General features: G+C 57.7%; 49 protein-coding genes, 1 tRNA gene and 1 other RNA gene (1 of these 51 only partly in view). 14 read left to right on the plus strand and 37 right to left on the minus strand.

Annotated elements, in window-relative coordinates:
• The 13 genes from K5845_RS06425 to K5845_RS06485 all read right to left on the minus strand — a co-directional run.
• A protein-coding gene (locus K5845_RS06425; protein WP_287958658.1) for a D-alanine--D-alanine ligase crosses the window boundary here: on the minus strand, positions 1-177 show its start. 771 nt of this gene lie to the left of the window's left edge; only the first 177 of its 948 coding nucleotides appear in the window; its start codon is at positions 175-177; the stop codon falls past the left edge of the window.
• 117 nt (positions 178-294) lie between these two features.
• Positions 295-1,278: a UDP-N-acetylmuramate dehydrogenase gene (gene murB / locus K5845_RS06430; RefSeq protein ID WP_287958659.1), complete on the minus strand. Its 984-nt coding sequence runs from the start codon at positions 1,276-1,278 to the stop codon at positions 295-297.
• Positions 1,278-2,708: a UDP-N-acetylmuramate--L-alanine ligase gene (gene murC / locus K5845_RS06435; RefSeq protein ID WP_046479554.1), complete on the minus strand. Its 1,431-nt coding sequence runs from the start codon at positions 2,706-2,708 to the stop codon at positions 1,278-1,280. The genes murB and murC overlap by 1 nt, the downstream gene beginning before the upstream one ends.
• 127 nt (positions 2,709-2,835) lie before the next feature.
• On the minus strand, positions 2,836-3,960 hold the full coding sequence (gene murG, locus K5845_RS06440; RefSeq protein ID WP_046479553.1) for an undecaprenyldiphospho-muramoylpentapeptide beta-N-acetylglucosaminyltransferase: 1,125 nt from the start codon (positions 3,958-3,960) through the stop codon (positions 2,836-2,838).
• A complete protein-coding gene (locus K5845_RS06445) occupies positions 3,960-5,144 on the minus strand; it encodes an FtsW/RodA/SpoVE family cell cycle protein (protein WP_046479552.1) in 1,185 nt (394 codons plus the stop codon). Before K5845_RS06445 ends, murG begins: the two co-directional genes overlap by 1 nt.
• Complete coding sequence (murD, locus tag K5845_RS06450; protein ID WP_287958660.1) at positions 5,141-6,616, minus strand: UDP-N-acetylmuramoyl-L-alanine--D-glutamate ligase; 1,476 nt, start codon at positions 6,614-6,616, stop codon at positions 5,141-5,143. The genes K5845_RS06445 and murD overlap by 4 nt, the downstream gene beginning before the upstream one ends.
• Positions 6,617-6,652: 36 nt before the next feature.
• A complete protein-coding gene (gene mraY, locus K5845_RS06455) occupies positions 6,653-7,735 on the minus strand; it encodes a phospho-N-acetylmuramoyl-pentapeptide-transferase (protein ID WP_046479550.1) in 1,083 nt (360 codons plus the stop codon).
• A gap of 52 nt (positions 7,736-7,787) precedes the next feature.
• Positions 7,788-9,272, minus strand: coding sequence for a UDP-N-acetylmuramoyl-tripeptide--D-alanyl-D-alanine ligase (gene murF, locus K5845_RS06460; RefSeq protein WP_287958661.1), 1,485 nt, complete (start codon positions 9,270-9,272; stop codon positions 7,788-7,790).
• Entirely contained in the window at positions 9,238-10,731 is a 1,494-nt protein-coding gene (locus tag K5845_RS06465) for a UDP-N-acetylmuramoyl-L-alanyl-D-glutamate--2,6-diaminopimelate ligase (protein WP_287958662.1), read from the minus strand. Before K5845_RS06465 ends, murF begins: the two co-directional genes overlap by 35 nt.
• Before the next feature lie 131 nt (positions 10,732-10,862).
• Positions 10,863-12,551 (minus strand): peptidoglycan D,D-transpeptidase FtsI family protein, encoded by a 1,689-nt coding sequence (locus tag K5845_RS06470; RefSeq protein WP_287958663.1) that lies wholly within the window; start codon positions 12,549-12,551, stop codon positions 10,863-10,865.
• Complete coding sequence (locus K5845_RS06475; RefSeq protein ID WP_287958664.1) at positions 12,548-12,862, minus strand: cell division protein FtsL; 315 nt, start codon at positions 12,860-12,862, stop codon at positions 12,548-12,550. The genes K5845_RS06470 and K5845_RS06475 overlap by 4 nt, the downstream gene beginning before the upstream one ends.
• A 25-nt stretch (positions 12,863-12,887) precedes the next feature.
• Complete coding sequence (gene rsmH / locus K5845_RS06480) at positions 12,888-13,958, minus strand: 16S rRNA (cytosine(1402)-N(4))-methyltransferase RsmH (RefSeq protein WP_046479547.1); 1,071 nt, start codon at positions 13,956-13,958, stop codon at positions 12,888-12,890.
• On the minus strand, positions 13,955-14,443 hold the full coding sequence (locus tag K5845_RS06485) for a division/cell wall cluster transcriptional repressor MraZ (RefSeq protein WP_046479546.1): 489 nt from the start codon (positions 14,441-14,443) through the stop codon (positions 13,955-13,957). The genes rsmH and K5845_RS06485 overlap by 4 nt, the downstream gene beginning before the upstream one ends.
• A gap of 552 nt (positions 14,444-14,995) precedes the next feature.
• Between K5845_RS06485 and K5845_RS06490 the strand changes: the two genes are divergently transcribed.
• Entirely contained in the window at positions 14,996-15,784 is a 789-nt protein-coding gene (locus tag K5845_RS06490; protein ID WP_160298736.1) for an alpha/beta fold hydrolase, read from the plus strand.
• A gap of 36 nt (positions 15,785-15,820) precedes the next feature.
• Here K5845_RS06490 and rnpB read toward each other — a convergent pair.
• From rnpB to K5845_RS06505, 3 genes are all read right to left on the minus strand, one after another.
• Positions 15,821-16,249, minus strand: an RNA gene (gene rnpB / locus K5845_RS06495) — RNase P RNA component class A.
• A 34-nt stretch (positions 16,250-16,283) separates the two neighbouring features.
• Entirely contained in the window at positions 16,284-17,066 is a 783-nt protein-coding gene (locus K5845_RS06500) for an N-acetylmuramoyl-L-alanine amidase (RefSeq protein WP_244464965.1), read from the minus strand.
• Positions 17,059-17,766 (minus strand): TerB family tellurite resistance protein, encoded by a 708-nt coding sequence (locus tag K5845_RS06505; RefSeq protein WP_046479545.1) that lies wholly within the window; start codon positions 17,764-17,766, stop codon positions 17,059-17,061. Before K5845_RS06505 ends, K5845_RS06500 begins: the two co-directional genes overlap by 8 nt.
• A 414-nt stretch (positions 17,767-18,180) precedes the next feature.
• Between K5845_RS06505 and K5845_RS06510 the strand changes: the two genes are divergently transcribed.
• Together K5845_RS06510 and K5845_RS06515 are read left to right on the plus strand one after the other, a co-directional pair.
• The gene (locus K5845_RS06510) at positions 18,181-21,834 is read left to right on the plus strand and encodes a hydantoinase B/oxoprolinase family protein (RefSeq protein WP_287958665.1); all 3,654 of its coding nucleotides are present in this window, start codon (positions 18,181-18,183) and stop codon (positions 21,832-21,834) included.
• 296 nt (positions 21,835-22,130) lie between these two features.
• Positions 22,131-23,576: a TrkH family potassium uptake protein gene (locus K5845_RS06515; protein WP_244464964.1), complete on the plus strand. Its 1,446-nt coding sequence runs from the start codon at positions 22,131-22,133 to the stop codon at positions 23,574-23,576.
• On the opposite strand, the gene K5845_RS06520 is transcribed toward K5845_RS06515, so the two are convergent.
• Entirely contained in the window at positions 23,573-24,757 is a 1,185-nt protein-coding gene (locus K5845_RS06520; RefSeq protein WP_287958666.1) for an FAD-dependent monooxygenase, read from the minus strand. The two genes, K5845_RS06515 and K5845_RS06520, sit on opposite strands and share 4 nt — an antisense overlap.
• A gap of 91 nt (positions 24,758-24,848) precedes the next feature.
• Positions 24,849-25,103, minus strand: a complete 255-nt coding sequence (locus K5845_RS06525; protein ID WP_046479542.1) for a zinc-finger domain-containing protein — start codon at positions 25,101-25,103, stop codon at positions 24,849-24,851.
• Positions 25,104-25,242: 139 nt separating this feature from the next.
• On the opposite strand from K5845_RS06525, the gene K5845_RS06530 reads away from it, so the two are divergent.
• From K5845_RS06530 to K5845_RS06545, 4 genes are all read left to right on the plus strand, one after another.
• The gene (locus K5845_RS06530) at positions 25,243-25,995 is read left to right on the plus strand and encodes an alpha/beta fold hydrolase (protein WP_287958667.1); all 753 of its coding nucleotides are present in this window, start codon (positions 25,243-25,245) and stop codon (positions 25,993-25,995) included.
• A 483-nt stretch (positions 25,996-26,478) separates the two neighbouring features.
• A complete protein-coding gene (locus K5845_RS06535; protein WP_287958668.1) occupies positions 26,479-27,147 on the plus strand; it encodes an extensin-like domain-containing protein in 669 nt (222 codons plus the stop codon).
• A 116-nt stretch (positions 27,148-27,263) separates the two neighbouring features.
• A complete protein-coding gene (locus tag K5845_RS06540; RefSeq protein WP_076605358.1) occupies positions 27,264-27,815 on the plus strand; it encodes a TIGR00645 family protein in 552 nt (183 codons plus the stop codon).
• A gap of 37 nt (positions 27,816-27,852) precedes the next feature.
• Positions 27,853-28,395: a DUF1772 domain-containing protein gene (locus tag K5845_RS06545; RefSeq protein ID WP_090228028.1), complete on the plus strand. Its 543-nt coding sequence runs from the start codon at positions 27,853-27,855 to the stop codon at positions 28,393-28,395.
• Here the strand turns inward: K5845_RS06545 and sugE are convergent.
• The gene (gene sugE / locus K5845_RS06550; RefSeq protein ID WP_046479538.1) at positions 28,364-28,696 is read right to left on the minus strand and encodes a quaternary ammonium compound efflux SMR transporter SugE; all 333 of its coding nucleotides are present in this window, start codon (positions 28,694-28,696) and stop codon (positions 28,364-28,366) included. The two genes, K5845_RS06545 and sugE, sit on opposite strands and share 32 nt — an antisense overlap.
• A gap of 188 nt (positions 28,697-28,884) precedes the next feature.
• Complete coding sequence (locus K5845_RS06555) at positions 28,885-31,281, minus strand: arylsulfatase (RefSeq protein WP_287958669.1); 2,397 nt, start codon at positions 31,279-31,281, stop codon at positions 28,885-28,887.
• Positions 31,282-31,643: 362 nt separating this feature from the next.
• Here K5845_RS06555 and K5845_RS06560 point away from each other — a divergent pair, with 362 nt between their 5' ends.
• Positions 31,644-31,934, plus strand: coding sequence for a GlsB/YeaQ/YmgE family stress response membrane protein (locus K5845_RS06560; protein ID WP_046479537.1), 291 nt, complete (start codon positions 31,644-31,646; stop codon positions 31,932-31,934).
• Positions 31,935-32,524: 590 nt separating this feature from the next.
• Positions 32,525-33,754 carry a pyridoxal-phosphate-dependent aminotransferase family protein gene (locus tag K5845_RS06565; protein ID WP_046479536.1) on the plus strand — a complete coding sequence of 410 codons (1,230 nt, stop codon included), beginning with the start codon at positions 32,525-32,527 and terminating at the stop codon, positions 33,752-33,754.
• A 78-nt stretch (positions 33,755-33,832) separates the two neighbouring features.
• On the opposite strand, the gene K5845_RS06570 is transcribed toward K5845_RS06565, so the two are convergent.
• Genes K5845_RS06570 through K5845_RS06580 form a run of 3 tightly spaced genes read right to left on the minus strand, consistent with a single transcriptional unit; the run spans position 33,833 to position 36,961 of the window.
• A complete protein-coding gene (locus tag K5845_RS06570; RefSeq protein ID WP_046479535.1) occupies positions 33,833-35,011 on the minus strand; it encodes an ABC-type transport auxiliary lipoprotein family protein in 1,179 nt (392 codons plus the stop codon).
• A gap of 9 nt (positions 35,012-35,020) precedes the next feature.
• A complete protein-coding gene (locus K5845_RS06575; protein ID WP_287958670.1) occupies positions 35,021-35,797 on the minus strand; it encodes an ABC transporter ATP-binding protein in 777 nt (258 codons plus the stop codon).
• A gap of 9 nt (positions 35,798-35,806) precedes the next feature.
• On the minus strand, positions 35,807-36,961 hold the full coding sequence (locus K5845_RS06580) for an MlaE family ABC transporter permease (protein WP_287958671.1): 1,155 nt from the start codon (positions 36,959-36,961) through the stop codon (positions 35,807-35,809).
• 295 nt (positions 36,962-37,256) lie between these two features.
• On the opposite strand from K5845_RS06580, the gene K5845_RS06585 reads away from it, so the two are divergent.
• A complete protein-coding gene (locus K5845_RS06585) occupies positions 37,257-38,189 on the plus strand; it encodes a DMT family transporter (protein ID WP_244464963.1) in 933 nt (310 codons plus the stop codon).
• A gap of 14 nt (positions 38,190-38,203) precedes the next feature.
• Here K5845_RS06585 and K5845_RS06590 read toward each other — a convergent pair whose 3' ends face one another.
• The 3 genes from K5845_RS06590 to yghU all read right to left on the minus strand — a co-directional run bounded on the left by K5845_RS06590 (position 38,204) and on the right by yghU (position 40,942).
• Complete coding sequence (locus K5845_RS06590; RefSeq protein WP_046479531.1) at positions 38,204-38,905, minus strand: class I SAM-dependent methyltransferase; 702 nt, start codon at positions 38,903-38,905, stop codon at positions 38,204-38,206.
• Between the two features lie 79 nt (positions 38,906-38,984).
• Entirely contained in the window at positions 38,985-39,896 is a 912-nt protein-coding gene (locus K5845_RS06595; RefSeq protein ID WP_090228042.1) for a VHL beta domain-containing protein, read from the minus strand.
• Between the two features lie 158 nt (positions 39,897-40,054).
• A complete protein-coding gene (yghU, locus tag K5845_RS06600) occupies positions 40,055-40,942 on the minus strand; it encodes a glutathione-dependent disulfide-bond oxidoreductase (protein WP_287958672.1) in 888 nt (295 codons plus the stop codon).
• Positions 40,943-41,056: 114 nt separating this feature from the next.
• On the opposite strand from yghU, the gene K5845_RS06605 reads away from it, so the two are divergent.
• Positions 41,057-41,644, plus strand: coding sequence for a TetR/AcrR family transcriptional regulator (locus K5845_RS06605; RefSeq protein WP_287958673.1), 588 nt, complete (start codon positions 41,057-41,059; stop codon positions 41,642-41,644).
• Between the two features lie 46 nt (positions 41,645-41,690).
• Here K5845_RS06605 and map read toward each other — a convergent pair whose 3' ends face one another.
• The 4 genes from map to aspS all read right to left on the minus strand — a co-directional run bounded on the left by map (position 41,691) and on the right by aspS (position 45,333).
• Positions 41,691-42,440: a type I methionyl aminopeptidase gene (map, locus tag K5845_RS06610; protein ID WP_287958674.1), complete on the minus strand. Its 750-nt coding sequence runs from the start codon at positions 42,438-42,440 to the stop codon at positions 41,691-41,693.
• Between the two features lie 88 nt (positions 42,441-42,528).
• Positions 42,529-42,615: transfer RNA gene (locus K5845_RS06615), tRNA-Leu, on the minus strand.
• An 83-nt stretch (positions 42,616-42,698) separates the two neighbouring features.
• Entirely contained in the window at positions 42,699-43,460 is a 762-nt protein-coding gene (locus tag K5845_RS06620) for a ceramidase domain-containing protein (RefSeq protein WP_287958675.1), read from the minus strand.
• A gap of 79 nt (positions 43,461-43,539) precedes the next feature.
• Positions 43,540-45,333 carry an aspartate--tRNA ligase gene (aspS, locus tag K5845_RS06625; protein ID WP_287958676.1) on the minus strand — a complete coding sequence of 598 codons (1,794 nt, stop codon included), beginning with the start codon at positions 45,331-45,333 and terminating at the stop codon, positions 43,540-43,542.
• Positions 45,334-45,559: 226 nt separating this feature from the next.
• Here aspS and rnd point away from each other — a divergent pair, with 226 nt between their 5' ends.
• Positions 45,560-46,729: a ribonuclease D gene (gene rnd / locus K5845_RS06630; protein ID WP_046479524.1), complete on the plus strand. Its 1,170-nt coding sequence runs from the start codon at positions 45,560-45,562 to the stop codon at positions 46,727-46,729.
• 13 nt (positions 46,730-46,742) lie between these two features.
• On the opposite strand, the gene K5845_RS06635 is transcribed toward rnd, so the two are convergent.
• The 7 genes from K5845_RS06635 to K5845_RS06665 form a co-directional block, all read right to left on the minus strand.
• On the minus strand, positions 46,743-47,648 hold the full coding sequence (locus K5845_RS06635; protein WP_046479523.1) for a DnaJ C-terminal domain-containing protein: 906 nt from the start codon (positions 47,646-47,648) through the stop codon (positions 46,743-46,745).
• A gap of 119 nt (positions 47,649-47,767) precedes the next feature.
• Positions 47,768-49,303 carry a Ppx/GppA phosphatase family protein gene (locus K5845_RS06640; protein WP_046479522.1) on the minus strand — a complete coding sequence of 512 codons (1,536 nt, stop codon included), beginning with the start codon at positions 49,301-49,303 and terminating at the stop codon, positions 47,768-47,770.
• On the minus strand, positions 49,300-51,519 hold the full coding sequence (locus K5845_RS06645) for an RNA degradosome polyphosphate kinase (RefSeq protein WP_082101207.1): 2,220 nt from the start codon (positions 51,517-51,519) through the stop codon (positions 49,300-49,302). Before K5845_RS06645 ends, K5845_RS06640 begins: the two co-directional genes overlap by 4 nt.
• Before the next feature lie 253 nt (positions 51,520-51,772).
• Positions 51,773-52,459, minus strand: a complete 687-nt coding sequence (locus K5845_RS06650; RefSeq protein ID WP_046479521.1) for an HdaA/DnaA family protein — start codon at positions 52,457-52,459, stop codon at positions 51,773-51,775.
• 43 nt (positions 52,460-52,502) lie between these two features.
• Positions 52,503-53,591, minus strand: a complete 1,089-nt coding sequence (locus K5845_RS06655; protein WP_046479520.1) for an AI-2E family transporter — start codon at positions 53,589-53,591, stop codon at positions 52,503-52,505.
• Between the two features lie 32 nt (positions 53,592-53,623).
• Positions 53,624-54,157, minus strand: coding sequence for a CDP-alcohol phosphatidyltransferase family protein (locus K5845_RS06660; RefSeq protein WP_046479519.1), 534 nt, complete (start codon positions 54,155-54,157; stop codon positions 53,624-53,626).
• 154 nt (positions 54,158-54,311) lie between these two features.
• A complete protein-coding gene (locus K5845_RS06665) occupies positions 54,312-55,424 on the minus strand; it encodes a DUF2066 domain-containing protein (RefSeq protein WP_052744068.1) in 1,113 nt (370 codons plus the stop codon).
• Positions 55,425-55,673: 249 nt separating this feature from the next.
• Here K5845_RS06665 and purM point away from each other — a divergent pair, with 249 nt between their 5' ends.
• On the plus strand, positions 55,674-56,792 hold the full coding sequence (gene purM / locus K5845_RS06670; protein WP_046479518.1) for a phosphoribosylformylglycinamidine cyclo-ligase: 1,119 nt from the start codon (positions 55,674-55,676) through the stop codon (positions 56,790-56,792).
• Entirely contained in the window at positions 56,789-57,466 is a 678-nt protein-coding gene (gene purN, locus K5845_RS06675) for a phosphoribosylglycinamide formyltransferase (protein WP_046479517.1), read from the plus strand. Before purM ends, purN begins: the two co-directional genes overlap by 4 nt.
• Positions 57,467-57,671: the final 205 nt, after the last annotated feature.

Here is a 57,671-nt window from a genome sequence, read left to right on the forward strand (position 1 = left end):
GACGAGCCGCTGAGCGATGTCACGCGCAACATCGATCCGTGTGACCCGGTAGCCTTCGCCCTCCAACGCATCAGCCACCGCTGCACCCGAATTAAGGCTGACCTCCCGTTCGGCCGACCATCCGCCCATGAGAACGGCAATATGCTCAAACGTACGCGCTGGCGCTGGCCCGATCATTTGGTCTCCGCATTCGTTATCTGAGTGGAAGCTGCTACAGCTCTTTTAAACTGGGAACGGGACGGAGGAACAGCCCGCCCCTGAGAGGTCGCCGAGAACAATCGAGCTGCAGCGTGATTACTGTTTCCCAGCGCCCGTGTTGAAAAGCTCAGCTAACGCCTCACCGGTAGGGCGCCCTTCAACGGGCTCACCAAGCCGAATAATTTCCCAGTTGAGCGTCACTCCCGACGTCGCCTTCACACGTGCCCGGACGGTTTCACCAAGACGTTCGACATCTTCCGCGGTCGCTTCGGCGTCATTGATGAGGAAGTTGCAGTGCATTTCGGAGACCTTTGCCCCGCCGACACGTAGCCCGCGACACCCCGCCTGATCGACCAGCTTCCACGCCGAATGACCATTCGGGTTTTTGAAGGTCGATCCCCCCGTCCGTTCACGGATCGGCTGATTCTGCTCGCGATAGTCTGCGACCTCTTCCATCTGCTTAAGGATTTCGGATGGCTCTCCCGGCTGGCCACGGAACGTTGCTTGCGTGAAAATATAGTCGGCCGGAACACTACAATGGCGATAGGTGTACCCCATGTCCGCGACGCTGAGCTCATGAACGTTTCCGGCCCGATCCACGGCGCGAACGTATTCCAGAACATCCTTCGTTTCGACACCATGCGCACCGGCATTCATCCGCAAGGCCCCGCCAATCGAACCGGGGATGCCACGGTAGAAATGTAGTCCCGCAATCCCAGCTTCTCCGGCCGCCCGCGCAACTTTGACATCCGGCACCGCAGTCCCGACTCTTAGACGATCCGGCCCGAGAACCTCAATGGTTCCAAATCCCCGGCCAAGCCTAATGACAACACCGCGAACGCCGCCATCGCGAACAAGGAGATTGGAACCGAGGCCCATCGTAAAAACCGGAACGTCGGCCGGAATAGATTTCAGGAAATAGACGAGATCGGCTTCATCTGCAGGCGTGAACAAAACCTGAGCCGGCCCACCCACGCGAAACCACGTGATGTCCGATAACATCGCATTCGCGGATAGCCGACCGCGCAGATCTGGCAGGTTTTGCAGCCAATCGGAAGTGGGATCGGCAAAGGCCACCATTACTCTCCAGCCAAACGCGGCGCCTCACCCAGCCAGTCAGGCAAGGCATTGGCCCACTCAGTCGAATTCCCCGCACCCAGACAAACCACCATGTCTCCGGCGCGCCCGTTGCGCTGGATCATCGGCACAAGCTCTCTGGGCGAATCAATAGCCAGAACGGCCTTATGCCCCCGGCTACGGATACCTTCCGCCAACGTGTGCTGGTTGATCCCGTCGATTGGAGCTTCGCCCGCCGTATAGAGCGGCGCGACCACCACCGTATCAGCGTTGTAAAAGCAGCCACAGAAGTCATCGAACAGGTCGCGGACCCGCGTATAACGGTGCGGCTCGACGACCGCGATGACCCGTCCTCGCGCTCCAGCGCGCGCTGCTTCCAGAACAGCCGCGATTTCCGCCGGATGGTGTCCGTAGTCATCAAAGATCGAGACACCGTTCCATTCGCCCATGAACTGAAACCGCCGTTTAACGCCCGCGAAGGTTAGCAGAGCAGCACGAATTTCATCGTCGCTCGCACCTGCCGCTGCAGCGACCACAATCGAAGCCAGTGCGTTGAGCGCGTTGTGACGTCCGGGTGCCGGAACCCGAAGACCTTTAAGCGTTCGCGCACCACCCGGTACGCGCGCATTGAAAGCAACATCGAACACGCTGGAATGACCATCACTGGCAAGCGTCAACATCCGCGCATCGGCATCCTCGCCGCACCCGTACGTAACTATAGGTCGCCCATCGTGCTGCAAATTGAGACGCCTCAGCATGTCGGCGACAACCCCATGGTCGACGCATGCAACAAGCAGTCCGTAGAACGGCACTTGCCGTATAAACGTCTCATAGGCCGCGTGCATGGCTTCAACGCTGCCGAAAAAGTCTAGATGTTCCGGGTCGATATTCGTAATGACGCCAATCTGGCTCGGCAGTCGCGTGAACGTACCGTCTGACTCATCAGCCTCCACGATCATCCAGGGCCCACTACCGAGCCGGGCGTTCGACCCCCAGTTGTTGACGATACCCCCGGTGATGACCGTCGGATCAAGCCCAGTCTCCGCAAAGATGTGCGCGATGAGCGACGTCGTGGACGTTTTTCCGTGCGTGCCCGTCACCGACACCGTCGAATAGAGCCGCATAAGCTCAGCGAGCATCTCAGCGCGCCTGATAATCGTCAGTCCCTTGGCGCGCGCCGCTTCCAATTCCGGATTACCAGCTTTGACAGCGCTAGAGATAACGACGTTCTTGGCGCCGACGAGATTGATCGCATCATGGCCGATAAAGACCCGGACGCCTTTGTCCCGTAAACGTTTAACGTTCGGACTATCTTTCTGATCGCTACCCTGGACCGAATAGCCCATGGCGACCAGAATTTCGGCGATGGCGCTCATCCCGATGCCGCCAATGCCGATAATATGAAAAGTCCCGAACTCACGGGGCATCTGCATGTCTTTGACTTTCCCCTCAGTATGATCCGAATCGCGCCCCCTGCGTTTCAGACTCTCATGAAATACTTCTGATCCGCTGGCAAATCCCGGTGCAGATTGCACCGCAATCCGGCCGAATTATTTCCTATCACGCCCCATGCGCCAGATTTTCGCGATGTGCGGCCAATTCCTCGACCACGTCCGCCAACCTGGCAACGGCGTCCGGCCGTCCAAGCTCTTTGGCCGCATTCGCCGCTTGAACAAGATGGGTCGGCGAAGCAATCAACGTACCAATTTCTCGGGCCCAAATCTCAGGCGTCAACTTATCCTGCTCGAAACACCAGGAAGCACCCGCCTCAACCAACCGTGTCGCATTGTACAACTGGTCGTTGTCGACGGCATGCGGCAAGGGGACCAGAATCGAGGGACGGCCGATGACAGTCACTTCGGCGACAGTAGAGGCACCGGCCCGGGCGATCACAAGGTGCGATCGTGCCATAAGATCAGGCAAAGCCCCAAAAAAACTGGCAACCTCCGCAGCAATTCCGCTCTCTTGATACGCAGCGCGAACCCGGTCGACATCTTCCTCACGCGCCTGCTGCACAACGGACAACCGTGCTCGCAGTTCCTGAGGCAACAACGCCAGAGCAGATGGAAGCACATCGGAGAAATAACGCGCACCCTGCGAACCACCGAATATCAAAACCTGAATCACGTCACCGGCCATCGGCGCCCAGTAAGGGCGCTCGGCAGCCTGAAGAACTTGATCGCGCACGGGATTACCCGTCAGCCGGACTTTGTCCGCGTTGCGCTCATCAATATATTTCACACGCTCAAACGACGTCGCGACAATGTCGACACGGCGCGCGAGGAGTCGGTTGGCCCGCCCTAGAACAGCGTTTTGCTCGTGCACCATCGTACGAACGCCGCGCAGTTTCGCCGCCACAAGAGGTGGGAACGCCGGATAACCGCCAAAGCCAACTACAACGTCGGGCGAGATCTCCCCAAGCAGCTTGAGCGCTGAACCTATGCCTTTCGACAGCATCCAGCCTGTCCGGGCAATTTCGGTCGGCGCCTTGCTCACCAACGTTGCGGACGAAATCTGATGAATAGACCGCGCAGGGAAATCGGTGCCGTAGCGATCCCCCCTCATATCGGTCACGAGATCGACAACGATGTTCCGGCGGCCTAATTCCTGGGCCAGCGCATAAGCCGGAAACAAATGCCCCCCGGTTCCTCCGGCGGCTAACAGCACGCGTAGCTCCTGAGCCATTACGCTTCTCTCCGCCTCTCGTTGCCCATATCAAACCCCTCCACGCGCGCAACGACCTTGGGCATCGTCAAGCGTGCCGGATCGGCCCGTCGCCGCGTTAGCGCCAGCAACATGCCCAGGGTGACGGAAATCGCAAGGATAGAAGAGCCTCCCGACGAAATGAAAGGCAGCGTCATACCTTTCGCCGGCAGCATTCCCGCGTTTACACCCATATTGATCAAGGCCTGCAAGCCAAACATCAGCGCCAGTCCTTGGATGGCCAACCGATCCCCGCCCCGCGGCTCCCGTCCAGCAACCGAAAGCGCCTTGATAACGATGAAGCCGAACAAAGCGAGTAGGGCAAGACACGCGAGCACTCCGTACTCCTCGGCAACAACCGAAAAAATGAAATCGGTGTGTGCATCTGGGAACTTTGTTTTGATTGTCCCTTCACCCGGTCCGCGACCAAAGAACCCGCCTTCCGTGAAGGACTGCATTGCACGCGCCAGCTGAGAATTCTCCTCGGGCGACGGTGCAAGAAAACGTTCGATACGCACACGCACGTGGTCAAATAACACATATCCGCTAGCTGCAACCGCGAGACCAACGCCAGCGAGCACTCCCGCGCCAATCGCCGGAAGCCCAGCCAGCAGGTACATCAGCCCCCAGACCAGACCGATCAAGAGAGTTTGCCCGAAATCAGGCTGCAGCATCAGCAGCCCTGCGAGGATAACCAGCAGCACAATCGCCAATGGTAACGCCGGCATATCCGAACGTTTGTGCGCTTCTGCCAGCAACCATCCGGACACGACAACGAAAGCGGGCTTAGCGATTTCTGACGGCTGCATCGAGAAACCACCGACGAATAGCCATCGACGCGCTCCGTTGATAAGCGGACTTTGAAAATAGACCCACACCAACGTACAAAACGAGATGAACAGGAGAGCGACGGCCAGTCGCCGTATGGTCTCTGGTTTAAGAAAAGACAGAAACAGGATGATCCCGAGCCCGGCTGCCGAAAAAATGAGATGACGATTGAAAAAGTAGAACGTTGGCAGGTTCTTCTTGATCGCAACAGCCGGACTAGCCGCCAGAGACAGCATCAACCCAATCAACATCAACGCGAGAATCGCTGACAAGAGCACCCGGTCGACAGTAAACCACCACGCGGCAAGCTTGCTTCGGTCTGCCCGCGAGAAGCTCATACCGTTCCTCGGCTTTTGCTCACCCCTGGTAGCATCTCGACGATCCTGCGAAAGGCATCTCCGCGTTCCTCGAAGTTCCGGAACTGATCAAAAGACGCACACGCCGGTGAAAACAGGACAACCGTCTCACACCCACGCTCAAGCCCAGCATCATGGGCCGCCGCCGTCACGGCCGCTTCCAGAGAACCACAACGGACGTAATCGACCTGCCCCTCCAAAGTCTGAGCGAACGCGTCCTCTGCTTCACCAATCAGATAGGCGCGTCTAATTCGCCCGAAATGCGGCGCGAGCGACGTAATTCCCCCGCTTTTTGCGCGTCCCCCGGCAATCCAATAGATATCACCTTGAAACGACGACAACGCCTTATCTGTCGAGTCAGCATTGGTCGCTTTGGAATCGTTGATGAAAAGAACCTGGTCCGTCTGTCCGACCTGCTCCATGCGATGCGCAAGACCTGGAAAACTCTTCAGCGCTTGAGCGATTCTCTCGATATCCCAGATCCGGTGCGGAACCCCATTCACGGTGAGTTCGACCTCACCTCGATCCGCCAGTTCCTGCAGAGCCCGCAATGCCCCCAAAGCGGCCAGCGCATTTTGCACATTGTGTGCGCCCCGCAATGACGGGATGCCATCGAGCTGCACCACCTCCTCGCTGGTGGCGTAGGAACCTGATTTCTCGTGCACAAAAAGGCTTGAGCCAATGGCGTAGAGCCTGGGCACCAGAACCGCCCCCCGACCTACGGTGATCGGATAAAGCCGGCCGCTGTCTTCCAGACGCGCTGCCACCTGCCCCGTCCATTTGTCGTCAATCGCGACGACAACGGCGTCAGCTGCGGAGACCAGGCGCTCCTTAACGCTGGCGTAGTGCTCTATCGTTCCATGGCGATCGAGATGATCCGGCGTCACGTTCAGGAGCACACCAACGCTCGGATGAACCGAGGGTGTCAGATCAATTTGATAAGATGACATTTCAACGACGTGCACACGATCCTGCGCGGGCGGCTCTAACGTGAGGATCGCCTTACCGATATTGCCGCCCATCTGAGTGTCGAAACCAAGTTCGCGAAGCAGATGTGCGATGAGAGCCGTTGTCGTCGATTTTCCGTTCGTGCCGGTGATCGCGATAAAAGCAGATTTCGGCGCAACCATCGCACGCGCGCGGCAGAACAATTCAACATCGCCGATGACCTCAACACCCGCTTCGCGTGCCTTCACGACGGTCCAATGCGGCTCCGGATGTGTCAGAGGTACGCCCGGCGCCAGAATGAGCGCTGCAAATGTTGTCCAGTCAGCTGAGGAAAGATCGACAACCTTGAAGCCCGAAGCTGCCGCCGCCTCGCGCGCAGCAACGCCATCGTCCCAGACCGCGACGTCAGCGCCGCCCGCAACCAGCGACTGCGCAGCCGCCACGCCCGAACCGCCCAGCCCGAAGACGGCAACCGTCTTGCCCGCAAACGTCGTCGCGCGAATCATAAGAGTATTTTATCCGATTTCCGCTGGAACCCTGGGTTAGCGCAATTTCAGCGTCGCAAGCCCGATCAAGGCCAGAACAACAGAAATAATCCAGAAGCGAACGACCACCGTCGATTCCTTCCAGCCCTTCTGCTCGTAGTGGTGATGCAGTGGGGCCATTCGGAACACGCGCTTGCCGGTCATCTTGAACGAAGCCACCTGGATAATCACCGACAGTGTTTCCAAGACGAACAACCCGCCGACGATAGCCAGAACGATTTCATGCTTGGTGATAACCGCGATCGACCCCAGCGCGCCCCCGAGAGCCAAAGAGCCGGTGTCCCCCATGAAGATCATTGCTGGCGGGGCATTGAACCACAAGAACCCAAGGCCCGCCCCGATCAACGCCCCGCAGATAATTGCGAGCTCACCCGTACCATTGATGAAATGGATCTGGAGATAGCCGGCGAACTTCGCATTGCCCGAAAGGTAAGCGATCAAACCGAACGTCGCGGCAGCGATCATCACCGGCACGATGGCGAGACCATCAAGACCATCAGTGAGATTGACAGCGTTGCCAGCTCCCGCGATGACCAGCACGCCGAGCAAAATAAAGAACGGCCCCAACTCAACGAGCACGTTCTTAAAGAACGGCACTGCAAGGCTCGTTGCGAACTCAGGCGCGGCGATCTGAGTAAAGGCATAGGCCGCAACAGCCGCGACGAGCAATTCCGCACCGAGCCGGACCCGCCCCGAAAAGCCGGATGCCGTTTGCTTGGTGACCTTGAGATAGTCGTCATAAAAGCCGATGGCGCCGAAAGCCATCGTCACCCCGAGCACGATCCAGACGTAGCCATTCTGCAGGTTCGCCCACAATAAGGTGGACACCAGCACCCCCGAAAGGATCATCAGGCCGCCCATGGTCGGCGTACCACGTTTGGCAAGGTGGCTTTGCGGACCATCTTCTCGGATCGGCTGACCCTTGCCCTGTTTGACGCGCAGCATGTCAATGATGCCGGGCCCGAACAACATCACAAAGACCAACGCGGTGAAGATCGCCCCACCGGTTCGGAATGTGATGTAACGAAAGACGTTGAGCGGACCGATATTGTCCGAGAAGTTCACCAGTTCATAGAGCATCCCGGCCTCACATCCCTGCCCGCTTCATTCCGTATTCAGTCCTACCTATCTGTCACACGCCGTCTGCCACAGTGGCATAGTGCTGCTTCAGCGCCCCCACGAGAGGAACCATCGCCGACCCGTTGGACCCTTTCACCATCACGATGTCGCCAGCCTGCAAGGTCTCCAGCAAAGGCTCCCGCAATCCGTCCGACGTCGCCGCCCACTGGCCCTGCATATCTGCAGGCAGATCGTAATACAGAGCTGCCATGTTCGATCCGCACGCAAAAACCAGATCAGCCTTAGCCGCGTCAATGATCTCCTTCAGGCCTCGGTGCAATTCTTCGGCTTTATCACCTAGTTCCAGCATATCGCCCAACACCAGAACCAGCCGGCCGTGCTCATCGCTGCGCGCTTGCCCTGCCGTCGTTATAGCCGCGGCCATAGAAGCCGGGTTCGCGTTGTAGCTCTCATCAATCAGCAGGATGTTTCCTCTGGAGAGGGAAAGAAGCGTTCGCTCACCACGCCCATGCAGAGCCGGAAGCTCTGCCAGTCCCTTCGCAGCCGACGCGACATCTCCACCCAGAGCATCCACCGCAAGAAGGGCGGCGAGCGAGTTCTCTGCTATATGCCGACCGGCGAGCGCAATCTGATAAGTCACGGTATCGCTCGACGGAAACTCCGCGAGGATCCTCTGTCCTTCCATGCCATCACGCGCTCGCCGCCCGCAATCAATCAGCGCCGCATCGGGCTCCCCCTCAGCATCCCCAAATGTCAGGATTCGGCTGGCGCTGGACTGAGCCCGTGTACGCAGCCGCTCGAAATGCAGATTATCTTGATTGAGGATAGCAACGCCATCAGGTTCAAGCCCGGCGAAGATTTCTCCCTTCGCGTCTGCGATTTCCTCTTCGCTCGCGAAGTTACCCAGATGCGCCGGAAGCACATTCAGAACAATCGCAACATGAGGCCGCACCAACTTAGTCAGCGGCGTGATTTCACCCCCATGGCTCATGCCGATCTCGAACACCCCAAAACGGGTATCTGCAGGCATTCGCGCCAGGGTCAACGGCACCCCCCAATGATTATTGAATGACTTATCGCCGGCATGAGTAACACCGAGCCGGCCAAACGCAGCGCGCAACATATCCTTGGTGGTCGTCTTGCCGGAACTACCCGTCACCGCGACAACGCGCGCTTCCGGAGCTAGCCGTGAACGAGCCGCACGACCGATATTCTCCAGTGCCACCAACGTGTCAGCGACCCGGATCAGCGGACCGTCGCCCGCTTTGCGCTGATACTGCGTCTCGACAATTGCCCCAGCAGCTCCAGCTGCAAAGGCCTTGGAGACAAAGTCATGGCCATCGCGCTTGTCTTTCAGCGCAACGAAAACATCACCCGGTGAAATTTCCCGGCTATCCAACGAAAAACCAAAGACGTCCTTCTCGGGCGTACCGTCAAGTTCGCCGCCCGCGGCCAAGACCAGCGCGTCCCAATCCCAAAGCGGCCCGCGCTCGTTTCGCACATCAACTTCCACGCGGTATCCTTCTGACTTCGCCAAAATTGTTTTCGATCGCCCCCTCCGCGACGTCATGATCAGAGAACGGCAGAACGCAATCACCGATGATCTGGCCGGTTTCGTGACCCTTGCCCGCAATCACGACAATATCGCCGCGTCCAAGATCCGTGATGGCCGCCTCGATGGCCTCGCGGCGATCCCCGATCTCCCTGACGATCGCGCTTGATGAGGTCCCGACGCCTACGAGCACAGCAGCACGGATGGCCGCTGCCGATTCACTACGCGGGTTGTCGTCTGTCACGATCACAACATCAGCCTTCTCCGCTGCAATCGCCCCCATGATGGGCCGCTTTCCAGCATCCCGGTCCCCACCGCAACCGAAAACACATACCACACGACCGGCAGCCATGGGTCGCACCGCATCGAGCGCCGCTGCAAGGGCCTCTGGCTTGTGCGCATAGTCAACGACCACCAAACCACCTCGGACTTCACCCACGATGTCGAGGCGCCCTTTCACACCCGTCAAACCCTCAAGCGCCTGTGCGCAAGCCTTAATGTCGAGACCTGTCGCAGCCGCAAGCCCCGCCGCCACCAAGGCATTCTCGACCTGATAACCACCGACCAGAGGCAACCGAATCGAAACCTCGTCACCACCAACAGCCAGATGGAGACGTTGCGCAAATCCCTCCGGGATCGCCTCAAGCAAACGGATCGTCTCCCCGTCGCGGCCAACCGTACGCACATCGAGCCCGCATGCACGCGCAACATCGCGAACGTCGCCGCTACGGGCGCCATCCATATTGATGACGACAGGCTGCCCCTTGGCCAAAAGCTCTGTGAAAAGACGCATCTTGGCTGCGAAATAAGCTTCGGTATCAGTGTGATAATCGAGATGATCCCGCCCCAGATTTGTGAACGCAGCGGCAGTCAGCTTCACACCATCGAGGCGATGCTGATCAAGACCATGCGAAGACGCCTCGAAGGCGATATGCGTGACGCCCTCGTCCGCAAGCCCCGCGAGGCTTTGATGCAGGCTTAGAGGGTCTGGCGTCGTCAAAGACCCATAAACACCACCATCCGGCTTCACGAGACCAATCGTGCCCAGCGACGCTGCCTTGAGGCCTTGCGACGCAAAAATCTGGCGCGTGAATTCCACAACGGAGGTTTTGCCGCTGGTTCCTGTAACCGCGACGGCCACATCTGGCTGCGCGCCATAGAACCGCGCTGCTATCCTCGCAAGGGTACGCCGCGGGTTATCCGTGCGGAGGACCGGCACACTTAACTCACCGACATCCGCTCCAGTCCCGACAAGAACCGCAGCCGCCCCCGCTTCCACCGCCTTGCCGACAAACTGCGCGCCATCGGCACGCGCACCGGGCAACGCCGCGAACAGAAAGCCCGGAGAAACCGTCCGGCTATCCAGGCTCAATCCGCGAATAAAGATCTCTTTCGCGCCAGGCGGCACGGAAATTTCAGGTTCGAGAAGATGGGAGAGCTGCATCAGCGTCGATCAAAAACCCGTTGGGGCGTTTCGAGCCGCTCTCGACAAGCGACCGGTTTACGGCGGCAATCAATCTCTTATTGTGGCGCGCCTGAGGCGTCAAACGCGCCACAATACTTCAAAACATCATTTTAGGGCGTTTCTGAGCGCGACGTGACGTCAAGCTGCGGCGCAATCCGGGCAATGATCTTGGCCGTGACCGGAGCAGCGTTCCGTCCGGCAGTAATCTGCATGGACGTCTCCTTTATTGGCTGCGGCTCGAACAAGGAGACCAACGTCACGTATTTCGGATTGCTCATCGGAAAAGCAGCGAAGAAAGAAGAGATTACCGACTTCTCCTTATAACCGCCCTTGCCCGGTAGCTCCGCGGTCCCCGTCTTACCTCCAACTTCCAAACCAGGCACGTTGGCGCGCCGCCCGGTCCCATCCCTTTCCGTCACGTTACTGCGCATCAACACATTGAATTTTCTACTTGTTTCTTCGGAAATTACGCGTTCTCCATCGCTTTCGCTCCCGGTCGGGCGGCGCAGATAGGTCGGCTGAATGCGTTTGCCACCATTGACGAGAGAAGCAGCTGCCGCCGCAAACTGTAGAGGCGTAACCGCAATCCCATGACCATAGGAGCGAGTGACGGTCTCTACAGCTTCCCAACGCTCGGGCAACTGGACATCCGCGACACTTCCAGCCTCCGTTTTCATCGCACCTGTAAGACCAATGCGCTGGAAGAATTCCTTTTGCCGCCCGGCGCCAAGATCAAGCGCCAGCATACCAGCCCCCACATTCGATGACCGCCGGAACACCTCGGCAACACTTAGGATTCGTCCAATAGGATGACTATCCGTAATCGTAAAACCACCAACACTCAGCGGCTTACGGACGTCAACGGGCGTATCCAGCGTGTACTTTCCCGAGTCCATCGCCATCGCCACCGTGAACATCTTGAATATAGATCCAAGTTCGAAAGTACCACCACTCAGACGATCCATCGTTTCACGCTCCAGCGATGGAACGAGCGGATCGACACCGGGCAGCGAAGCTGCCGCCAGGATCTCCCCACTTTTGGCATCCATCACCAGTCCAACGGCAGCCCGCGCTTCATACGTTGCCATTGCCGCAGCGAGTTCCTCCTCAACCGCGTGTTGAACGCCAATATCAAGGGATAGCTGCACCGGCGGCCGGTTCGAGAGGTTGGGCGTATGAACGGGATCGACCTGTCCATTTTCGTCTAGAAAACGTTCAATTCCGGCAATGCCTTTATTGTCGATATCGACATAGCCAAGCACATGCCCCGCAAGCGTTCCGCTCGGATAAGCGCGCTTGAGCTCATTCCTGAATTCGATGCCCGGCAGACCCAGATTGTGAATAGCCTCCGCTTGCCGCGTGGAGGTTCCTCGCCGTATCCAAACGAAGCGCTTGTCGCGATCCGCAAGGCTTTTGCGCAGTTCTGCCTGATTAAGTCCTGGCAAAACATGCCCAAGCTTTTCCGCCAGTTCGTCCTTATCGACCACCAGAGCCGGATCAGCGAACAATGAAGGCATAATGAGATCGCTGGCCAGCAATTGACCATTGCGATCGACAATGTCAGGCCGCGCAAAGGCAATCGCCATTGGCTGGCTCATTGAGACAGAAACCTCGCCCTGTCCCAGGATCGCCAGACGAACGAGTTGACCAGCGACGAGTGCAAAAGCCAGCATGACGCCCGCGATGGCCGCGACAGCGCGAATCCGCACCAGATACGCCTCGCTTACACGCTCTCTCTTCGCGTTCGCGGCAAGAGCACGGTCCGGCAAGCCGGGCGTGATGATGATCCCGCTCGTCATCGCGATGACCCTGCAGCCTCCCGCGTCTCATTTGGCAGCGCTGCCAAATGGTTCTCAACGTCAGGCTCCGTGAATTGGTCTTCGCGTGCCGGTGCGAGCCCCATGGCGCGCGCTGCCGGCCCGATAACCTCGGGTCTTGCTGCGAGTGCCCGGTCGGCTTTGAGAATTGCAATGTCTTGCCGGATCTTCTCGAGACGCCGCTCTTGCGCCTGAACCTGCTCGGCAAAATCGCGCGTATCGTAATTGATGGCATACAAACGGAAGGCGCTAATCAGCATAAGCGCCGCTGCGCCAATCATCAAAATACGCATGGCGGTACCCTCGCCGTTACAAACGCTACTTGGCGAGCCCCGGAACGCCGAGATCGGCAAACTCGATTTCCCACGGCTCAGCCGCTGTCCGCACGCCCGCCCTCAAACGCGCCGATCTGGCACGCGGATTGACCTGCGTTTCACCTTTAGAAGAGGTTAACGGCCGAGGGTTAACAATTCGAAAACTCGGAGCGCGCAATTCGATTGAACTTTGCGGAATGTGCCGCGAGCCCTGGCCGGACCTGCCGCCACGTGATGCTAAAAATCGTTTAACGATCCGGTCTTCCAGGGAATGAAAGGTTACCAACACGAGCCTGCCGCCCGGTTTGAGCAAGCGTTCAGCTCCGAAGAGCCCCCTCAGGAGCTGCCCCAGTTCATCGTTCACAAAAATTCTCAGTGCCTGAAACGTGCGCGTTGCGGGGTGCCGGCCATCGGGCTTACCGCCCCCCAAAACCTTCGCAACCACATCTGCCAGATCGAGGGTGCGCGTGAACGGCTCCTGCACCCGCCGCGCAACAATTGCCCGCGCGATTGCCCGGGAGCGCCTCTCTTCTCCGTATTGAAAGAGAATGTCCGCAATGCGCGCTTCATCGAACGTGTTGACGACATCCGCCGCTGACAACCCTTCTTCCGCGAGGCCCTCGCCCGGCGCGCTAAACATGCGCATGTCGAGAGGACCTTCTGATTGGAAAGAAAAGCCGCGCTCGGCTTCATCGAGCTGCATGGACGAAACGCCGAGATCAAAAACCACCCCGTCGAACTGGCCCACGAAGCGATCTTGTGTCTCCGGATCTTCTGCCCAATCGAGAAGCTGGCCAAACGGTGCCAGGCGAAGCTCCAAGGCTCCGCCGCGAGAAGCCACCAGATCAGCTCCGGCCGCTACCGCGGAAGGATCGCGGTCGAACGCCAACACTTGGCAATCGGCCGCGTCCAGAATTGCTGAAGTATAGCCGCCGGCCCCAAAGGTGGCGTCGATGTAGCGCTCGCCGCTCTTAGGCTGAAGAGCCTCGAGGACTTCCGAGAGAAGCACGGGAATGTGCCGATCCCGATTTGGATCGCCCTTTCCCCGCTGGTCCGACCCGCGTCGCGGCGTCATTCCCGTGCTCCCTCGTCCCCGCCGTCGTCTGCCCCTGGCTTGCGCCCGAATAGCTTGCGAGTTTCTCTAACTTTTGCGCGGGCGCGATTGCGCCGCTCTTCGAATTGGCCCGGTTCCCACATTTGAAACTTCTCGCCAAGACCGACAAAGGCGACGTGGCTCGTGAGGCCCGCGTGCGCCCTAAGCCCCTCAGGAAGGACGATGCGTCCGTCGCCGTCGATCGAGAGAACCTGGACGTCGCCGTAAAGCGCGACAGATAGCTCGTCCCGCTCATCTGAATAGTCCGGCAGATCCGCGAGCAGACCATCGATCTTCTTCGCAAGTCTCTCGCCGCCTGCATCGAGTGCCGGAGCATCAAGTGAAGGATAACAGTAGATGCCGCCGGCGTAGCCGTCACGTTCAAGTACTGCGCGGAAGGGAGCAGGAATCGAGACCCGTCCCTTGCTGTCGATCTTATTGACGAATGTCGAGACAAAACGGTCCATCCCCTGATTGCCGACCTCAACCTCGACGCATCACTTAAACTCCTGAAGCCACCTCACATGCCCGTCACCGGCCCGCTTGATGACCCGCGCACCGGCCGGAGACCGTGGCGGTCGCGAGTGCCTTGGCCCTCTCTCAAGGTACGCGCCCTGCCACGGCCCTTGCCCGGTGCGGACGGGCATATATGGGATCACATGGAATTTTATGGGTGTCAATGGTTTCTTAAGCAATTTACACGGGCCAAAGCGGGCTATCGCGCTTTCAACCTGAGCGTCGCAGAAAAGCCGCACACTGTTCACGGCAACCGCAAGAATGCTGCAGCCGTTAAGGGCTTGGCATGAATTCCTCGCGTAAATCGCAATGGGACAGGGAAAGGCTGTTGCGTGGCGTTGGGGTTGGGAATGCCGACTACGATGGGGCGCCGGTTCACGGGGAGCACCCTCGTGAGGTTGGTGTGCATAATTATTTGCGCTGGAATGCTATGGACGGCGCCGGATGCGTCCGCCGGCCCGCGACGATATATGGTCGCGCTATCGGTGCCCGGGCAAGAACAGGTGGCCCTATACGCCGAGGAGTATGGCAAAGGTCGTCCGCTGCTGCTGTTACACGGCCTCGGTGCATCCACCTACACGTGGCGCAATCTCATTCCGAGCCTTGCACAAAAGCATCGCGTCATTGCCATCGACTTGAAGGGCTTTGGCCGCTCGCAAAAACCTTACAATAATGCCTATTCCATCCATGACCACGCCGCATTGGTGAGCGCCTTCATTCGCAAACGCGGCCTGCGTGATGTCACGCTTATCGGGCATTCCTTCGGCGGCGCAGTCGCTTTGATGGTCACGCTGGAATTCAACCGGAAAGACCCCGGCCGCATTCGCGATCTCATCCTCATGAGCGCACCGGCCTACAATCAGCCATCGACTGAGTTTGTCCGCTTCATGCAAACACCGGTGTTGCCTTACGCAGCGCTAACGCTCATACCGCCAGAACTCTCCATCTGGCTCTCGCTCGACGCGACCGAAGCACAGCACATAAGCATGGATGATATCAGCGCGTATGCGGAACCCTTTTATGATCCCGCAGCCCGGCACGCTCTGATCACGACAGCCCGTCAAATAGTCCCTCGAGACCTCAAACGACTAACCGCACGCTACCCCACAATAAAACAGCGCACTTTGATCATCTGGTGCGATGGAGATACGACCGTCCCGCTCGCAACAGGCAAACATCTCGCCAAGGCCCTGCCCAACGCGAAACTGCAGGTACTGAACGGCTGCAGCCATGCCCCGCAACATGATCGCCCCCGCGCCGTATGGAACCTGATGCGCCGCTTTCTCTATTGAGGCGGCCCGAATAGCTTATCAAGAGGTGAAGATAATTCTGCCAGTCGGCCTGTAAGCCGGGTTCTGTCTGGAGGTCACCCTCCGCGACGACCATTCATCTGGGACGTCTGTCACCAGACGCCTCAAGCAGCCAACCCGGGCGACGAACCTGAAAACGGGCCTGAGATCGCACGTCGCTTGCGCGCCACACATCTCCGGTCGCCCCTATTTGGCCTTGCTCCCGGTGGGGTTTACCATGCCGCGACTGTTACCAGCCGCGCGGTGCGCTCTTACCGCACCCTTTCACCCTTACCGTACCTCGCAAAGCGAGCAGCGGCGGTTTGCTTTCTGTGGCACTTTCCCTGGGGTCACCCCCGGCGGCCGTTAGCCGCCACCGTGTTTCCATGGAGCCCGGACTTTCCTCCATTCCGACATTTTGACGGGCCACAAAGCCCATGCCGGAACAGCGGCCGTCCAGCCGACTGGCAGAAATCACATAAGGGACCGTGACGCGGCAACGTCAAGACACAATCGGCTCGCCGAGCGCTGCGATCAGGCGCTGTAAAGTAATAAATGTCGATACGTCGACCAGCCCATCGACACGTTCCTGTCGAAAATGACGTTGAAATGCAGCTACGACCGTTCGGGATTGCTTGTCGCTCTCGCCCGTAACCTCGATCCCATACCCGTAGCGTCTAAGAAGCGTCTGCGCCTGGGCAATACGATCCGCGTGCGCAGGGTTAGAGACGGCCTCCAAAACGGGCCCGACAGGCTCCGGATCGACCCAATGACCAATTCCAGCACGCGCCAATCGCGCCCAATCGAACTTTTCGCCGGGGTCAATCTTCCGTCCCGGCGCAATATCCGAGTGCGCCAACACCCGTTCCGGCGGAATGCCATTGCGCCCAATGATGTCGGCCGAAAGCGCCTCGACCGCACGCATCTGCGCTTCGGGAAACTCTGGATAGCCGCCGTCATGTCCGGGATTGTGGATCTCAATGCCGATCGACGCCGAATTAATATCGCAATCGCCCTGCCATGAGCCGACGCCTGCATGCCAGGCCCGTTGCGACTCCGCCACCATCTGCCAGACCGTCCCGTCGGTATCGATGACGTAGTGACAGGACACTTTGCTCTCAGGCCGCGAGAGCCAATCGATTGCCCGCGGACATGACGCGAGCCCCGTATAATGCATCAGCAGGATCGAGGCGCGCACCCCATGGCGGCGCGCCTCGAAGTTCGGTGAAGGATGGATACAGGTAACAAGCGGACTATCGCAATCCGCAAGGCGCAATTCACTCACACGCCGCCTCCAGCTCGCGTGCCTTTACGATCGAATCGTAGGCAGCATTGATGGCGGCCAACTTGCGGTCTGCAAGAACAAGAAATTCCTGAGGTACACCCTCGGAAGCGAGCTTGTCGGGATGCGTCTCGCGCACAAGCGCTCTGTAACGCGCCTTCAAATCCTCGTCGGAAACATCCGGCGCGACACCGAGCACGCTATAGGGCGACTGCTCATCACGTACAAACAGGCTCCGGATAGCCAGATACTCACGTTCGCTGAAGGAGAACTTCTCCGCCACAGTACGCAGGAACTGCTCCTCCGCCTTGTGCAGAACACCGTCGGCAGCAGCGATATTGAAAAGACATTCGAACACATCCCGAAGAAGTGCTCGGTCGTCGGCGAGCATATGCGCGATCCGTTCCGCATAGGCGTCATATCCAGCGACGTCGCGCGACGCCAGCTCAAACACCCGCATCACGTTGCGCCGCTCTTCCGGCGGCACATAAAAACAGCGCTCAAAGGCCTGCGACTCTACGCTGACCGCCACCCCATCCGCCTTTGCCATTTTCGCAGCAAGCCCGACGAGAGCGATCGTGAAGGCAACTTGCTTGCCGCCAGTGGCGGGCGTCAACCAGGAATCAACGCGGGCCCGCAGCCCTGCCCAAAGACCGCGTAGCCAGCCTGTCCGGCCACCACCAATCAACGTACTCCAGTTCATTGCCTGTTGATAACCCGTTTTCCCAATGCCCTCAAAGTGAACATGTTTCCCTCAGAACAAATGGATGTGAAGCTTTATGTCACAATTTCGCTCTTCGTGATTTGACCGTGATCGTCTTCAACAATCACCATGCCGGTTAGGAATTATTAAGGGTTCAGCGCAAGCTTGTCTTCCAAGCGTGCGTTGAGTGGAGGGTAATGATGAAGGGGCTTTTTCTGGCAGTAGCCTTTGCGGCGGTTGTAGCGATCTGGACTCTGAATGCTCGCGCCCAATTTCCAGCCTCAGATTTGAGCACCCCAAAAGGGGAGATCACTCAATTCACGACCATCAAGGCGCCCCCTCAACGTTGACTGTCATACCGTCACCAGCTAGCTGGTCTTCAGCAGATTGGCATGATGGGATGGCGGCTAGATAATGACGAACACTGCATCGAGCCGCACCTCCAGATGGCAGTTCTGGATTGATCGCGGCGGAACGTTCACAGATATCGTCGCATATGGCCCGGAAGGCCGGATCGAGACACGCAAAGTCCTCTCCGAAAACCCTGGCGCTTATTCAGACGCAGCACTTGAAGGCGTCCGCCAAATTCTCGGCTTGAGCTCGGAATCCGCGATTCCCTCCGATCGCATCCGCAGCGTCAAGATGGGAACAACGGTCGCGACAAACGCTCTGTTGGAGCGCAAAGGCGAACCGACAGTATTGGTCATCTCCGCCGGGCTCGAAGATCATCTCGAAATCGGGTATCAAGCCCGCCCCCAGATTTTCGCCAAATCCATCGTCAAGCCGTCGATGCTGTATGCGCGAGCCATCGGCGCGCACGAACGCATCCTCCCTAACGGGTCTGTACTAACCCCACTCAATGAAGAGCGCCTCAAACAAGACCTCACGCAGGCTCGCGAAGACGGTTTCACCTCCGTCGCCATCGCCTTCATGCACGCATATGCGCATCCAGACCACGAAACCCGAGCCGTAAAAATTGCCCGCGAATTAGGCTTCACCCAGATTTCAGCGAGTCACGAGGTTTCACCGCTCATCAAGTTCATCGCCCGTGGCGACACCACCGTGGCTGACGCTTATCTGAGCCCAATACTCCGCCGTTACGTAGATCGCGTGGCCGGCGCCTTGCTATCCGACAACGATGATGACGGCGCCACGTCAGAAGCCTCACGCTTGATGTTCATGGCTTCATCCGGCGGCCTCAAGGCTGCAGACCGCTTCCAGGGCCGTGACGCCATCTTGTCAGGACCCGCAGGCGGCATCGTCGGCATGGCGGAAACCGCACGACTGGCGGGTTTCGAACACGTCATTGGTTTCGACATGGGCGGAACCTCGACCGATGTGTCCCACTTTGCCGGCGAATACGAACGTACGTTCGAAACGGAAGTTGCCGGTGTGCGTATGCGCGCACCCATGTTGCTGATCCATACCGTCGCGGCAGGCGGCGGCTCGATACTGCATTTCGACGGCCAGCGCTTCCAGGTCGGCCCCGATAGCGCCGGCGCCGATCCCGGCCCCAAAAGCTATCGCCGCGGCGGCCCCCTCACGGTGACTGATGCCAACGTCATGCTGGGCAAGCTAATCCCGGACCTCTTTCCCGCGATCTTCGGACCTGGCCGTAACGAACGACTCGACCACAATGCCGTTAAAGCCGCCTTCACGGCGCTGGCAGACGAAGTAGGCGATGGCCGCTCTCCTGAACAGGTGGCCGACGGCTTCATCCGCATCGCCATCGAGAACATGGCGAATGCCGTCAAAAAGATCTCGGTCGAACGCGGCCACGACGTCAGCCGCTACGCGCTCAATTGCTTCGGCGCTGCCGGAGGCCAACATGCATGCCTCATCGCCGATAATCTCGGGATCGACACCGTCCTCGTTCATCCGCTGTCGGGTCTTTTATCCGCTTACGGCATCGGCCTAGCCAAGGTCCGCGCCAGTCGCGAGCAATCATTGGAAAAACTGCTCGAACCAGCCGCCATGCACGATGTCGAAAACATCGCTTGGCGTCTCGGCAATGACGTCACCGAAGAACTTCTCGATGAAGATGTCGAGCATGATGACATCGCTATTAGCACATTCGCTCATCTGAGATACGAAGGCTCCGACACCTCTTTCGCGGTGCCGCTCTCCGAACCTGGCATCATGCGCGACGACTTCGAAGCGGCCCACAAACAGCGTTTCGGATTTCTTTCCCCGGAAAAGCGCCTGTTCATCGCGGCTATTGAAGTGGAAGCCGTCGGCGGCGGCAACGATCCTGAAACCATAGAAGCAAATGCCGGAACAAACACTGGGACGGCATCGCCGGTGATCACACGCAAATCGCGCTTCTTTTCAAATGGCGCGTGGCACGATGCGAACGTCTTCACCCGCGCCGACCTCGCACCCGGCCACCACCTCATTGGCCCCGCAATCGTCATCGAACCGCACCAGACAGTCGTCATTGAACCCGGCTGGCGCCTCGATGTCACGGCAAGGTCGCATCTTGTACTTGCGCGCCAGGAAGCCCGCGGTCGTCAAGCAGCGGATGCGAACGTCGATCCGGTACTCCTTGAGGTGTTCAGCAACCTGTTCATGGCTGTGGCCGAGCAGATGGGAGAAGCTCTCCGCCTGACCGCGCAATCCGTGAACATCAAGGAACGTCTCGACTTTTCCTGCGCCATATTCTCACCCGAAGGCGCACTCGTCGCCAACGCACCGCACGTACCGGTGCACCTCGGCTCGATGGATGCCTCCGTCGAAACAGTCATCCGTCGGCAAGGAGCTAACATGCGTCCCGGTGACGTCTATATGTTGAACGCACCTTACGATGGCGGCACGCACCTGCCCGATATCACCGTCATCACGCCGGTGTTCGACGACGCGGGTTCCGAAATCTTGTTCTTTGTTGCAAGCCGGGGCCACCATGAGGACATCGGTGGCCTATCCCCCGGTTCCATGACCCCACGCGCCAAGACAATTGAGGAAGAAGGCGTGCTGATCGACTGCGTAAAGCTTGTTGACGATGGCCGCTTCCTCGAAGCCGAAGTCATGGCGCTCCTGACGGAAGCCAAGTATCCAGCCCGCCGGCCCGACAAAAATATCGCCGATCTGAAAGCACAAATTGCCGCCAACGCCCGTGGGGCCGCCGAGATCGGAAAACTGCTCGCCCTCTACGGTCGCGAAGTTGTCCAGGCCTATATGGGTCACGTGCAGGACAATGCGGAGGAAAGCATCCGCCGCCTGATTTCACGACTAAGCGACGGGCACCACCGGGTCGAAACAGATTCTGGTTCTGTCGTAGAGGTGACAATTAAAATCAATCGCGAAGCGCGCGAAGCCACAATCGACTTCACCGGCACATCTCCCGCACGCGATGATAATTTTAATGCCCCCGAACCCGTGACACGGGCTGCTGTTCTCTATGCCTTCCGCGTTATGGTCGATGAGCCCATACCTCTGAATGCAGGCTGCTTACGGCCGTTGAAAATTGTCGTACCGGAAGGCTCCATGTTGAAGCCGCGCTATCCGGCCGCCGTCGTTGCAGGCAACGTAGAGACCAGTCAGGTCGTAACCAATTGCCTGTTCGCGGCCTTACGCGGTTTGGGATCTTCGCAAGGCACAATGAACAACCTAACCTTCGGTGACGAAAATCGTCAGTACTACGAAACCATCTGTTCTGGCGCCCCAGCAGGACCTGATTTCGATGGAGCCGCCGCTGTCCAGGTCCACATGACCAATACACGGTTGACCGATCCGGAAATTCTGGAACTACGCTATCCAGTCGTTCTTGAAGAGTTTTCAATCCGGCGCGGATCTGGAGGTGTTGGACGCCATCGCGCCGGCGATGGCACTCGCCGTGTGATCCGTTTTCTAGAATCAATGCACAGCGCAATCTTGTCGGGCTACCGTCGCGTGCACCCGTTCGGTCTTGAAGGAGGTGAACCCGGCCAGATCGGCGCAAATAGCGTGCGACGAGTCGACGGAAACATCGAACATCTTAAGGGATGTGACGAAGCGGCTCTGAACCCCGGTGACGCCATCATCATTGAAACGCCAACAGGCGGTGGCTTCGGCCCGGCGAGCAGCGCTTGACATCCTGACTTGCATGTCCTCTTCAACCCAAGCGCGGCAATAGATTGTTAACCTTCCTCTTGACGGGCGCTTTACCAATATCCGAGACACTGCACGGGGCGCGCCGGATGCAAGTTAAACCGTCGCCAATGGGCAACTTCCCCTCATCAGATATGGCTTTAGGGGGCAAACGCTTTGCCGGAGATCGAGCAGCGGATAGAAAACATGCTTGATATCAGCGGCGTAAACCACGCTATTGACGTTCAGCAAACGGACCTCGCAGGTTCTGGGCCGTTGCGCCGATATGGGGTCCTGATTTGATCCAATTTCGTCCGATTCTTTTCGCACTGGGCCTGATCCTGTGCACCATTGCCGCCGCGATGGTGCTCCCGGCCGTCGTGGACGTGGCCGATGGCCACGAGGATTGGCGCGTCTTTTTCACCTCAGCCGTAGCGACGTTCTTCATCGGAGGTCTCCTGATCCTCGTCGCTTACGAGGACCAGCCCGCCCCTCTTGGCATCAAGGAAGGCTTCCTTCTGACGACGCTATGCTGGGTAACGGTGGCTGCTTTCGCCGCTGCACCTTTTGCCGGGCTCGGACTCGGATTCGCCGATGCATATTTCGAAGCGATGTCCGGACTGACAACCACGGGTTCAACAGTCCTGACCCAGCTCGACCAGCTTCCACGGGGTATCCTTCTCTGGCGAGCCATTCTCCAGGGACTTGGCGGCATCGGTATCATTCTGACCGCGATCATCATGCTGCCGTTCCTGCGGGTCGGCGGCATGCAGTTGTTCCAGATGGAGAGCTCAGATAAATCCGAAAAAGTTCTCCCGCGTGCCATCGAGCTGACATTGGCGATCGCCGGCGTTTACGTCGGGCTCATCGTCGCGTGCATCGCGGTCTACATGGCACTCGGCATGACGCCATTCGATGCCATCTGTCATGGCCTTTCGACAGTCTCGACCGCGGGCTTCTCAACCCACGATGAGAGTTTCGGATTTTTCCGCTCGCCAGCGCTCGAGTGGGCTTGTGTCCTCTTCATGATTCTCGGCGCGCTGCCGTTCGTCGTTTACGTCAAAGCGATGCGCAATCACCCTGAAGCGCTGTGGCGCGACACGCAGGTTCGCGGCTTCCTGATGTTTCTCATTGGGCTGTGGCTGATCATGACATTCTGGCTGATCACGGCACGCGGCCTTGAGCCGACAACTGCGCTACGCATGTCGGCGTTCAACCTCACCTCCATCATGACTACCACGGGCTACGCCAGCTCCGACTACATGCAGTGGGGCCCCTTCGCCGTTGGCTTGTTCTTCCTCGTAACCTTTATCGGCGGCTGCGCTGGCTCTTCGGCAGGCGGCATTAAGATTTATCGGCTTCAGGTCACCGCGCTTTTGACACGAAGCCACTTCGTCCACCTCATGAGTCCCAACCGGGTCGTCACTCTCGTCTACAATGGCAAACGATTGCCAGCCGACGTGCCCTTCTCCGTCGTCGCGTTTTTGACAATCTACATGTCGACCGTCGGCATCTTCACCGTCGTCCTGTCGGCTATGGGCCTCGACTTCGTGACCGCCATGTCGTCGTCCGCCCAGGCTATTGGTAACGTCGGCCCCGGTCTCGGCGATATCGTAGGTCCAGCAGGCAACTTCTCAAGCCTGCCTGCCGCAGCAAAATGGGTCTTATCCTTCGCGATGCTGCTCGGCCGGCTCGAACTGTTCACCGTGCTCGTTCTATTCCGGATTGAATTTTGGCGGGGCTAGCCCTCATCGGGGTGCCAGCCGTAAAGCCAATCATATTGAGACAAAAGCATACCGGGAGGCGCAGCCTTCAGCGTAAGGTTACGCGCCGTCGCCAAGGCCCCTTGCAAATGATAGATGCGGCCGTTCTTCCGTGAGGCCCCCTGCACCCGAAGGACACGCTGTCGGCGAGCGAACTGATAGGCCGAAAACGCCGCGCTAACGTCCTCATGTGCCGCCACGCACTGAGCGAGCACGAAACCATCCTCGAGCGCCATCACACCACCCTGCGCCAAAAATGGCAGAACCGGATGCGCTGCATCACCAAGCAACGCCACACGCCCATTCACGAACGCGGGAGGTTCGGGCAAATCATAAAGTCCCCACTTCCGCCAATCTGAGACAGCAGAGACAAGATCCTGAAGAACAGGCGCAAAACTTCGCACACCCTCCCGCACCCACATCGGCAACACGTCCGCGCTCCAACCCGGTGCGGAGGACTCATCGTGCCGAACGACAACGAGTGCGAGTTCGCTTCCACCGCGCACGGGATAATGAACGACATGAGCCTTGTCCGAGAGCCAAAGCCCAACGTCGCTACTGGAAATCCCTGAGGGTACGTCCTCGATCCGCAGGACCGCGCGCGCCGCGCTACGATTTGAGAACACCAGCCTTCGTTCACCGAAAAATTGCGATCTCAAACCGGACCACAGGCCGTCCGCTGAAACTAGCCCCGCACCCTCTAGCCGGCTCCCATCTGCTGTTTCGGCACACACCGTGTCCGCACCCTGGGAGAGACCCGTTACCTCCGCGCCGGAGCTCAACGTGATCAATGGGCAATCACGTGCCGCATCGAGTAACGCAGCATGAAGATCGCCACGATGAAAGACCCAGTAGGGCGCTCCGTAGCGCCGTACGATGTGATCACCCAGTGGTATCCGGCAAAGCACCCCACCGCTACGTCCATCATGGACACGAACAGCGTGTGGAATTCCAGCCTTGGATCGCAGCGCTTCACGAAGCCCGAGAAGAGCGAGCACATGCCCACCGTTAGGACCAATCTGAATGCCGGCGCCTTCGGTTGAAAATACCGTTCGCTTTTCGAAGACATGCGAAGCGAAACCACGCCGAGCCAGGGCTAAAGCCGTTGCCAACCCACCAATACCGCCACCGGCGATGAGTAAGACACTATCAAATTTGCTCATCGGGGCTGCACAACATCACGAGCGGCGGTTTCCAACGCACCGCGCAGCTCTTGATCCATCACCGCTCCCTACCGCGACGTCACTCGAATGCTCAGGCCGCGCGACCGGCGGCCTCGTGCACAATAGCACCAGCCGGAACGCTCTCTTCAGGCCCGAGTTGTGCATCATAAACGTAAAGCGTCGAGCAGTAGGGACAGATGATCTCGTTGTCTGTGCCCATATCGAGATAGACGTGAGGATGATCGTACGGGTCCCGCGCACCCATGCAGTTAAATTCCTTTACGCCGATGGAGATTCTCTCAACACCCTCATCGTTAGCGAAATGTGGAATGATATTGCCAGCCATGTCTCTCGCTGCTCTCGAAATTTTTGCGTCCAATACACGATAGCCGCCAGGCGATCGCGATGGTAGGGGAACACATGCGCCGCTACGTCGCCGGGAACCATAACATCCCATCGTTCTCAACCAAAAAGGCCCGAGATTTATGCAGACCTTCCAGTCCGATGGTGTCGAAATCGCCTATCTCGACGAAGGGCACGGACCACCAATACTGCTCGTACACGGTTTTGCATCCAATGTCGCCATGAACTGGGCCGCAACGAATTGGCTCACGACCCTCACAAAGGCCGGAAGGCGCGTTATCGCCATCGACAATCGTGGCCACGGACAGAGCGAAAAGCTCTACGACACAGCACAATACGGGGCTCCCCTGATGGCGGAGGATTGCCGCCGTCTGCTCGACCATCTCCAGATCGAACGCGCTGATGTTATGGGATATTCGATGGGCGCACGCATATGTGCGTTCCTGGCCCTGGCGCATCCAACGCGGGTCCACGCCGCCATCTTCGCCGGATTGGGCTTCAACATGGTCCGCGGGATGGCCGGAACCGGGCCGATCGCCCATGCGCTCGAAGCTGACAGCATTGACGACGTTGCAAACCCGACGGCACGAACCTTCCGTGCATTCGCCGAGCAGACGAAAAGCGACCTGAAGGCGCTCGCCGCCTGCATTCGCTCAAGTCGCGCGCCCATAACACGAGAGGATATCGCACGGATTTCGTGTCCCGTCCTCGTGGCCGTCGGCAGTGACGATGTAATCGGTGGTTCCGCAGTTGAATTAGCTAAGCTGATCCCAGGGGCCGAAGCTTACGAAATTGCAGGGCGCGACCATATGAAGGCCGTCGGGGACGCGGGTTACAAAAAAGCTGTCTTGGAATTTCTTTCGCGCAACGACTGACAAACCGGGGCGGCAACACCCTCGACAGACTGGCTCCTGCACAAACGAACGCAGTAAAGGCCCCAGCCAAGCCACCATGGGGATCCGTCAAAGACAAACGCGGGGAATGTCGACAGATCATCCGGTAGCAAAACAGCCGGAGCCTTTACACCATTCGCTCACACATTACGCGATACCTGCAACGCAATACGAGTGTGTTAGCCATCCAGTGGAACCCTGCGAACGCCGCACCCTAATCGCAAGCCTGGACAAGAGAAAAAATAGCACAAGCGGTCCCCAGAGTCCTGAGCTGCGAACACCACGCCACATTCGGCTGTGGATAAGCGGCGCTCTCGCGTTGCCAAACAATATATTTGATGAATGCGGCATACTGATTCATGCCGCCGTAAGGCCGAAGTAAAGCCGGATTTTTAGGTCATTTCATCGTTTGGGGAAGGTGGGCGTTCACCGGATATTTAGCAGATTTCAGTAAACTCCCCACCGATGTCAGTCCGTATACAAAGCGTAAACATATCAGTCTGCCTTCTCGTTGCGTTTCTCGCAGCCAGCTGTGGCACATCCACGAACTTCGTCGCCAAATACGAACCTTGGCGCGCGGAGAGCGAAAGAGCGTGTCTGGCTGCCGGCGTCGTGCGCGAAAGTCCCTTTATTCGGACACGCTCAGCATTGGGCGGACCGAGTGTCTGCGGAGCGGAGCGTCCCTTTGAGATGTCGGCTGCCGATAACGGGCGCGTCGCAATGAGACCCGCTGCCCTCTTGCGATGCCCGATGATCAACCCAGTCGACGATTGGGTCCGCCGATCGGTTATTCCGGCCGCGCGTCACTATTTCAACGCCGACCTAGTGAGCATAAAAGTCGCCGCCTCTTACGGCTGTCGCCCCATGAACCACGTTTCAGGTGCCAAGCTTTCAGAACACGGCCACGCCAACGCTTTGGATGTATCGGGCTTCGAGCTTTCCAATGGCCGTACCATCAGCGTCACGCGTGGCTGGGGAGGGAGACCTGACGAAAGAGATTTCCTTCGCGTTGTACATCAAGGCGCCTGCCAGCGTTTCACAACAGTGCTCGGGCCCAACTACGACAGCAATCACCACGATCATTTCCACATGGACCTCGCCCGTCGCGGCGGCACGCGAAAAGTCTGCCGCTAGCAGAATGAACGGCGCCAGAAATATAACGCAGTGCGAGCGCGCCGCGCTGCCGCACCCTGCTTGTTTGGAAAAAAGCAGCAAGCTATTAGGGCGGGCTGTTGTTTCCGGAGAAGCGCATGAGCGACCCCACCCCTGAGACGCCTCGCAAAACGGGCGACCTCATAGAGGCATTTATCGAGAACTCACTGCTAGCGAGCCGATGGATCCTTGTCGTATTCTATCTCGGCCTAGCCATTTCTCTTGGTGTCTACGCGATCTCCTTCATCGCAAAGTCCGCGAAAGTCGCGACGAAAATATTTGTACTCAACGACAACGAAATCATCCTTGCGATGCTGGGATTGATCGACGCCTGCCTCGTTGCAAGCCTCATGGTGATGGTGATGCTGTCCGGCTATGAGAACTTTGTCAGCCGCCTCGATAAAGCGAGCAACAACGAACTCGGATGGCTTGGCAAGATCGATACCGGCAGCTTGAAGGTCAAAATCGCGTCCGCGATCGTTGCGATCTCATCCATTCATCTGCTGCAGGTGTTTCTCAACGCGCCTCAGTATGAGGACAGCAAAATTATGTGGTCGACGCTCATCCACTTGGCCTTCGTCGCCAGTGCCATTGCTCTAGCAATCGTCGATCGCATCGCCCTCACCGCAAAACCCGCGAAGAAAAACTGATCGTGGAACGCAGACATCCACAGGACGTTCTTCGCCCATGCACGTTCATGGGATACGGCGCCGTTCGATAAGCTGTGACGTCGCGCTTTTCTTCGCTCTGCTTGCAACAGCCATCGCACTCGGGGCGGCACTCGCTCATGCGTTGGAATTACCCAACAAAATCGGCCTATCGGTCAGCGAGTACTTCACGGTCCAGCAAACCTATCGCGGCTGGAACCAGCTCGCTTACGTGCTGTTTCTCCAACTTATCGCGATAATGTCGGTCATCATCTTGGCGCGACACGCTCCCTATGTGCGCGGCTTCGCTATTCTCGCTCTGTTATGTCTGATTGCCGCCCAGGCCCTATTTTGGATCTATACTTACCCGGCCAACGTAGCGACCGTGAACTGGACGAGCATTCCGCCGAACTGGGAGACATTGCGCCGGCAATGGGAATACTCCCACCTAGCCGGTGCAGCTTTGCAGCTTCTGGCAATGAGCGCCTTGATCATAGCGGCCCTCGCGCGCGGACGCGACCGGCAGGCTGAAAGCACGCATCACGTAACCATCAACTACGCGAAAACGTCTTCAGACCAATGACGCCGATCACAATCAAAGCAAGGCAAGCCAGTCTGATCGGATCGCGAGACTCACCGAAAAGAAACATTCCGAGGATTGCTGCGCCAAGAGCGCCAATACCCACCCACACGGCGTAAGCCGTACCGATAGGAAGATGCCGCGCGGCGATCGACAGCAGGTACATACTGATCACCATCGCCGATATCGTCAGAAGCGAAGGAACGAGTCGGCTAAAGCCCTCGGTGTACTTCAACCCGATCGCCCAACCGATCTCGATAACGCCGGCAATGATAAGGATAATCCACGCCGTTTGCTGAGCCATGACTGACCTCTACTGTCAGCCAGGTCGTCCCGGCTAAAGCGCCCAGAAAAACGCGAGGTCGTCCTCGCGGGCACACCAAGCTAGATAACCACCTTATTCGCAGGGTCAAGACAAACGAGCCCACACCGACATAATGCCGCCGGTGTGGACCAACTCTCCCAGTTGAAGAGTGCGTTTCGAACCCAAACCTATTTTATTGCGCGTTCCAAAACACTCTCCGGCTGACGCTCTACAGTGACGCCTTTGATCATCCCAGTGAATGCAAACGGTGACTGGTACTCGTCGCTGTCTACGGGGGATACGGTATCCATCCCAACGTCAAAACCTTCAACCCCATAGGCAAAGGGAACGGTACGCTCCACCCGCCCTTCTCCAACGTGCTGACCATTCATCCGAAGCGTGACGTCCGCCGGTTTGCCTGCGCCAGCTTCAGTCGGCACAACGTCCACCTCGATTGTTGCCGCGCCAGCCGGAAGGGCTTCCGATGCCTGAACGGAATATTTCTCAACATCGAAAAAGTTGTATGTGAAGACCGGCTTTCCATCGGCCACATAAAGTGACCAGCCCGAAGTGATACCGCCGATAGCGGCAATTACTCCCTCGGCATCCGAGTCATTCGCCTCCACATTCGCTGTAATCTTGAATGGAACACCATGCGTATTTAGGAACGCGGCTTCATTTATCCCGGTCACACCCGCTCCGTATTCAACCGAATTAAGATGAGCCAACGGATTAGGTCGCAACGTCACATCGAACCGTTCCGACATTCTGTCATCGAGGGGCAGAACATTATATTTGCGGGCCTCTTCCATGAACGCGGACTTCAAGGCTTCGACCTTATCTGGGAACTGCTGCGCCAAGTCATTCGCCTGTGTAAAGTCATCATTCAAATTGTAGAGTTCCCATTTGTCGGAATCGAAGTTTCCCTGAGCTCCTGCCGTTTCCCATGGCAGGCGCCCGTGTCGTGTGGTCGCCATCCAACCGTCCTTATAGATTCCTCGGTTCCCAAGCATTTCAAAATACTGCACCGTACGGTGAGATGGTGCGGCCTCGTCATCGAAGGCGTATTTCATGCTGACACCTTCAATGGGTTTCTGCTCAACGCCATTGACGATGGTGGGCTCCGGAATACCCGCGGCTTCAAGAATTGTCGGAGCAATATCGATGACGTGATGAAATTGCGTGCGTAACCCATCCTTGCTTTTCATGCCCTTAGGCCAGTGAACAATCAGTCCGTTGCGGGTCCCCCCAAAATGAGAAGCTACCTGCTTCGTCCATTTAAAAGGGGCATCCGCAGCCCAGGCCCAACCGACGGGAACATGCGGTTCCGTTTCCGGCCCGCCAATTTCGTCGAATTTTTCCTTCAAGCCCTCAAGCCCAAGTTGAATGCCGTTTATGCTCGCAATTTCGTTGGCCGTTCCTTCTAATCCGCCTTCAGCAGAAGCTCCGTTGTCCCCGACAATGAAGAAGATGAGCGTGTTATCGAGTTCACCCGCAGCCCGGACTGTATCAATCAGGCGTCCGACCTGAACATCGGTGTGCTCCAGAAATCCGGAGTAATTTTCCATCAAACGCTCATAGATGCGTTTGGCATCTGCAGATTGATCGTCCCACGCTGGAATTTCATCAGGACGTGGTGTCAACTTTGCGTTTTCCGGAATGACGCCGAGCTGCTTTTGCCGTGCGAAGGTTTCTTCGCGGTACTTATCCCATCCCGCATCGAACTTGCCGCGGTACTTCTCCCGATACTCTTTGGGCACGTGGTGCGGCGCATGAATCGCCCCCGTCGAATAATAGAGAAACCACGGCTTTTGAGGGTTTGTTGCATTGATCCGGTTAAGCCAACCGATGGCCTGATCGGTCATATCCTCAGTGAAATGGTATCCCTGATCGGGCTGCTTCGGTTGCGCGACGGGTGACGTATTTTGATAAAGAACAGGATAAAACTGGCTCGTCTCGCCATTCATGAAGCCGTAGAAATTCTCAAATCCCCATGTTCGTCCCGTGGGCCAACGGTCGAAAGGCCCGGCCGGCGAAATTTCGTTTGCAGGCGTATTATGCCATTTTCCAAAGGCGGCAGTCGCGTACCCGTTGAGCCGCAAAATCTCCGGCAATCCGGCAGCAGAAGGTGGAACAATGCCGGTATAGCCGGGGTACCCTGTCCCCATCTCGATAATAACGCCCGTTCCAACGCTGTGATGATTGCGCCCCGTTAAAAGCGCCGCGCGTGTAGGGGAGCAAAGGGCCGTGGTATGAAATTGGTTAAACACGATGCCGTCGCGTGCGAGGCGATCCATCGTCGCGGTCTTCACCGCACCTCCGAGCGTTCCGGCATGACCGAAACCCACGTCGTCGAGCAAAATTACAAGGACGTTCGGAGCCCCCTCCGGCGCACGCATTTGGCGCGGAAAATCAGGCGTCGAGTCCTTGTACGTCTCACCGATCTTGCCTTTGAAAGGCGCTTCAGGTCGAGGCAATACCGTGTCGGTATCAGCACCCGACGTCTGGGCAGAAGCAGGAAAAAAGAGAGCCGATAAGGCGAGGGTCGCAGCACCAGCCAGGAGAGCCGAATACTTTTCACGCATGGGAAAACTCCGCTCGAAGCGGTAGCGCCCATCCCCTTCCCTGCTGCCCGAACGCCGTTCGAGTTCAAGGGTTCCGCAAAAATCACGCGCCTGACGAAACAAATTATATACGCAATGGGCTGCCGTTACGACGCCGACTTAAAAAGCCATAGCAATAGCGTGCGAACACCCTCACACCCACCACGTAAAACTGGTGGACATCCTCTGAACGACAATCTGAATACGAAAGTGTCCGACAAGCCTGCCGAAGATTTAAGAAAATTAGATCGGCTAACTAATTTCGAATACGGAGAATTGACCGCGTCAAAATCGCGAGCGAAATTACTTTACGTCCAGCTCAATCAGCTTATCGGAAAACAACCATGTCCATTTCCATCGACCAAATCATCGTCTGGGTGATCATCGGGATCATCGGCGGAAGCCTTGCAGGCCTGATTGTGCGTTGGGACAAGAAGGGATTCGGCCTAGCCTCAAATATCGCCCTGGGCCTCGTGGGCGCACTGGTCGGAGGAATGCTGTTCCGCCTCTTTGGCATCTGGCCAGACCTCGACAGAATCTCGATCTCACTGCGCGACATACTCGCGGCTGTCCTAGGCTCTCTCCTAGTGCTCTTGGCGAAATGGCTCTACGATCGCTACAAATCCACCCCGTGACATAGAGCAAATAGAGCAAAAGGACATTTCACGGCCTCTGTCCCTTGACCACATTTAGCCATAAGCCGCCCCAGATTAGATGTAGATGATAGACATGGCACATCTTACCGGCGCTTGGCTCTCGACGCACTGACAGGCCACGCCACAGTAGCCCGACGGTCGGGTTACCCAGACTTGGCGCGGCCCCTACGAGAGCGGGAATCAAGCGACCCGCGCCCCTGCCTACATCAGCGTAATCGGCCGAAACCCCGACAATCGCACGCATACGATCAGCAACTGGAACAGCAGGTTGTATGGGGCGCGAAAACGCGTCTGCGGGCATCGCTATCGGCCAAAATGTCACGATCTACTGGGATAACTGAGGGTTAATTCCCTGGGTACCGCGCCATTCGGACCAAGCAGCTGTCAATGGGTCGCGCGTTATTCCCGAGAATTGCACTTGTGCAACTCATCTCATTAGGCTTTCGTAGTATGAGCGGCCCGATGGCCATCCGCATTTCAAGGCTCTTCTGGGTTGCGCAGCTGAAGAGATCGGATGATCGCGGACAGCCTCAGACCTACTGTCGAACGAAATGCAACCAGAGGTTATTATGACGATATACCCATCCCTCGAGATTCCGGCAACACTCGCCGCCGGGCCGGGCCCGGGCAATACCGATCCACGCGTGCTCGAACGCTTCGCCAAGACGGGCATTGCCGACCACATGCAAAAAGACGTTGTGCGCGGCATGATCGAAGCCAAAGAGATGTTGCGCGACCTCTGGGGAACCAAGAACGTCTACACGTATGGCGTCGCCGGCACCGGCTTCTCCGGTCTCGATTGCGTGCTCTCGATGATCCTGCCAGGCGACAAGGTCGTCGCGTTCCCGAACGGTACGTTCTCCGGCATCGACAGCCTGACCATTCGCATGAAGGCTGCGACTGCCGAAGAATTGGCCGCCGACCCGCTCAATCCAAAGCCGGCGAGCGTCAGCATCATTGAAACGCCACATGGCCAGTCGGTGACGGGCGCAACCGTCGATGCGGCATTGGCTGAGCATAAGCCGATGTGGGCCTTCATGGCGCACTGGGAAACAGGCTCCGGCCGCATCAACGACCTCAAAGGTTTCTCAGATGCCTGCCTTAAGCATGGCGTAATGGGCATCGTTGACGCCGTCTCCAGCCTCGGCGTCGCCGACTTCAACATCGATGACTATCCTGGCGTTGTCGCTTGGGCGTCGTGTCCGCAAAAGGGTGTTCTGTCCCTGCCGCTCACCTACGCGCCAGTGAGCTTCACCGACAAGGCCATCGATATGGTCAAGAAGCGCGGCTGCCGCACTTACGTGCACCACCCAATCCTCGACGCGCGTCACTGGGGCATCGTCGATGGTAAGGACGTGCCGAATGCCGTCTATCACCAGACGCATTCGTGCTACGCGATCGCCGCGTTCCATGAAGCGCTGCGCATTATCCTCGGCTACGGACGTCGTCGGAAGGCTTCCGACTACGCCTACCACGAGAAAGCGCTGCGCCAGGCCGTTGAGAGTATGGGCTGCGAAGTAACCTCCGACATGACGAGCCTCGTCGTTCTGAACCTCCCAGACAAGCTGCGGGGCAAAGAAAAGGACCTCGTCGCGAATGCACGCGCCAAAGGCTTCGGCATCTGGCCAACTCTGTCTGAGCCTGTCCAGGTACGCATTGGCATCCTGAACCAGCTTTCAGCAGAGCAAATCGCGGAAATCGTCAACCGCTTCGCTGACGAAATGCTCGAAATGGGCGCAAATTTCGACAAGCAGAACGTTTTGAACGGTCTCAAGTCCTACTACGCACAAGCCGCTTAAGCGCTGAAGGGCCGGGCGTTGACGCGCCCGGCCTGCCACTCAAAACCCGCAGACGACCACTCACCCACCAAACACCTATCAGCGTTCACCTGCCTTCGACGAAGGCAACGGCTCCGCGTTCGCATGAGCAGAACGCGCCAAGCCCGTCGCCCAAGGGATCAAAACCCTCAGCGCCTTCCCGAATGCACCATCCAGCGCTGCGACAGCGTCCGATGCGTCCGGCGCTGTTAGACCTGCCATCTCATGGATAACTCGCGATCCTAGAACCTTGCCGTCACTCGAAACGAGATTGGCGGAGATGTCGACATCGGCCTTGAGATCCGGTCCGGCGAGTATCGCGAAGGTCCGAATATCCAGGACCAACTGCAGGTCACTTTCCAACGCGTCTATCGGCCGGGTCACAGACCGAAAGCACTTCGTATTCTCAAGACTTTCGATGACCTTGGCCTGAACAATAGCCGGAATAGCGTCCGCTAGCTCTCCATTGTCGAACGCATGGGGATCGGACAAAGCCCCCTTCACGGGAATCTTATTGTTGCTAAGGGACATCAACGCACTCGGATCAGGAACGACAAGCTGCTTGTCGATCGTCTGTGTGCACGGCGGCAGGTCACGTACACCAGTCAAACTGTAGACGGGGACAGGCGGCTTACCAGCCGTGCCACCCGTCATCCGCTCCAACCCCGCCAATATCCCATCAACCTTGTCGGAGTTTCGCGCCAAAGCCTGCGAGAACGTGCTGATATTACTGATAGCGTCGTGCAGAGGCGCAGAATTGTCAGAAAGAATTTTGTCAAGGTTCGACAAGGTGTCGCGTGCCGACTGAGTCAGCGTCTCACCGACGTTGGGCGCCGCCAGAAGAAGTGGTGTCTTACCATCAGACGCCGTCAAGACTGAAGCTTCAGCGCTCCCCCCGGAAAGAGCAACCACAGGCGCTCCCGTCAATCCTTGAAAGTCGATACCGACCGTGGTGTCGCGCTTAACCGGTGTGAACGGATCAACAGCGATCGTTGCCATAACCTGCTTAGGTTGTTTGGGGTCGAGATCGAGAGACGTCACTTCACCAACCCGTATGCCATTGAACAGAACATTCGAACCGACGAGCAAACCTGAAACCGGACTTTCAAAGCGAATTTGGTAGGTCGCTCGTTGTCGAATGCCACCTGCACCCTGCAGCCAATACACGAAACCAAATCCAGCAATGATCACACCGAGTGCGAACAAACCGATCAGCGCGTATCGTGCTCTTGTTTCCATTTTCAGATCTCAACTGGCTGCATCGGAGACATGACTGCCAAGCTCACGCGTCCGACGTCCACGGAAGTAAGACTTCACCCAGGGATGCGGCGATTCCAAAATGCTCTGGATCGACCCCGACGCCACGACCTTGCCGTCAGCAATGACACCAACACGGTCACAAACCGTATAGAGGCTGTCGAGATCATGGGTGATCATAAAAACGGTAAGCCCTAGCGTCTTCTGAAGCGTTCGGATCAGACTGTCGAAATCTCCAGCAGAGATGGGGTCGAGACCCGACGTCGGCTCATCGAGAAATACAAGTTCAGGGTCCATAGCAAGGGCGCGCGCCAACGCAGCACGCTTGATCATCCCCCCCGAAAGCTCGGAAGGGAGCTTGTCGTGATCGGTGGACTTGAGCCCCACCATTTCGAGCTTCACCCGCGCGATGTCATTCAACATGTCAGGCGTGAGATTCAGATACTCGCGCATGGGAAACTGAACGTTCTGAAGAACGCTCAAAGAGGAGAACAGCGCACCCTGCTGAAACAGAACCCCCCATCGTCGATTGATGGCTCGACGCTGGCTTTCCGTCGCTCCATTCAGGCGTACGCCCAAAACTTCAATCGTTCCCTGCCGCGCGTATAAAAGACCAATGATCGTTCGCAATAAGACAGACTTTCCGCTGCCCGAACCGCCCACCAGTCCATAAATCTCACCGCGGTTCACATCCAAGTCTACGTGATCAAGGACGGTGCGATCACCGAAGCCCACCACAAGATCCCGTATCCTGATGATTGGATCCATGCGCTTGGCTCACATATCGATCGACGCGAAGAAGATGGCAAAAAGCCCATCGAGCACGATGACCAAGAAGATGGCCTTCACGACAGAGGCCGTAGTCTGCAATCCTAGCGATTCCGCGCTGCCTTTAACCTGAAGGCCTTGAGCGCACGCCACAATCCCTATGACCAGTGCCATGAACGGCGCTTTGATCATTCCAACCTTGAAGTGCGTAATCGAGATTGCCTCCTTGAGCCGCGTAAGAAAAATTTCGGGGCTCATTCCGCCGTAGAGCCACGCCACCAACTGCGCGCCGTACAGTGCCGACATCGAACCGAGAAAGGTCAGGATCGGCAGCGCAATGACCAACGCAACGACACGCGGCAGAACCAACACCTCGACCGGATCGAGCCCCATAGTCTCTAGGGCATCGATTTCCTCACGCATCTTCATCGAGCCAAGCTCAGCTGTGTAGGAGCTTCCCGAACGCCCTGCGACCATGATCGCAACAATCAGAACGCCGATCTCACGCAACACAAGAATGCCGACCATGTCCACGACGTAGACGTCGGCACCGAACTTGCGAAAGTGAAAGATCCCCTGTTGGGCGATAATCCCGCCAATAAGAAATGTAATAAGAAGTATGATTGGCACAGCTTGCCAACCCACGCGATCAAGATGATGAACGGCAGACGTCAATCGAAAACGCAATGGATGCAAAACAATGCGCCACACCGATGCACAGATCGCGCCAAGCATCGCAGCAAGCGCGACGAGGTCACTCCAGATTCCCGTTATGGCTCTTCCGACATTTGACAGGTAGTCGACGAGGGCGTTGCCGCGAACATTGACGGCCTGCGGCGCGACTATGGAACTGTCTACCTCTTCAAAAAGAGGGCGAAGGCGCTCAGCGAGGCCATTGACTGGGATATTCTTTTCAAGCCTACCACCCTGGTGCCGCAACCGCTCTAGAAAGACGGCGCCAAAGGTGTCGAGTTCCGCGACCGCGTTCAGGTCCAAAGCGGAAAGTGGTTCCTCAGCAATCCGGGCCGAGGCTCCTTCAACAAGGTCTTCAAGAGCATCGGCGTACGCGGCGGTCCAGTTGCCTGCCGCGACAAACACCACGCGTCCTTCCCGTCGCGAAAAGGTTAGGGTCGGAGAACTGCTCGATACCAGCGCAGAGTCCATGCGCGCTCTATTCCGTGTACAAGATATGCGGACGACGAATGATCTTATCGCTAGACAGCGCAGCGCCCTAGGTGGGGCGAGAGTAACATTAAAAAAGCGCCGTAATCTGCTCACGTCTTCGTGCGGCCAACCTAGGACCCGGCCTCGACGTAGAGGTCCTCCCCCTATCGGCTGACACGCGCCTGGCTCCTAGGATGCAGAAGCAGTCGCCGAACTGTTCCTGCGGCTGTACAGTCAGCCCAAAGAATCATGGACGGTCGAGCAAACGTTCACCCCGTCGCTCTGAGGATCATGAGTGGTGACTTCACAGATGTTGATGCGCGTCGCGCCCTTAGTGTTCGTGGTTCTCTGGTCGACCGGTTTCATCGGCTCTCGGCTTGGCGCGCCGGACGCAGAGCCGTTCACATTCCTCTCGCTTCGATTCTTGCTCGTGCTGGGATTATTGCTGCCCGTTGCACTATTTTTTCAGCAGCGAGCTGGCGGCTGGCACGAACGCGGGCACGCAATCGTCGTAGGCGCCCTCATACACGGCTTCTACCTCGGCGGAGTATTCTGGGCCATCCATCGGGAAATGCCTGCCGGGGTTGCCGCCCTCATCGTATCGCTACAGCCCATTATGACCTCGGTTCTTGCTGGGCCACTGCTCGGCGAACGTGTTTCGGCACAGAACTGGTTCGGTCTGGCGATCGGTCTTGTCGGGGCGATCCTAATCCTCGCCCCAAAGTTTGATCTCGCAACTTCTGCGGGCACGGGCATCAACGGTTACACGATCCTGGCGAGCGTGATTGCCCTCTGTGCCATCACCATGGGAACGCTCTACCAAAAGCGTTTCGCTACGCGCATCGATCTTTTGGTCGGTGCCGTGTGGCAGTACATCGGAGCCCTTATCATCGTTAGCGCTGGCGCGCTGTTATTCGAAACGCGCGAAGTGAACTGGACGCCGAACTTCATCTTCGCACTCGCGTGGCTGGTCCTCGTCCTTTCGATCGGGGCCATCTCGCTTTTGATGCTGCTCATCCGCCAAAACGCGGTAGCGACCGTCGCCGGCCTGTTCTACCTCGTACCGGGTGTCACTGCACTCATTGCTCATTTCATGTTCGGCGAAACGCTGGACCTGATGCAAATTTTCGGTCTCGTGCTCGCGACATTCGCTGTCTTGCTGACGACTCTCCGGAAAGAGAATCTCCGCTTCCTGCAACGGCGCCGCCCTGCACCACCTGCCCCCTAGCCGCCGAACACCCGTCAAGCGTAGGCAACCCAGCCACGCCAGGTAAACGCCGCGTAGAAGAGCGTCACGTTCGAAAAGCCCGCCTCACGCAGAAGCGCCTCGTCCTGCTCCGGGGAGAACAGGGAAAGGCTAGCCTCGACCTTGGAACGTCCCTGCTCCACCTTCTCCGGATCTGCGCCCGAGGCAACCGCATAAGCAGCATATCGCGACAGCCACCGGCCGCGCTCACCATCGCCCTGGGGGAAACTCGAATGCGCAGCGACGAAGGGCGCACCGGGCTTGAGCCTGCGCTGAATCTCGGCCTCTGTACGCCGCCGCTCGTCGGCATCGAGAAAATGCAAAGTCAGCAGGCACGTCGCGGCGTCGAAAGGCCCATCCGGCGCGTCGTCGATATATCCCTGTATCAGATGCACACGCGGTGAATGGTCTTTCAGCATGTGTTCGGCCAGTTTCAGCATCTCTGCCGACGGATCGACCCCGACGAATGACCAACCCGGCTGTTCCTCAGCCAGTGCTTTGATCTCAAGACCACCCCCAGCACCAAGGACGAGCACACGCGCATCCGCGGGAGCCTTCTCCGCAAGCATGATCCCGGTCATGCGATGAAGGGAGCTGTAGCCCGGCACAAAACGCGGCGGCCCTTCTGCGTATGTCGCCACATGCTCCGGATCGGAGAACGTTTCCAGTATCGCTTTAACGGAATCGTCGGCTCGCATACATGACCTCTCGAGTTCCAAATCATGTAACATTTGATATTACATGATTTGGAAGCGGTCAATGCGATGCAACAGTCGCTCAATTAACCTGACAGGTTTCCTCGTACTTACGGCAGGCATTACCATTGCCCTTATTGCATTGAGCCTGCCAGGTTTTGCAGCCCGGCTTCTTCCATGGTTCTACCTCAAAGCCCTGCTTGTCCTGACGCCAGACGCATTTGCCATTCCGCAGCTGGTAGCCTTTCTTGCAATAGCAATCACCCTCCGCACTGCGATAAGCGTTCTTTCCGCAATTCTGGAGCAGCACACACTCACCGTTCCGGAGTTTGTAGTTCTTGCCGCACACGAGGGGCTTCTTCTTTGCCTCCGTCGGCTTGGCTCTTGGCGGTGTTGAAGGCTTTGGGTTATCCGCATCGAGACGGAACAACTCTACCGTGGCCGGCTCGGCTGCAGGCAGGAAGATCTGCAGACAGTCTCCCGGACCGGTGGCGACCATCCAGGGATGAGTGCGATACGTATCGAACGTAATTTGCTCGCCGGGGTTCAGGCCGCCGTAGTCCTGCAGATTGCCCTCGAAGTCGATCCACAGGAAGGCGCGATACATCCCGGACTTGTTGACGAATGTGATCTTGGTTGGCTCGCTGGAGCTTTGCGAGCGCAACTCCGCGCGCTCAGAACATTGGCGTTCGGACGCTTTACCTGACGACACGACGGGGACGGTGGCGGGTTCCGACTGCCCGCCCATCTTCTTCAAGTAAGCGCGCGCCATATCGGCATAGAAGCCTGTCGGGTAGCTTGCTAGGAACGCGTTCCAGGCATCTGCCGTACCAAGCTCCTTAGCGACTTCGAATGCTTCTTTCGCGGCAACGGCGTCCGCATCCTGCGCAAACGCCGAACCGCGACCCAAATCCTGGCCTGCGCTCCAGGGCTGAGAAACCATCGCTGAAAAAAACAGCAGGAACAAAACAGAACGCGAGAAAAACCACTGCATTATTGAATATCCTGACTATGGCCACGCCATATGTGACCATAGTCAGCATAAGAACGATCAACAACGCGGTGGTGTCTCCACAGCATCGTCGACGAACTCATTTTCGCAAAAAATTCCCGAAAGGGGTGCCTTCAATCCGTTCGCACGTTCGTTGCTGATCAGGACGCGCTTGCTTCCTGCCCTGCAATCTTGTCCTGCGTCTTCGTATTGAAGTCATCAGCATCGTGCCGCTCGTGGAGCTGGCTCGACAGGCTTCCGGAGATGCGGTTGACCTTACGTCCGCGCGTCACGGCCGGGCGCTCAAAGATTGCATCAGCCCAACGCATCACGTTTTTGTACTCATGGACCGATAAGAACTCGGCTCCATCGTAGAGCCAGCCCTTCACAAGTCCGCCGTACCAAGGAAACACCGCGATATCGGCAATCGTATAATTGTCGCCGGCAAGGTACGGGCTTTCGCCGAGGCGGCGGTCGAGCACATCCAGCTGACGCTTCGTTTCCATGGCGAAGCGGTCGATGGCGTACTCAATCTTGATGGGTGCATACGCGTAAAAGTGACCGAAGCCGCCGCCAAGATAAGGCGCGCTCCCCATCTGCCAGAACAGCCAGGACAGGCATTCCGTTCGCTCGCGCAGCTCTGTCGGTAAAAACGCACCGAACTTCTCCGCGAGATAAAGCAAGATGGCACCGGACTCGAAAACACGAATAGGCTCCGGACCCGAGCGATCCATCAACGCGGGAATTTTCGAGTTCGGATTGACCTCAACGAACCCGCTTCCAAATTGGTCGCCGTCACCGATCCGAATGAGCCACGCGTCATACTCGGCACCGCTATGGCCGAGCGCCAGCAACTCCTCCAGCATGATTGTGATCTTCTGGCCGTTCGGCGTTGCCTGCGAGTAGAGCTGAAGCGGATGCCGCCCCACAGGCAGCTCCTTCTCATGCGTCGGTCCAGCGATCGGCCGATTGGTGCTTGCGAACTTGCCGCCATTTGGCTTGTTCCAGGTCCAGACCTTCGGAGGTACGTATTCGGGAGCGTTTGCCATGGTTCGCTTCTTGTGTGCTGCCTGTAGCTTGTGTTTTAGTTCTATCGTTCTAAAATGCAATGCAACGAGCCTTCTGACAAGACTCTGATAGCGCAAATGTGAGCAGGCGACGAAATGGCAAGACCGCGACAGTTTGACGAAGAGGCTGTCCTCGACGCGGCAACCGAATGTTTCTGGAGCCGGGGCTATGAAGCAACCTCGGTCCGCGATCTGATCGAGACCACGGGCTTGACCGGCGCAAGCCTTTACAATGCATTCGGCGACAAACGTGCCCTCTATCAAAAAGCGCTCGATTACTACATCGAGGAGAGCATCGCAGACCGGATACAGCGCTGTGAAGCTCTGCCACCGCGCGAAGCGATCGGCGCATTCTTCGAAGAAATATTGAAACGCTCACTGAGCGACCGTCAACACAAGGGATGCATGGTCGTGAACGCAGCCCTCGAAGTCGCCCCACACGATCCGGAATTCCGCAAAATCGTCGCCACAGCCATGAAACGCGTCGAAACCTTCTTTCTCGACTGCGTGAAAGCTGGTCAGGCAAGCGGCACGATTACACGGTCAAGCGAGGCCGAAGATCTCGCAAGGCACCTCCTCGGCGTCCTGATGGGCATCCGCGTTCTCGCCCGCGCCCGCCCCGAACGCGCCCTCCTCGAAGGCGTCCTAGCCCCAACCCTCGCGTTGTTGGATTCCCGCGACTGAAGCTGAGGGACCTCCCGTCATTGCTCGGCCGCCCGAGGGGCGACCATTACCCCGGTGTTGTAACGACCAACGGGCCGTTTCGCGTCACGACGATGGTGTGTTCGTACTGAACTGTCGGAGCTCGGGGATTGCTGTAAAGCGTCCAGTCATCATCACCGTCTTCGGCCCATTCCGCACCCAGGGACAGGAACGGCTCGACAGTAAACACAAGCCCATCACCCATGATGCGACACTCGCGAGGATTGGGCCACGTTGCGATCTCCGTCGGCTCTTCATGCAACGACAGACCGACGCCGTGGCTCGCAAGGTTCCTCACGAGCGTGTACCGGTTTTTCCGAGCAAAATTGCCGATGGCCTGCCCTATCCCAGCGATCGGTTTTCCGGCTCCAACCTGCCGCAACCCCGTCCACATGGCCCGTCGCCCGTCTCGGCACAGACGTTCAATTGAGCGCGCAACGGGCGGCACGGCAAAGGAGGCACCGGTGTCTGCATAGAAGCCGCCCTTTTCAGCGGAAACGTCTATGTTGACGAGATCACCTTCCGCGATACGGCGCGGCCCCGGGATACCGTGGGCGATCTCCTCGTTCACGCTGATGCAGGTCGCTCCCGGAAATGCGTAGTCGAGTTCCGGAGCTGACCGTGCACCCTCAACGTCCAACAGACGACGGCCAATTTGATCAAGCTCAGCCGTCGTCATGCCTGGCTCTATAGCCTTGCCCATGGCCTCAAGCGTATTGGCTACGATACGTCCAATCTCCTTGAGCAGCTCCAAGCTGTCGTCGTCTGAAATGGTCAAGTCTCTAGTCCTGTGAGCCTACGCAAGATATCTCCCCGCACAACCCGTCGAAGATGCGCGCGCGATGAATTCCAAGCTCAAAGAGTATTGGTGCGGACGGCGGGAGTCGAACCCGCACGGCGGTTAAGCCTCAGGATTTTAAGTCCTGTGTGTCTACCAGTTCCACCACGTCCGCTAAGCTCGGCACGCAAAGCCGAAGCGTTATCCGATACTCATCCTGCGCCACCGACACAAGAGTGTCCGCGAGAGCCGCGCAAACTATACCGTTGACTTACGTTCGTCGACATCCTTCGTGCCGCCATAAAGCACCGCCGCGCGCAACAGCAGATAAAGCAGCGTCGCGTTGAGCACGTGCCACATGAAATGCGTCCCCACCCGTCCGTAGCCTTGCAGATACGTCGAAGCGCAAAGCGAGCGATCCACCGACCTCAAAGTGAGGGAAAGGGCGAAAACGACACCGCCGAAAAAGATCGGCCGCCAAGCTGGATGACGCTTCCAGGCCAAAGCCAGACCAAGTCCCAGCAACGCCACGAGAGCCGGCAGATACCCCACCGAAGCGCTCCAACACGGACCGTTGCCACACCGTAGCGTCAGCGTCTGCCAGATAATCCCGGCAAACAGCGCCATGCCCAGCAGAGACAAGAACCAGTTCAACCGGAAAAAGCGATTCAGAACGTAGCCGAAGTAGAGCAGCATAAAGAGGCCGATCGGCGCGGTATCGGAGATCGCAGACCAGCGGTTCGCCAGCGTGTGGAACAGAAAACTTCCTGTTCCGATGACGAACACAAGAACGATCAGCACCAGATCGACAATGCGGCGCTGTCCACCGGCCCCACGGAGCCACAGAAAGAGCGCCGCTAAAGCCGCCACATAGAACGCACCATTCGTGACGGCATTAATGGGCTCAGCCCAGAACTGCGCGTCAGTTCCGCGCTCACAATACGAAAAGATCGACTGATGCCAATGTCCCGGCGGGACCGCATCATCAAGCGCGCGCGCAAGTGTCTCGATCGCGTCCATATCCGGTTCTTCGCTTGCCCCTCACTTCGCACCTACGGCTGCGGCCGGCAAAGAGCTGCCGCAGCCGAGGTTTCGTAGGCTAGTTCGCTTTCGGCGGCACTGCGACGCGAAGTGAAAGCTCACGGAGTTGCTTGGCATCCACGTCGCCCGGAGCGCCCATCAACAGATCTTGCGCCTGCTGGTTCATTGGGAACAACGAGACTTCACGCAGGTTCTTCGCGTCAACCAATAGCATCACCATGCGATCGACACCCGCGGCCATGCCACCGTGCGGAGGCGCACCGTACTGGAACGCACGATAAAGACCGCCGAACCGCTCCTCGACGACTTCCGGCCCCAGCCCCGCGATGGAGAACGCCTTGACCATCGCCGCAGGCAGATGGTTGCGGATGCCGCCGGACGCGATCTCAAAGCCGTTGCAGACGATGTCGTACTGATAAGCCTTGAGCGCCAGCAGATCCTCGTCCGAGGTCGCCGCTTCCAGCGCCGCCAATCCACCCTGAGGCATCGAAAACGGGTTGTGCGAAAACTCGATCCGCTTTTCGTCTTCGTTCCACTCGTACATCGGGAAATCGACGATCCAGGCAAGGGCAAAGCGATCCTCATCGATCAGCTTCAACTCCTGACCGATCCGGTCTCTGGCTGCGCCCGCGAACTTGTAGAACTTCGACGGCGTGCCGGCAGCGAAAAACACCGCATCACCCGACTTCAAACCAAGCTGCATGCGAATGGCTTCCGACCGTTCCGGTCCAATGTTCTTGCCGATCGGCCCGGCCGCTTCCTCGTCACGGTAGAAGATGTAGCCAAGGCCGGGTTGACCCTCGCCTTGCGCCCACGAATTCATCCGGTCACAGAACGCACGCGAGCCGCCCGTCGGCGCCGGAATAGCCCAAACGCGAACCTTCGGATCCTTCTCGATCATCCCCGCGAAGACTTTGAAACCAGAACCGCGGAAATGCTCCGTCACGTCCTGCATCTCGATCGGATTGCGCAAGTCGGGCTTGTCACTGCCGTATTTGGCGATGGCGTCGTCGTACGCTATCCTCGGGAATGTCTCAGTGACCTTACGACCCTCAGCGAATTCCTCGAACACACCGCGGATGATCGGCTCCATCGTGGAGAAGATTTCTTCTTGCTCAACGAAGCTCATCTCGACGTCGAGCTGATAGAACTCGCCTGGGAGCCGGTCCGCGCGCGGGTCTTCATCGCGGAAACAGGGCGCAATCTGGAAATACCGGTCGAAGCCCGAAACCATCAACAGCTGCTTGTAGATCTGCGGCGCCTGCGGAAGCGCGTAGAACTTGCCGACATGGAGACGCGACGGCACCAGGAAGTCGCGCGCCCCTTCCGGCGAAGAGGCTGTCAAAATAGGCGTTGAGAACTCGAAGAAACCGGCATCTTCCATGCGCCGCCGCATCGACTTGATGACAGCAAGACGGCGCATGATGTTTTCATGCAACGTCTCGCGGCGCAGATCGAGGAAGCGGTACTGCAAACGCAGGTCTTCGGGATAGTCCGGCTCACCGAAAACCGGCACCGGAAGCTCCTTGGCTGCCGACAAAACTTCGATCTCGGTCGCATAAAGCTCGATCTCGCCGGTCGGTAGCTCGGCATTGACGGTTCCCTCTGGCCGTGCCCGCACGCGGGCGTCCACCCGAATAACCCATTCAGAGCGAACTGATTCGGCAACCTTGAACGCTGCGCTGTCAGGATCGGCGACAACCTGCGTAAGCCCGTAGTGGTCACGCAAATCGATGAACAGCACGCCGCCGTGGTCGCGTACGCGGTGAACCCAGCCCGAAAGCCGCACATCAGCCCCGATATCGGCGGCACGCAACGCGCCGCATGTATGCGTACGATAGCGATGTGTCATCGCTTGAAATTCCTCTAACTTGGTGGAATCCGCCTCAGCCTCTGAGGCGGCCTTGAACCCGGACCGCGACATGGTGTGTCGACACATGAAATCCGGCGCGGAACAGCGCATGTAGGTGGCCGAAAGTCAAGGCCGATGGAGGCTCTTAACTGAAACCCATCCCCGTGGGAAAATAACGCGTTCAGCCCGCGACAAACCGATTTCCTTGGTATATATGCCACATTGCATGAAACTCATCACGACGCCCTCCGCCCTTCACGAACTCTGCCACACGCTCTCGTCCGCCGATTTCATCACGGTCGACACGGAATTTATGCGTGAACAGACCTATTGGCCCAAGCTGTGCCTGATTCAGGTCGCCAGCGACGATGTCGAGGCGATCATTGATCCGTTGGCGCCGGACTTGGATCTGACGCCGCTCTGGTCGCTTATGACCGACAGCAAGATCATGAAGGTTTTTCATGCGGCGCGTCAGGACATCGAGATTGTCCACATCGCGGCTGGCCGCGTGCCGAGCCCTGTGTTTGATACGCAGGTCGCTGCCATGGTCTGTGGCTTCGGAGAATCAATCAGCTACATCAACCTGACCAAGAAGATTACCGGCGCTGACCTCGACAAATCCTCGCGCTTCACCGATTGGTCTCGACGGCCACTCAGCGAAAAACAGCTTAACTACGCTCTTGGAGACGTCACGCACCTGCGGGATATCTATCGGCATCTGAAAAACGAGCTTGAGACGACAGGCAGGGCGTCTTGGCTGGATGAGGAAATGGGGACCCTCACCGCTTCCGAAACCTATGAGCAGAACCCGGAAACCGCTTGGCGGCGCCTAAAACTCAAGGTCCGTAACCGCAAGGCCCTGGGCGTGTTGATGGAGCTTGCCGCGTGGCGCGAAACCGCGGCCCAAAACCAGGACGTTCCCCGCCAACGGATTATGCGCGATGACGCGCTTTACGATATCGCCAACCAATCGCCGACGTCGGTAGAACAACTCTCGGGATTGCGCTCACTCTCCGATGGGTTCGCGCGATCGGCCCGCGCCAAGGAGATCGTCGCAGCCGTTCGTCGCGGCCTCGATCGCGATCCGTCGACCGTACCGCCACTAAGTCAGGGGCAACCCCTGTCGGCGGAAGCGACGGCCACACTCGAACTCCTAAAAGTTCTATTGAAATCGGCTGCTGCGCGTCATCGCGTGGCCCCACGCCTCATCGCAGATGCCAGCGACCTGGAACGACTTGCGCGCGAAAACGAGCCTGACGTAGCGGCGTTGACGGGCTGGCGTCGTCAGCTTTTCGGTGAAGACGCCCTGCGATTGAAGAACGGCGAACTGGCTCTAACCCTGAAGGCCGGAGACGTGCGCATCGTGACCACCAACGATATCCGCGTTGAAACCTGACACCACCGGTGTATTAGCGCGGCCCTGGATCGTAGCGATGCTTCTGCCGCCAGACCGTGAAGAAATAGCTTAGCTCGTCATCGATCTCATTCGGGAGCACGATGCGTACCGTCACCATTTGATCGCCCGTATGACCGGTCTGACGGTTCTTTACACCCTTCCCCTTGAGACGAAATACCCGTCCGCCTGACGTACCCTTAGGCAACGTGAGCTGAACGCGGCCATTAATGGTGGCGACTTCGATTTTGCCCCCCAAAACAGCCTCGTCGATCGTAATCGGAACGTCGATGTGAATATCATCGTCAACACGCCGGAATCGTGTGTGCGGCCGAACCTTGATTTCCACCAGCGCGTCGCCCGGCTGACCGCCCCCAAGGCCTGGACCGCCTTTGCCCTTTAGGCGCAGAACCTGGCCATCGTGAACCCCTTCAGGCACCGTCAGATCCAGGACGCCGCCCTCCGGCATAGTTACTCGCTTTTTGACGCCGGTTATCGCCTCGACGAACTCGACATCAAGGGTATAGCGAACATCGGCACCACGCTTGGTAAAGCCGCCACCAGCGCCGGCATTACGGCGTCCGGAAAACATCTCGTCAAAAATGTCACCGAAACCAAACCCGCCAGCGAACCCGGACCCAGCGCTCGCACCTTGCGCCCCGCTGTATTGCGGATGCTGAAACCCGCGCCGAGGCTCGCCCTGTGCATTGATTTGTCCGGTATCATATAGCTTCCGCTTTGGCGGGTCCCCGAGGATTTCATAGGCAGCCGAGACCTGCCGGAAACGGTCGGACGCCGTCTGATCCTGTGGATTAAGGTCGGGATGCAGCTCTTTCGCGAGCTTGCGGAAGGCACGGCGAATATCCTCGTCCGAAGCGTTCCTTTCAACGCCCAGAACCTCATACGGATCTATCACCGTCATCTAACGTGCCCCGAAACGATCAAGTCGGCATTGCCTCAATGTAACAACAATTGTGGCGGACCTGCGCTTAACATCTACCAGCGAGCCGCAATGCAATCAGTCCACACACATTTTTGAGGCTAGACGATACGCACTTCTGGCTTACGCGCGACAAGTTCGGCCAAAGTCGCAAACCGCCGACGCAACCGCTCGCCATCAAGAGCAGCTCGCGCACGCGGAATTGACAGGACCAAAGAGTCGCCGTTGTACGACAGAGGCGTATGACAAACAATTCCCGGCATGCCCGCCGACATCATATGTGCAACGCGAATTGCCGCGCCGAGCACCCGGGCGCGCAAAAGCGAACGCCGGCTGGCGGCAGCTTTGAGCCGTCCGGACAGTTGATCGTTACCCCCGGTTGATTGCCCTGCGTGCCGGAAATAAACGGCAAGTGCCAGGAAAATACGCCCTGGATGATCGATGCCGCTCAACGCAGCATGCGCCACCACGTTGAGGCTCTGTTCTCCGCGATAATCGGGATGCGCACGCCAACCGATGTCCGACAAGAGGCATGCGGCACAGCGTAAGCGGCGTTCCTCAGGTGTTTCATCAAAACCCGGTCCCTCGAATAGCGGGTCCGTCCAGCTGCAAAGCTCCTGTGCATGCTCCGCCGAGCGGGAGCGCAATTTCGCGTAGTCCTGGCAAAAACTCAGAAGCGGGTCTCGGGCCATCTCCGCTGCCGACAGAAGATTGTAGATGTAGCCCTCACGCACGCCGAAAACGGAGATCTGTACCTTTTGTGGAGCCAGCCGCACTAAGAGGCGCTCAAGAACAGCCGCCCCCATGGGAAGCACCTCACGCCGCGCTTTGGCCACCTCTGAAATGCCGCGCAGACTGGTGAGTTTCTTCGCCTTGCGGATCATCCCGGCGTAGTCGATCAGTTCCTGGGTGGGGACCACATAACCGTGCATGACATGGAGGGGATAATCGATCTGCGCCATATGCATGGCAGCAATCGCGCGCCAGGTGCCGCCCACCGCATAGAATGTACGGTCCCGACCCTCCGGGAGCCAGTCGACACGATCGAGCTGTTCATCGATCAGACTCATGGCCTTGTCGATTTTGTTGCCCGTTGCGTCGATCAAACGCAGACCGCCGAGCGGTAATGTCGTCGCTCGGCGAAAGTCATTATCTCGCAGATCGATAAGTTCGAGGCTGCCACCACCCAGGTCGCCAACGATACCATCAGGGTTGGAAATCCCCATGACGATACCCTGAGCGGCAAGCCGTGCTTCTTCTTCACCTGTAAGCACGCGAATAGGCGCGCCACATACGCTTTCACCCTCGTCGATAAATGCAGCGCCATTTTCCGCTTCACGAGCTGCAGCCGTAGCAAACACCTGCAACGACTTGACCTTGAGAACGTCGGCAAGCGCGCGGAATCGCGCAAGGGCCCGGATAGCACGTTGGACAGCCTCGTCACCTAACCGACCCGTCGTCGCAACATTCCGTCCAAGACCGCACAGCACCTTCTCGTTGAACATCACGACTGGTGCGCGTGAAGCCCCCTCATAGACAACCAGCCGAACGGAGTTCGAACCGATATCGATCACAGCGAGAGGGGATAGATTCGAAGACCGACGCCGATCCTCGAACAACTGCTTCACCAGCGTCACGCGTCTCCCCCCACTTCAGCCGCCTTTGCCACACCGCTAAAGCGACGCGGGAAGTGCTTCTGCAGAGCCTCTCCCCGCCCGGAAAGACTTGGATTCGTCATGAAATACTCATGCGCGTTGAAGGGTTCCTCTCCGCGTTCCGGCATTATGCGCTGCGACGAGCCATCAGGCAGGATGCGCCAGCTCTGCTGATTATCCTTGAGGTTGGCAACCATAATTTGATTGAGCACCTGCTCATGGACTGTCGCGTTGATAATCGGGGTCAATGCCTCAACCCGCCGATCCAAATTGCGCGGCATGAGATCCGCGGAGCTGATGTAGACGGCGGCTTGTGGCGATGGCAACCCCTTGCCTCGTCCGAAGCAATAGATTCGCGCGTGCTCCAGGAACCGGCCAACCATGCTCTTCGCGCGAATTCGCTCCGACAGCCCTGGCACCCCCGGACGAAGACAGCAGATGCCGCGTACGACCAGATCTATCTCCACGCCTGCTTGGCTCGCCTCATAGAGTTTATCGATGATCTGCGTATCGACCAGCGCGTTCATTTTGAGCCACATAGCCGCAGGCCTGCCGGCCTTGGCATACTCAATCTCCTCTTCGATGTGATCGAGAATGCGGCGCCGAATTCCGTACGGGCTTGCGGCCATGAGTTCCAGCTCACCTGGCTCTCCATAACCGGTCACGAAATTCAGAACACGTGTGACATCGCGCGCAATTTTGGGGTCATCGGTAAAAAGCGAGAGGTCGGTGTAAATTTTCGCGGTTTGTGGATGATAGTTGCCCGTCCCAATGTGCGAATAAGTGACAAGGTCACTGCCTTCCCGCCGCACAATGATGCCCAGCTTGGCGTGGGTCTTGAGCTCAATGAACCCATAGACAACGTGGACGCCCGCCTTTTCGAGATCGCGCGCCCAACGAATGTTCGCCGCCTCGTCGAACCGTGCCTTGAGTTCTACGACAGCGGTAACGGACTTTCCTGCCTCGACAGCATCCTTGAGCGCTTCCACAATTGGACTGTCATTCGATGTCCGGTAAAGCGTCCATTTGATCGCCATCACGTTGGGATCGTTCACAGCCTGTCGTAGGTATTGCACCACGACATCGAACGACTCGTAGGGATGATGAACAACGAAATCTTTCGCCTTGATCGCCGCAAAGATGTTGCCGTCGAACTGGCGGACACGCTCCGGGTAACGGATATTGAACGGCTTGAAGAGCAGATCAGGACGCTCAGGTGTGATGAGCTGTGTCGTATCGGCAAGGCCTAAAAGACCTGACTTCACAAACACCGCATCGTCACTCACGTCGAGTTCCTGGATCACAAGATGCCGCAAATTCTCCGGCATCCCCTGATCGATTTCGAGGCGAATGACATTGCCACGCCGGCGCTGCTTCAGCAGCTCCTCGAAGGTAAGGACCAGATCTTCCGCTTCTTCTTCCAGCTCGATATCGCTATCACGCAAGACACGGAACGCCCCCTGAGACAGGATATTAAATCCTGGGAACAGCGTATCCATGAACATGCCGATCACGGACTCGACCCGGATGAACCGCATCTGATTTGCGTCATCCTTGTCGGTTCGCAGACGAATGAAGCGTGTAAGTTGACTCGATATCGGAACGAGGCCGTTCTGCCGCTTCCCTTTGGTCTTGTGCTCCATCAAGGCAGCTAACGTCAGCCCCTTGTTCGGGATGAAAGGAAACGGGTGCGCCGGATCGACCGCAATCGGCGTGAGCAGCGGGTAGATGTTCGACAAGAACTGATCACGCAGCGCCGTCTCTTCCTGCTCGGTCAGTTCATCAGGTCCCACAATGAAAATGCCGGCTTCTATCAGCTCTGTGTTCAGTCGGCTCCACGTCTCCTGCTTCTTGGCAACGAGATCGTTGACGAATGCATTGATCTGCACAAGCTGCTGCGAAGGCGTCAGTCCATCCTTCGACAAGGAGGTCACGCCATTGATTATCTGGCCGTGGATACCAGCCACACGCACCATGTAAAATTCATCGAGATTTGAAGCGGAAATAGAAAGAAAGCGCAGCCGCTCGAGCAGCGGATGGCGTTCATTGCTCGCTTCCTCCAGCACTCGGCTATTAAACTGAAGCCAGGATAACTCCCGATTGTAATAGCGTGACCTACCCTCAAGTGCGACATCCCCTGACTCAGGTATCACTTGCGGTTCCGGTCTGACGGGAGGCGTTCCTTTGCTAACAGGCATTGTTATCTCCGCTCAGAAAGATCGTCTCTTGAACTGAATATCGAGCATACCCGCCACCTACCGATTGGCCAGGTTCCCCGCTCTCAAAAGCCAGACCAAGCGTCACCACCCGGCCTTCTTACGGCATCGGCTTCTCAATTGGGACTCGGGAGTATTCGACCCGTTTAATCGAAGTGAATATCGGGCCACCCAATTGCCAGCTGGGGAATTTCTAAGCCTCCGGTGGCCGGGCGCGAGGACGAAGTCCCGGCTACTATTTACCGCCGCTTGCCATCTGCTCCAATGCCGTCTGCGCAAGCGGCTTAGTCACCTTCCGATGCATCGCGAGTGCCAATCGATCAATTTCATCGACCACAGCGTTAGCTGCCTGCATCGACCGCTCCATACGTAGCGTCAGGAACTTCACAACGGCCGGTTCGACTGCCAGTTGCCGGTCGGCAAACAATTTTACCAGAACGGCCTGCAAGAGCGAATCGTCAGGAGCCTGTATCTCTGCGATTGGTAAAGCACGTGTCCGCGACCGAAGATCCGGCAGCGCCAACGTTAACTGCCCGGGTGCGACACGCGACGTCATGAGCACCAATCCACGTCCCTGGCGAGCCATGTTGAGCAGATGGAACAGGACTTGCTCGTTGGCAACTCCCCGTTCCAAATCCTCCACCACCAACGCGCCGGCCGTCTCCAGCTTACCAATCGCCTGTTCATTGAGGTCAGATGCAGCAATCAGATCAGAGCTGTGCGACAAGCGAAAGACATTCGCCAAATGGCTCTTTCCAGAGCCTTGTGGGCCAATCAGAAGCAACGCGCTATGCGGCCACGCCTGAGGTTCATCAATGAGTTCGACCGCCGCAGCATTCGACTGGCTGATCAGAAAGTCTTCCCGATCCAGAGCCGAACGATGAGACAAATCCAGAGTCAGTTGGCGCGGAGCGGTCGTCATGGCTTCGTTTGCATAAATCTTAGATCAAGCGAAATGCTGTTCATCAAACAGGCGGATCGCCCGGAGCAGCAGGTGCCTCTCCCGTATATACCGAACTGGCAAGATAGGCTTTCAGCCCATATCGGACGATAACACCCACTGCGGCCGCCAGCGGTACTGCAACAAGCGCCCCGACAATCCCAAATAGATAGCTAAACGCAAATAGGGCGAAGATCAGCCACACCGGATGTAATCCGATCTTTGAACCTACGATATTGGGACTAAGGATGCCGGCGTCGAGCGCTTGACCTGCCAGAAAAACACCGAGGACCAACATCACCGGCAGTGTATCGGGCCAGAACTGCAGCACCGCCAACGTCATCCCAATGAGTGTACCAATCGCCCAGCCGAGCACCGGTACGAACGCCAACACTCCTGTAGCAAAGCCGATAAGCGCCCCGTAGTGCAGGCCGACGGCCCACAAACTGAGCGCATAAAAGCAGCCAAGGATCAGACAAACCGTGCCTTGCCCGCGAATAAACGCACTGACTGCACCGTTGATGTCACGTGCCATCTGACGCAAGGGTGCCGCATGCTCTCGCGGTAACCATCGGTCAACCTCGCCCAGCATACGCTTCCAGTCGACCAGAAGATAAAACACAACAAGCGGCGTGATGAGGACCAACGACAGCACGTTGAAAAGCGCGCGTCCCTGCGTCCACAGCGATTGAGCAACCCAAGATGCAACGCCCTCCCAGTTCTCGGACAAAGAGGTGAGCACCGAGTTGAAAGCCTGAAGGGCTGCAGGAGAATGCGTTCCCAATTTCTCTTGAGCCCACGTTTGGAGAAGGTCCTGCAGCCGTTGCAGCTCGGTCGGTAAAGCATTCGCAAACTGCGTGACATGCTCCACAAGAACCGGCCCGACAAACACAATCACCAGCACAATCGCGATGACGAGAAGCGCGACAATCGCAAGACAGCTGACCACGCGCGGCAAACCAATCCGTTCAAGCGCATCCGCTACCGGATTCAGCCCATAAGCAAACAAAATGCCGAGTACGAAAGGTAGAAGAATCTCTTGCAGAAGTCCGATAAGCAAAACAAGGACCACCGCCGCAATCAGCCAGAACAGAGCTTGCTGCTCAACACGCATTGCCCAAGCCCCCCGTATGCCAGGCTAGAAGTTTAATCCCGCGACATATGCACCAGCCAACTGCGCAGGTACGCTGCCAACGACAGGATGGTCAAAACTGCAGTGACCCACACAAGCCCCTGTCGATAGGCGCCAACATTAAGCATAAAGCCTTCATCCGCCAGCACCAATGCCGCAAGCGCCAATTGCGCAAAGGTTGTCGCTTTGCTGACGGCAAGCGGATCAATCTTGATCGGTTTGTTCAACAGCCACGACACGATGATCGCCAAGAGGATCAACAGATCTCGCGAAACAACCGCCACCACGAGCCAGGACGGCAAATCTCCTCGCACGCCCAAAGCCAGGAAAATGCTGACAATTAAAAGCTTGTCAGCAAGTGGATCGAGATACGCACCAAGTTCCGTCTGCCAATTGAAACGCCGTGCGAGCAGGCCATCAATCCCGTCCGATACACCAGCAATAACGAAGACGACGAACGCCGCTTTGATATAGCCCGCAAGAAGCAGCCAAAACACGACGGGTACCAGAATGGCCCGCATGAGCGTGATCAAATTGGGTATGGTCACGTGTCGGCGGTCCAAAAACAATTGCGATTCATCGATCAGATCCCATCATTGTCGGCGCGCGGCCCTGTAACCGGAATTGTCACCCCGGTTGAACCACCGTGTCGAGACTTATTGAAGTTTAATGCCGCATTTGGCGCAGGCGTAAGCGTGGAAATCAGTAGCTCTTACGCATAACCCACTGTCCACCGTTGTTGGTGAGCGAAATACCCTCACGCGCCAGAGCGTTGGCAAGTTGTTGTCCGCCCCCCGGAAAACGCAGCACAACTTCAGCCCCACGCGCCGAAACCGACCCAACCTGAAAATCCTGCACGCCAGGCCGCCCCGAGATGTTTTGTTGTAGGCGATACCATTCAGCAGCGCTGTTGAAAAGCACCTGAATATGTATCTGCGCCGCAGGACTGGCCATTACATCAAGCCCGCCCATATCGCGTGCCTTTATCGCCTTCCAGCGCCCTTCAAGCACGCCGAGAGATACCACAGCCGCGTACTCCATAGCATACGCCACATCGCCGTCACTGATCCGATAGCTGTGCTTCCATGAGATCGGACCGGCCGCGTCGCGGCCGCTCAACGTCACATGAAGCCGCGCCGCAGCCTGATCGACTTCCGCTTCAGCCACAACAACGCGATCACCGCCATAAGCAGACCCGAGATGACGCATGGCCTCGCCCGCACCATCATTCTTGAGCTGTTGCAGCGTGTTGGTCGGCAGACTGTCGTTCCAGCCCGTCACCCGCAAAGGCGAAACGGTATTGACGATATCTAGCCCAGACCAAACGCTGGCCCAGTTGTTTGCCCCTTGAGCCGGGACACCACCTTGCGAAGGGATAACGATCGGCACCAGCGTAAGAGAAGGCGCCTGTTCATCAACGAATGGAATGCCCTCACGCTGAAGCAGGTCGCGAACGGCGTTGGCAGAAAAGGAAAAATCCAAGGATGCGTAATACTGCGTCGATGAGTTCTGCTCCGAGCGTACCGACATCCCCGAAATGTACTTTGACGACTGCACCGCCTTGACGCGATCCAGCCCAGCATAGGCCGTCACCGGGACAATTCGCTTCAACAACGACTTGAAAGCCGCCGTCTGACCATCCTCGATAGCCAGGCGTTTGGCGGTCACCGCATCCTTGGCCTGCCCCTGCACTGGATAATTCGCAACAGTAAAGACAGGCGATTCGGCCGCCAGAACCCGGTTTACCGGCACGAAAACGACGGCAAGAAGCAGCAAGCTCCGCAGGATTGTGTTCAACTGCCCGCAGTATTTCACGTCGCCTTCTCCCCTCTGCCACGCCTCGAAGCGCCCCAATCGTGCACCCGAATTCTAACTCGACGATTGACGGATCGCGTCGATTAAGCTTCATGCCGTCCAACGTCCGCAAATCGGTCCCGGCCAGCTATATCGCCGGACTTGGGGCCAAATTGGGTGAGCCATCGAACTCCGATAAGCTTAACCCGTCTCCGCAGTCCCGCTGCTATAACAGAACCTGCGCACTTCACGCGAGGTCCCCCTGACGCGATGACAGATAACACCGAACGACCCATCACCTATCGCGACGCTGGCGTCGATATCGATGCGGGAAACCAGCTCGTTTCCGCGATCAAACCTTTGGTACGCGCCACCCAGCGCGCAGGTGCTGACGGTGACGTCGGCGGCTTTGGCGGCCTCTTCGACCTCCAGCGCGCCGGCTATAGCGATCCGATCCTGGTCGCAGGAACAGATGGCGTAGGCACCAAGCTCAAGATCGCCATTGAAACCGGTCGCCATCATACGATTGGCATAGATCTAGTCGCGATGTGCGTAAACGACCTGATCGTTCAGGGCGCGGAACCCCTGTTCTTCCTCGATTATCTGGCAACCGGCCATCTAGATGTGGAAACCGCACGCGACGTCGTTGGAGGCATTGCCTCGGGATGTCGTGAGGCTGGATGTGCGCTCATCGGCGGTGAAACCGCTGAAATGCCAGGCATGTACCAGGGCTCCGATTACGACTTAGCGGGGTTTGCTGTCGGAGCAGTCGAACGCCGCGATCTTTTGCCTCGCCGGGACATCGCCATTGGTGATGTGCTCATTGGCTTGGCCTCTTCCGGGGTACATTCCAATGGATACTCCCTCGTGCGCCGGCTCGTAGACGAAGCACAATTGAAATGGTCGGCTCCCGCTCCTTGGCAACCCAACACGTCCGTCGCCGAAGCGCTGTTGACACCCACACGCATCTACGTGAAGCCCATCCTCAGCGCGCTACGCGAAACCGGCGGCATCGACGGACCAATCAAGGCAATCTCGCATATCACTGGCGGCGGTCTTACAGAGAACGTGCCACGGGTTCTCTCACCTAGCATCGGAGCACGGATCGATCTGTCCAGCTGGAACGCACCGGCTGTCTTTGGATGGCTCGCGCGCACAGGTCGGCTCGATGAAACCGAATTACTACGTACCTTCAACTGCGGGATCGGCCTCGTAATCGTCGCTGACCCGGCCGGTGCGCCCGCTGTGCTGGAAGTGCTCGCGCAAGCTGGTGAAACAGCGAGTATCGTCGGGGAAATATCAGAACCGACCGGGCAGCGCACGCAGGCCAAGGGCCACGGCGAGACAGAAGCCGTAACGTATATCGGTCGTTTGGAATTCGCATCATGAGCTCGACCGAAGCGGGCTCCAAACCCGTCAAAAAGCGCGTAGGCGTGCTAATCTCCGGCCGCGGCTCCAACATGATGTCCCTGGTCGAAGCCACAAAGGCACCCGACTATCCTGCTGAGATTGTCGTTGTTGTCTCAAATCGTCCGGAGGCTCCGGGGCTTGCCTGGGCAAAGGACCGCGGCATTCCAACAATCGCGCTGGATCACCGCACGTTTCGGTCCCGTGAAGAGTTCGATGATCAGCTCCACCGGCTATTACTCGCCGCCCGGGTTGAGATCGTTGCCTGTGCCGGCTTCATGCGCTTGATGACCCCAGAACTTGTTGCGAACTGGCACAATCGGATGATCAACATTCATCCCTCTTTACTACCTTGTTTCAAAGGCTTGCATACGCACGAACGCGCGCTCGCAGCAGGGGTGAGAATATCGGGCTGTACCGTCCACGCAGTTCGACATGAAATGGACACGGGCCCGATTCTTGGCCAAGCAGCGGTTTGTGTAGCTGCAAATGACACCGCAGAATCTCTCGCTGCGCGGGTGCTGGCGGCGGAGCACAAGCTCTATCCCCAAATACTGCGGCTATTTGCTTCAGATCAAATCCTGTTGGATGAGAATGCCGTAATCACGAAACATTCATTTCCAGAGTCTCCGGCAATATTTTCCCCGAATATTTAACCGTACATTCAACATCTTAACGACTTTACTTAATCTATTGCGCCAAAATGTAGCGGATGCCAGGAGACTAATAGACTCTGTCAACCCTCAGGTGATAGAGCCTGTCTGTTTCGCACGATTGAAATGCGGATCATTGGGGGCCTTTCGCATCACGTTCCACCGTTTTCCAATTTGGAAACGTCGAAAAACCATGCCTGCCGTTCGA

The organism is Filomicrobium sp. (genome assembly GCF_025698805.1).
GTDB lineage: Bacteria > Pseudomonadota > Alphaproteobacteria > Rhizobiales > Hyphomicrobiaceae > Filomicrobium > Filomicrobium insigne.

Excerpts from the sequence above, each read along its gene's own strand:
- K5845_RS06520 (WP_287958666.1), bottom strand. The coding sequence starts at position 24,757 with ATGAGCAAATTTGATAGTGTCTTACTCATCGCCGGTGGCGGTATTGGT.
- K5845_RS06565 (WP_046479536.1), top strand. The coding sequence starts at position 32,525 with ATGACGATATACCCATCCCTCGAGATTCCGGCAACACTCGCCGCCGGG.
- sugE (WP_046479538.1), bottom strand. The coding sequence starts at position 28,696 with ATGGCTCAGCAAACGGCGTGGATTATCCTTATCATTGCCGGCGTTATC.
- K5845_RS06570 (WP_046479535.1), bottom strand. The coding sequence starts at position 35,011 with ATGGAAACAAGAGCACGATACGCGCTGATCGGTTTGTTCGCACTCGGT.
- yghU (WP_287958672.1), bottom strand. The coding sequence starts at position 40,942 with ATGGCAAACGCTCCCGAATACGTACCTCCGAAGGTCTGGACCTGGAAC.
- murB (WP_287958659.1), bottom strand. The coding sequence starts at position 1,278 with ATGGTGGCCTTTGCCGATCCCACTTCCGATTGGCTGCAAAACCTGCCA.
- purM (WP_046479518.1), top strand. The coding sequence starts at position 55,674 with ATGACAGATAACACCGAACGACCCATCACCTATCGCGACGCTGGCGTC.
- K5845_RS06535 (WP_287958668.1), top strand. The coding sequence starts at position 26,479 with ATGTCAGTCCGTATACAAAGCGTAAACATATCAGTCTGCCTTCTCGTT.
- K5845_RS06525 (WP_046479542.1), bottom strand. The coding sequence starts at position 25,103 with ATGGCTGGCAATATCATTCCACATTTCGCTAACGATGAGGGTGTTGAG.
- K5845_RS06580 (WP_287958671.1), bottom strand. The coding sequence starts at position 36,961 with ATGGACTCTGCGCTGGTATCGAGCAGTTCTCCGACCCTAACCTTTTCG.
- murD (WP_287958660.1), bottom strand. The coding sequence starts at position 6,616 with ATGATTCGCGCGACGACGTTTGCGGGCAAGACGGTTGCCGTCTTCGGG.
- K5845_RS06505 (WP_046479545.1), bottom strand. The coding sequence starts at position 17,766 with ATGAACTGGAGTACGTTGATTGGTGGTGGCCGGACAGGCTGGCTACGC.
- K5845_RS06655 (WP_046479520.1), bottom strand. The coding sequence starts at position 53,591 with ATGCGTGTTGAGCAGCAAGCTCTGTTCTGGCTGATTGCGGCGGTGGTC.
- K5845_RS06545 (WP_090228028.1), top strand. The coding sequence starts at position 27,853 with ATGCACGTTCATGGGATACGGCGCCGTTCGATAAGCTGTGACGTCGCG.
- K5845_RS06645 (WP_082101207.1), bottom strand. The coding sequence starts at position 51,519 with ATGCCTGTTAGCAAAGGAACGCCTCCCGTCAGACCGGAACCGCAAGTG.
- K5845_RS06605 (WP_287958673.1), top strand. The coding sequence starts at position 41,057 with ATGGCAAGACCGCGACAGTTTGACGAAGAGGCTGTCCTCGACGCGGCA.
- rnd (WP_046479524.1), top strand. The coding sequence starts at position 45,560 with ATGAAACTCATCACGACGCCCTCCGCCCTTCACGAACTCTGCCACACG.
- K5845_RS06575 (WP_287958670.1), bottom strand. The coding sequence starts at position 35,797 with ATGGATCCAATCATCAGGATACGGGATCTTGTGGTGGGCTTCGGTGAT.
- K5845_RS06485 (WP_046479546.1), bottom strand. The coding sequence starts at position 14,443 with ATGGACCGTTTTGTCTCGACATTCGTCAATAAGATCGACAGCAAGGGA.
- K5845_RS06540 (WP_076605358.1), top strand. The coding sequence starts at position 27,264 with ATGAGCGACCCCACCCCTGAGACGCCTCGCAAAACGGGCGACCTCATA.
- K5845_RS06650 (WP_046479521.1), bottom strand. The coding sequence starts at position 52,459 with ATGACGACCGCTCCGCGCCAACTGACTCTGGATTTGTCTCATCGTTCG.
- K5845_RS06445 (WP_046479552.1), bottom strand. The coding sequence starts at position 5,144 with ATGAGCTTCTCGCGGGCAGACCGAAGCAAGCTTGCCGCGTGGTGGTTT.
- K5845_RS06510 (WP_287958665.1), top strand. The coding sequence starts at position 18,181 with ATGACGAACACTGCATCGAGCCGCACCTCCAGATGGCAGTTCTGGATT.
- mraY (WP_046479550.1), bottom strand. The coding sequence starts at position 7,735 with ATGCTCTATGAACTGGTGAACTTCTCGGACAATATCGGTCCGCTCAAC.
- K5845_RS06470 (WP_287958663.1), bottom strand. The coding sequence starts at position 12,551 with ATGACGAGCGGGATCATCATCACGCCCGGCTTGCCGGACCGTGCTCTT.
- aspS (WP_287958676.1), bottom strand. The coding sequence starts at position 45,333 with ATGACACATCGCTATCGTACGCATACATGCGGCGCGTTGCGTGCCGCC.
- K5845_RS06560 (WP_046479537.1), top strand. The coding sequence starts at position 31,644 with ATGTCCATTTCCATCGACCAAATCATCGTCTGGGTGATCATCGGGATC.
- purN (WP_046479517.1), top strand. The coding sequence starts at position 56,789 with ATGAGCTCGACCGAAGCGGGCTCCAAACCCGTCAAAAAGCGCGTAGGC.
- murC (WP_046479554.1), bottom strand. The coding sequence starts at position 2,708 with ATGCAGATGCCCCGTGAGTTCGGGACTTTTCATATTATCGGCATTGGC.
- K5845_RS06465 (WP_287958662.1), bottom strand. The coding sequence starts at position 10,731 with ATGCAGCTCTCCCATCTTCTCGAACCTGAAATTTCCGTGCCGCCTGGC.
- murG (WP_046479553.1), bottom strand. The coding sequence starts at position 3,960 with ATGGCTCAGGAGCTACGCGTGCTGTTAGCCGCCGGAGGAACCGGGGGG.
- K5845_RS06595 (WP_090228042.1), bottom strand. The coding sequence starts at position 39,896 with ATGCAGTGGTTTTTCTCGCGTTCTGTTTTGTTCCTGCTGTTTTTTTCA.
- K5845_RS06555 (WP_287958669.1), bottom strand. The coding sequence starts at position 31,281 with ATGCGTGAAAAGTATTCGGCTCTCCTGGCTGGTGCTGCGACCCTCGCC.
- K5845_RS06530 (WP_287958667.1), top strand. The coding sequence starts at position 25,243 with ATGCAGACCTTCCAGTCCGATGGTGTCGAAATCGCCTATCTCGACGAA.
- K5845_RS06635 (WP_046479523.1), bottom strand. The coding sequence starts at position 47,648 with ATGACGGTGATAGATCCGTATGAGGTTCTGGGCGTTGAAAGGAACGCT.
- rsmH (WP_046479547.1), bottom strand. The coding sequence starts at position 13,958 with ATGACGCCGCGACGCGGGTCGGACCAGCGGGGAAAGGGCGATCCAAAT.
- K5845_RS06620 (WP_287958675.1), bottom strand. The coding sequence starts at position 43,460 with ATGGACGCGATCGAGACACTTGCGCGCGCGCTTGATGATGCGGTCCCG.
- K5845_RS06590 (WP_046479531.1), bottom strand. The coding sequence starts at position 38,905 with ATGCGAGCCGACGATTCCGTTAAAGCGATACTGGAAACGTTCTCCGAT.
- K5845_RS06475 (WP_287958664.1), bottom strand. The coding sequence starts at position 12,862 with ATGCGTATTTTGATGATTGGCGCAGCGGCGCTTATGCTGATTAGCGCC.